51 protein-coding genes (2 of these 51 running past the window's edge) are annotated in these 57165 nt (G+C 63.9%); 25 read left to right on the forward strand and 26 right to left on the reverse strand.

Annotated elements, in window-relative coordinates; translation table 11 throughout:
* From DWB23_RS18470 to DWB23_RS18495, 5 genes are all read left to right on the forward strand, one after another.
* Positions 1-131 carry the 3' end of a hypothetical protein gene (locus DWB23_RS18470; protein WP_238717497.1) on the forward strand. The gene continues 505 nt to the left of window position 1, outside the view, so only the last 131 of its 636 coding nucleotides appear in the window; the start codon falls outside the window, past its left edge; it ends in the stop codon at positions 129-131.
* Positions 132-157: 26 nt separating this feature from the next.
* Entirely contained in the window at positions 158-1924 is a 1767-nt protein-coding gene (locus DWB23_RS18475) for an excinuclease ABC subunit C (protein ID WP_121744236.1), read from the forward strand.
* A gap of 126 nt (positions 1925-2050) precedes the next feature.
* Positions 2051-2347 (forward strand): SUI1 family translation initiation factor, encoded by a 297-nt coding sequence (locus DWB23_RS18480; protein ID WP_121744237.1) that lies wholly within the window; start codon positions 2051-2053, stop codon positions 2345-2347.
* A gap of 79 nt (positions 2348-2426) precedes the next feature.
* Positions 2427-2993, forward strand: coding sequence for a GNAT family N-acetyltransferase (locus DWB23_RS18485; RefSeq protein ID WP_121744238.1), 567 nt, complete (start codon positions 2427-2429; stop codon positions 2991-2993).
* 287 nt (positions 2994-3280) lie between these two features.
* The gene (locus DWB23_RS18495) at positions 3281-4504 is read left to right on the forward strand and encodes a putative manganese transporter (RefSeq protein ID WP_121744240.1); all 1224 of its coding nucleotides are present in this window, start codon (positions 3281-3283) and stop codon (positions 4502-4504) included.
* Positions 4505-4781: 277 nt separating this feature from the next.
* On the opposite strand, the gene uvrB is transcribed toward DWB23_RS18495, so the two are convergent.
* Positions 4782-6836: an excinuclease ABC subunit UvrB gene (uvrB, locus tag DWB23_RS18500; protein ID WP_121744241.1), complete on the reverse strand. Its 2055-nt coding sequence runs from the start codon at positions 6834-6836 to the stop codon at positions 4782-4784.
* 124 nt (positions 6837-6960) lie between these two features.
* Between uvrB and DWB23_RS18505 the strand changes: the two genes are divergently transcribed.
* On the forward strand, positions 6961-7227 hold the full coding sequence (locus DWB23_RS18505; RefSeq protein ID WP_121744242.1) for a DUF7553 family protein: 267 nt from the start codon (positions 6961-6963) through the stop codon (positions 7225-7227).
* Between the two features lie 294 nt (positions 7228-7521).
* On the opposite strand, the gene DWB23_RS23155 is transcribed toward DWB23_RS18505, so the two are convergent.
* The gene (locus DWB23_RS23155; RefSeq protein ID WP_162989867.1) at positions 7522-7665 is read right to left on the reverse strand and encodes a hypothetical protein; all 144 of its coding nucleotides are present in this window, start codon (positions 7663-7665) and stop codon (positions 7522-7524) included.
* Between the two features lie 103 nt (positions 7666-7768).
* Here DWB23_RS23155 and DWB23_RS18510 point away from each other — a divergent pair, with 103 nt between their 5' ends.
* Together DWB23_RS18510 and DWB23_RS18515 are read left to right on the forward strand one after the other, a co-directional pair.
* On the forward strand, positions 7769-7972 hold the full coding sequence (locus DWB23_RS18510; protein WP_121744243.1) for a DUF4177 domain-containing protein: 204 nt from the start codon (positions 7769-7771) through the stop codon (positions 7970-7972).
* Positions 7965-8975: a hypothetical protein gene (locus DWB23_RS18515; RefSeq protein WP_121744244.1), complete on the forward strand. Its 1011-nt coding sequence runs from the start codon at positions 7965-7967 to the stop codon at positions 8973-8975. The genes DWB23_RS18510 and DWB23_RS18515 overlap by 8 nt, the downstream gene beginning before the upstream one ends.
* Positions 8976-9048: 73 nt before the next feature.
* Here DWB23_RS18515 and DWB23_RS18520 read toward each other — a convergent pair whose 3' ends face one another.
* The 4 genes from DWB23_RS18520 to DWB23_RS18535 all read right to left on the reverse strand — a co-directional run bounded on the left by DWB23_RS18520 (position 9049) and on the right by DWB23_RS18535 (position 14073).
* Complete coding sequence (locus DWB23_RS18520) at positions 9049-10137, reverse strand: saccharopine dehydrogenase family protein (RefSeq protein WP_121744245.1); 1089 nt, start codon at positions 10135-10137, stop codon at positions 9049-9051.
* A gap of 110 nt (positions 10138-10247) precedes the next feature.
* A complete protein-coding gene (locus DWB23_RS18525; RefSeq protein ID WP_121744246.1) occupies positions 10248-11378 on the reverse strand; it encodes an ORC1-type DNA replication protein in 1131 nt (376 codons plus the stop codon).
* A gap of 411 nt (positions 11379-11789) precedes the next feature.
* Complete coding sequence (locus tag DWB23_RS18530) at positions 11790-11957, reverse strand: DUF1059 domain-containing protein (protein ID WP_121744247.1); 168 nt, start codon at positions 11955-11957, stop codon at positions 11790-11792.
* Between the two features lie 64 nt (positions 11958-12021).
* Entirely contained in the window at positions 12022-14073 is a 2052-nt protein-coding gene (locus DWB23_RS18535; protein WP_121744248.1) for a MutS-related protein, read from the reverse strand.
* A gap of 166 nt (positions 14074-14239) precedes the next feature.
* Between DWB23_RS18535 and DWB23_RS18540 the strand changes: the two genes are divergently transcribed.
* Positions 14240-14464, forward strand: a complete 225-nt coding sequence (locus DWB23_RS18540) for a hypothetical protein (RefSeq protein ID WP_121744249.1) — start codon at positions 14240-14242, stop codon at positions 14462-14464.
* Between the two features lie 222 nt (positions 14465-14686).
* Here the strand turns inward: DWB23_RS18540 and DWB23_RS18545 are convergent, their stop codons facing one another.
* Positions 14687-16012 (reverse strand): MFS transporter, encoded by a 1326-nt coding sequence (locus tag DWB23_RS18545; RefSeq protein ID WP_121744250.1) that lies wholly within the window; start codon positions 16010-16012, stop codon positions 14687-14689.
* Positions 16013-16451: 439 nt separating this feature from the next.
* The gene (locus DWB23_RS18550) at positions 16452-16757 is read right to left on the reverse strand and encodes a non-histone chromosomal MC1 family protein (protein WP_121744251.1); all 306 of its coding nucleotides are present in this window, start codon (positions 16755-16757) and stop codon (positions 16452-16454) included.
* 240 nt (positions 16758-16997) lie between these two features.
* On the opposite strand from DWB23_RS18550, the gene DWB23_RS18555 reads away from it, so the two are divergent.
* The 3 genes from DWB23_RS18555 to DWB23_RS18565 all read left to right on the forward strand — a co-directional run bounded on the left by DWB23_RS18555 (position 16998) and on the right by DWB23_RS18565 (position 19210).
* Positions 16998-17195, forward strand: coding sequence for a hypothetical protein (locus DWB23_RS18555; RefSeq protein ID WP_006674053.1), 198 nt, complete (start codon positions 16998-17000; stop codon positions 17193-17195).
* A 291-nt stretch (positions 17196-17486) separates the two neighbouring features.
* The gene (locus DWB23_RS18560; protein WP_121744252.1) at positions 17487-18407 is read left to right on the forward strand and encodes a DUF7551 domain-containing protein; all 921 of its coding nucleotides are present in this window, start codon (positions 17487-17489) and stop codon (positions 18405-18407) included.
* Entirely contained in the window at positions 18404-19210 is an 807-nt protein-coding gene (locus DWB23_RS18565) for a DUF7260 family protein (protein WP_121744253.1), read from the forward strand. Before DWB23_RS18560 ends, DWB23_RS18565 begins: the two co-directional genes overlap by 4 nt.
* A 90-nt stretch (positions 19211-19300) precedes the next feature.
* Here DWB23_RS18565 and pheT read toward each other — a convergent pair whose 3' ends face one another.
* Positions 19301-21013 carry a phenylalanine--tRNA ligase subunit beta gene (pheT, locus tag DWB23_RS18570; RefSeq protein ID WP_121744254.1) on the reverse strand — a complete coding sequence of 571 codons (1713 nt, stop codon included), beginning with the start codon at positions 21011-21013 and terminating at the stop codon, positions 19301-19303.
* Complete coding sequence (pheS, locus tag DWB23_RS18575; RefSeq protein WP_121744255.1) at positions 21013-22539, reverse strand: phenylalanine--tRNA ligase subunit alpha; 1527 nt, start codon at positions 22537-22539, stop codon at positions 21013-21015. Before pheS ends, pheT begins: the two co-directional genes overlap by 1 nt.
* Positions 22540-23020: 481 nt before the next feature.
* Between pheS and DWB23_RS18580 the strand changes: the two genes are divergently transcribed.
* Both DWB23_RS18580 and DWB23_RS18585 read left to right on the forward strand, forming a co-directional pair.
* On the forward strand, positions 23021-23962 hold the full coding sequence (locus DWB23_RS18580; protein WP_121744256.1) for a UbiA family prenyltransferase: 942 nt from the start codon (positions 23021-23023) through the stop codon (positions 23960-23962).
* An 81-nt stretch (positions 23963-24043) separates the two neighbouring features.
* Entirely contained in the window at positions 24044-25747 is a 1704-nt protein-coding gene (locus DWB23_RS18585) for a sensor histidine kinase (RefSeq protein ID WP_121744257.1), read from the forward strand.
* A 13-nt stretch (positions 25748-25760) separates the two neighbouring features.
* On the opposite strand, the gene DWB23_RS18590 is transcribed toward DWB23_RS18585, so the two are convergent.
* Positions 25761-27194 (reverse strand): hypothetical protein, encoded by a 1434-nt coding sequence (locus DWB23_RS18590; protein ID WP_121744258.1) that lies wholly within the window; start codon positions 27192-27194, stop codon positions 25761-25763.
* A gap of 146 nt (positions 27195-27340) precedes the next feature.
* On the reverse strand, positions 27341-28963 hold the full coding sequence (locus DWB23_RS18595; protein WP_121744259.1) for a tryptophan--tRNA ligase: 1623 nt from the start codon (positions 28961-28963) through the stop codon (positions 27341-27343).
* A gap of 116 nt (positions 28964-29079) precedes the next feature.
* Between DWB23_RS18595 and DWB23_RS18600 the strand changes: the two genes are divergently transcribed.
* Positions 29080-29475, forward strand: coding sequence for a methylated-DNA--[protein]-cysteine S-methyltransferase (locus DWB23_RS18600; RefSeq protein ID WP_121744260.1), 396 nt, complete (start codon positions 29080-29082; stop codon positions 29473-29475).
* A gap of 70 nt (positions 29476-29545) precedes the next feature.
* Here the strand turns inward: DWB23_RS18600 and DWB23_RS18605 are convergent, their stop codons facing one another.
* From DWB23_RS18605 to DWB23_RS18620, 4 genes are all read right to left on the reverse strand, one after another.
* A complete protein-coding gene (locus tag DWB23_RS18605; RefSeq protein WP_121744261.1) occupies positions 29546-30751 on the reverse strand; it encodes a tubulin/FtsZ family protein in 1206 nt (401 codons plus the stop codon).
* Positions 30752-30878: 127 nt separating this feature from the next.
* Positions 30879-31934, reverse strand: coding sequence for a tRNA-intron lyase (endA, locus tag DWB23_RS18610; protein WP_121744262.1), 1056 nt, complete (start codon positions 31932-31934; stop codon positions 30879-30881).
* A gap of 272 nt (positions 31935-32206) precedes the next feature.
* Entirely contained in the window at positions 32207-32983 is a 777-nt protein-coding gene (locus DWB23_RS18615; RefSeq protein ID WP_121744263.1) for a DUF91 domain-containing protein, read from the reverse strand.
* A gap of 69 nt (positions 32984-33052) precedes the next feature.
* Positions 33053-33655 (reverse strand): TlpA family protein disulfide reductase, encoded by a 603-nt coding sequence (locus tag DWB23_RS18620; RefSeq protein WP_121744264.1) that lies wholly within the window; start codon positions 33653-33655, stop codon positions 33053-33055.
* A 257-nt stretch (positions 33656-33912) separates the two neighbouring features.
* Between DWB23_RS18620 and DWB23_RS18625 the strand changes: the two genes are divergently transcribed.
* Together DWB23_RS18625 and DWB23_RS18630 are read left to right on the forward strand one after the other, a co-directional pair.
* On the forward strand, positions 33913-34506 hold the full coding sequence (locus DWB23_RS18625) for a DJ-1/PfpI family protein (RefSeq protein ID WP_121744265.1): 594 nt from the start codon (positions 33913-33915) through the stop codon (positions 34504-34506).
* 360 nt (positions 34507-34866) lie between these two features.
* Positions 34867-35517, forward strand: a complete 651-nt coding sequence (locus DWB23_RS18630; RefSeq protein WP_121744266.1) for an HAD family hydrolase — start codon at positions 34867-34869, stop codon at positions 35515-35517.
* Positions 35518-35565: 48 nt separating this feature from the next.
* Here the strand turns inward: DWB23_RS18630 and DWB23_RS18635 are convergent, their stop codons facing one another.
* Together DWB23_RS18635 and DWB23_RS18640 are read right to left on the reverse strand one after the other, a co-directional pair.
* Positions 35566-37926, reverse strand: coding sequence for a DEAD/DEAH box helicase (locus tag DWB23_RS18635; protein ID WP_121744267.1), 2361 nt, complete (start codon positions 37924-37926; stop codon positions 35566-35568).
* 131 nt (positions 37927-38057) lie between these two features.
* Entirely contained in the window at positions 38058-38657 is a 600-nt protein-coding gene (locus DWB23_RS18640; RefSeq protein WP_121744268.1) for a hypothetical protein, read from the reverse strand.
* A gap of 244 nt (positions 38658-38901) precedes the next feature.
* Here DWB23_RS18640 and DWB23_RS18645 point away from each other — a divergent pair, with 244 nt between their 5' ends.
* Positions 38902-40185 carry an RNA-guided endonuclease InsQ/TnpB family protein gene (locus tag DWB23_RS18645; protein ID WP_121744269.1) on the forward strand — a complete coding sequence of 428 codons (1284 nt, stop codon included), beginning with the start codon at positions 38902-38904 and terminating at the stop codon, positions 40183-40185.
* A gap of 146 nt (positions 40186-40331) precedes the next feature.
* On the opposite strand, the gene DWB23_RS23160 is transcribed toward DWB23_RS18645, so the two are convergent.
* The 3 genes from DWB23_RS23160 to DWB23_RS18660 all read right to left on the reverse strand — a co-directional run bounded on the left by DWB23_RS23160 (position 40332) and on the right by DWB23_RS18660 (position 43549).
* On the reverse strand, positions 40332-40505 hold the full coding sequence (locus DWB23_RS23160) for a hypothetical protein (protein ID WP_162989868.1): 174 nt from the start codon (positions 40503-40505) through the stop codon (positions 40332-40334).
* 766 nt (positions 40506-41271) lie between these two features.
* A complete protein-coding gene (locus DWB23_RS18655; protein WP_121744271.1) occupies positions 41272-42309 on the reverse strand; it encodes an LLM class flavin-dependent oxidoreductase in 1038 nt (345 codons plus the stop codon).
* A gap of 1 nt (position 42310) precedes the next feature.
* Complete coding sequence (locus DWB23_RS18660) at positions 42311-43549, reverse strand: Zn-dependent hydrolase (RefSeq protein ID WP_121744272.1); 1239 nt, start codon at positions 43547-43549, stop codon at positions 42311-42313.
* A gap of 736 nt (positions 43550-44285) precedes the next feature.
* Here DWB23_RS18660 and DWB23_RS18665 point away from each other — a divergent pair.
* Complete coding sequence (locus DWB23_RS18665) at positions 44286-44900, forward strand: isochorismatase family protein (protein ID WP_121744273.1); 615 nt, start codon at positions 44286-44288, stop codon at positions 44898-44900.
* A gap of 92 nt (positions 44901-44992) precedes the next feature.
* On the opposite strand, the gene DWB23_RS18670 is transcribed toward DWB23_RS18665, so the two are convergent.
* A complete protein-coding gene (locus DWB23_RS18670) occupies positions 44993-45742 on the reverse strand; it encodes a 3-oxoacyl-ACP reductase family protein (RefSeq protein WP_121744274.1) in 750 nt (249 codons plus the stop codon).
* A 149-nt stretch (positions 45743-45891) separates the two neighbouring features.
* Between DWB23_RS18670 and DWB23_RS18675 the strand changes: the two genes are divergently transcribed.
* The 3 genes from DWB23_RS18675 (at position 45892) to DWB23_RS18685 (ending at position 49776) form a co-directional block, all read left to right on the forward strand.
* Positions 45892-47307 (forward strand): dihydroorotase, encoded by a 1416-nt coding sequence (locus DWB23_RS18675; RefSeq protein ID WP_170972457.1) that lies wholly within the window; start codon positions 45892-45894, stop codon positions 47305-47307.
* 133 nt (positions 47308-47440) lie between these two features.
* Positions 47441-48568 carry an ABC transporter ATP-binding protein gene (locus tag DWB23_RS18680; protein WP_121744275.1) on the forward strand — a complete coding sequence of 376 codons (1128 nt, stop codon included), beginning with the start codon at positions 47441-47443 and terminating at the stop codon, positions 48566-48568.
* A 2-nt stretch (positions 48569-48570) separates the two neighbouring features.
* Positions 48571-49776 carry an ABC transporter ATP-binding protein gene (locus tag DWB23_RS18685; RefSeq protein ID WP_121744276.1) on the forward strand — a complete coding sequence of 402 codons (1206 nt, stop codon included), beginning with the start codon at positions 48571-48573 and terminating at the stop codon, positions 49774-49776.
* Positions 49777-49795: 19 nt separating this feature from the next.
* Here the strand turns inward: DWB23_RS18685 and DWB23_RS18690 are convergent, their stop codons facing one another.
* Genes DWB23_RS18690 through DWB23_RS18700 form a run of 3 tightly spaced genes read right to left on the reverse strand, consistent with a single transcriptional unit; the run spans position 49796 to position 52009 of the window.
* Positions 49796-50212: a DUF3830 family protein gene (locus DWB23_RS18690; RefSeq protein ID WP_121744277.1), complete on the reverse strand. Its 417-nt coding sequence runs from the start codon at positions 50210-50212 to the stop codon at positions 49796-49798.
* Between the two features lie 6 nt (positions 50213-50218).
* Positions 50219-50992, reverse strand: a complete 774-nt coding sequence (locus tag DWB23_RS18695) for an SDR family NAD(P)-dependent oxidoreductase (RefSeq protein WP_121744278.1) — start codon at positions 50990-50992, stop codon at positions 50219-50221.
* A gap of 33 nt (positions 50993-51025) precedes the next feature.
* Positions 51026-52009, reverse strand: a complete 984-nt coding sequence (locus DWB23_RS18700) for an asparaginase (protein ID WP_121744279.1) — start codon at positions 52007-52009, stop codon at positions 51026-51028.
* Between the two features lie 151 nt (positions 52010-52160).
* Between DWB23_RS18700 and DWB23_RS18705 the strand changes: the two genes are divergently transcribed.
* Together DWB23_RS18705 and DWB23_RS18710 are read left to right on the forward strand one after the other, a co-directional pair.
* Positions 52161-53531: an extracellular solute-binding protein gene (locus DWB23_RS18705; protein ID WP_121744280.1), complete on the forward strand. Its 1371-nt coding sequence runs from the start codon at positions 52161-52163 to the stop codon at positions 53529-53531.
* Between the two features lie 114 nt (positions 53532-53645).
* Positions 53646-54494 carry an ABC transporter permease gene (locus DWB23_RS18710; RefSeq protein WP_238717498.1) on the forward strand — a complete coding sequence of 283 codons (849 nt, stop codon included), beginning with the start codon at positions 53646-53648 and terminating at the stop codon, positions 54492-54494.
* 224 nt (positions 54495-54718) lie between these two features.
* Here DWB23_RS18710 and DWB23_RS18715 read toward each other — a convergent pair whose 3' ends face one another.
* Entirely contained in the window at positions 54719-56500 is a 1782-nt protein-coding gene (locus DWB23_RS18715; RefSeq protein ID WP_121744282.1) for a TCP-1/cpn60 chaperonin family protein, read from the reverse strand.
* Between the two features lie 113 nt (positions 56501-56613).
* Here DWB23_RS18715 and DWB23_RS18720 point away from each other — a divergent pair, with 113 nt between their 5' ends.
* Positions 56614-57165, forward strand: the 5' portion of a protein-coding gene (locus DWB23_RS18720; RefSeq protein ID WP_121744283.1) for an ABC transporter permease. Its footprint extends 297 nt past the window's final position; the window shows 552 of its 849 coding nt (coding positions 1-552); the start codon lies at positions 56614-56616; its stop codon lies beyond the right edge, outside the window.

A 57165-nucleotide genomic window follows, 5' to 3' on the forward strand; every position in this document is an offset into this window, starting at 1 on the left:
TTACCGACGCGGACCTCGAGGCCGACCGGACGGTCGATCTGGCGGAGGCGATCGGACCGGGATCGACGGCGAGGAGCGAGGGGGTCGGCGGCGACCCCGATCCGATACCCGGGTCCGAGGAGTCAGGCTGAAAGCCGTTGACGTCCTAGGCCCGTCGATGAACGCCGACGCGGTTCGCGAGCGAGCGGGGTCGTTACCGCGCGAGCCTGGCGTCTACCAGTTCCAGGCCGAGAGAACGACGCTCTACGTCGGGAAGGCGGTCGATCTCAGGAGCCGGGTCCGCTCCTACGCCGACCCGCGTAGCGCGCGGATCCGCCGAATGGTCGATCGCGCCGACGGCCTCGAGATCGCCGTCACCGACACCGAGACGCAGGCCCTCCTGCTCGAGGCGAACCTGATCAAGCGCCACCAGCCGCGGTACAACGTCCGGCTCAAAGACGACAAGTCGTACCCGATGGTTCAACTGACGAGTCACGAGGCTCCGAAGATCGAAATCACGCGCGACCCGGACGAATCCGCGACCGTCTTCGGTCCGTATACGAACAAGGGACAGGTCGAGACCGTCGTGAAGGCCCTGCGCGAAACGTATGGCGTCCGGGGCTGCTCGGACCACAAGTACGCGGGCCGCGACCGTCCCTGCCTGGACTACGAAATGGGGCTCTGTACGGCTCCCTGTACCCGCGAGATCGATCTCGAGGGCTACGCGGAAGACGTGACCGCAGTCGAACGCTTCCTCGAGGGCGAGGCGGGAATCCTCGCCGACCCGTTGCGCAGAGCGATGGAGGCCGCAGCCCAGGACCGAAACTTCGAGCGCGCGGCGAACATGCGAGACCGACTCGAGACCGTCGAGGCCTTCCACGGCGGGGGCGGCGAGGCGGTCCAGTCGGTCGGCGACGAACGGCGCGTCGATGTCCTCGGGGTCGCGATCGAGGGCGAGGACGCGACCGTCGCCCGTCTGCGTGCGGAAACCGGGAAACTGGTCGATCGGGACCGACACACGCTCGAGGCCCCGGGTGCGGGCGCGGCGGTTGGGAGCGAACCCGACGCGGACGAGGGCGGCGTCCCCGCCGTTCTCGCCGCCTTCATCGTCCAGTACTACGCCGAGCGCGAACTCCCCGACGCCGTGCTCCTGCCCGAGCGCCACGGCGATAGCGAGGTTGCGGCGTGGCTCGAGGCCGAAGGCGTCTCGGTTCGCGTCCCCGGCGCGGGACGCGAGGCGAAACTCGTCGAACTCGCGCTCAAGAACGCCCGGCGAAACGTCGGCGGTCGCGACGAGTGCGGGATGCTCGCGGACGCCCTCGAGATCGAGTCGGCCCGGCGGATCGAGGGCTTCGACGTGAGCCACGCGCAGGGAACGGCGGCGGTCGGCAGCAACGTCACCTTCGTCGACGGCAGCGCCGAGAAGGCGGACTACCGGCGAAAGAAGCTGACCGACCAGAACGACGACTACGACAACATGCGCGCCTTGCTCGAGTGGCGCGCCAGCCGCGCCGTCGAGGGCCGCGACGATCGCCCGGATCCCGATTTGCTGGTGATCGACGGCGGCGAGGGTCAACTCGAGGCCGCGCGCGACGCCCTGTCGGCGGTGGGCTGGGACGTGCCGGCGATCGCGTTGGCGAAGGCCGAGGAGCGCGTGGTTACGCCCCATCGCCAGTTCTCGTGGCCGTCGGACGCGCCGCACCTGCACCTCCTCCAGCGGGTGCGCGACGAGTCACACCGATTCGCCGTCCAGTACCACCAGACCGTCCGGGACGAGGTGAAGACGGTTCTCGACGACGTCCCCGGAATCGGCCCCGAAACCAGAAAGCGGCTGCTCGGGCGTTTCGGCAGCGTCGAAAACGTCCGAGAGGCGAGCCTCGAGGATCTCGAGAGCGTCTCCGGCATCGGGACGAAGACGGCAGAGACGCTCAAATCGCGTCTGTAGCGTCCCGCCGTCGAACCGACACACCCTCGCCATTTCGTCGCCGACCAACGTGGTGGTTCTCGAGTCGATCACGATCGTTGCGAAAGCAGGGACAGGGCTATCCACGCTGCGATACTATGAGTACCGATGGCAAACGACGACGAACTCGACGACTTGCTCGACGAACTCGACAGCGGGGGCGACCTCGAGACCTCGCAGCAGGTCCTGTCGATCCGGACTGAAAGTCGCCGGTACGACAAGCCGGTGACGATCGTCGAGGGGTTCGATCTCGAGCCGTCCGAGATCAAATCGATCGCCTCGGACCTCAAGAGTTCGATGGGAACGGGTGGAACGGTCGACGACGGACGTATCGAACTGCAGGGCGACCACCGGGATCGCGTTCCCGACCTGCTTCGCGAGCGCGGGTTCGACGTTCGGGAGTGAGTGCGCTCTGTCGCCGGCCGACTGTGGCAGCCGATGCTACGGCCGAAGTCACTTTATGCCACCCATCTCAAAGAGCGGTATGAACATTCGGCCGGCGGAATCCGGCGATTTCGAGGCGATCAAGGCCGTCGCCCGCGAGGCGTGGCACGACGCCTACGACGAACTCGAGGCTGACCTGATCGACCGGACGGTGGACGACTGGTACACCGACGACTCGATGCCCCTCGGGGCACCCGGTACGGTCGTCCTCGTCGTCGAAAGCGCGGAGCGACATCGGGGGAACGCGGATCGTTCTCGACCGGTGGAAGACGAAGAAGAGTCCGCGAACGAAAGCCGGTCGGAGTCCGGTGACGGCGGCGACATCGTCGGCTTCACTCACGCCGTCGCGCAGGGAGAGACGGCCGACATCCTCCGGATGTACGTCCAACCCGACGCACAGGGCGAGGGGATCGGGACCGACCTGCACGAATACCTGCTCGAGCAACTCGAGATTTACGACGTCGAGCGCGTTCGGTCGTTCGACTTCGCGTTCAACGACACCAGCCGTCGCTTCTACGAGAGGCTGGGCTTCGAACGGACCGACACCGGTGAGGTCACGATCGAGGGCGAGCAGTACGACGAGGCGGTCTACACGCTCGACCTCTGAGCGCTGCGAAAACGGCGTTCGAGTCGACCGGCCGGGAGGTGCCACTCTAACGCGGTGAGAACCCAGTTGTCCGTTCCGACGACGACGCCGTCGGCTATCGCCGGGCCGGTCGCGTACTCGCCCTTGAGCGAGTCACGGTTGAGGCTATCTATCCGATTCCTATTCTGTACCCGTGACATGAAAGTCGGTTTGCAGCTACCAGCAACTATTTATCTAATGGTGCTAAACTCATGTTTAGGTATGTCTAATCTTTGGCCCGCGGATCCACAATCCGTGGATGAGGTCCTATGAACGATCTCGTAACGGTCCTTCTCGAGTCGCTTCGAGACGGTTACGTACAGGTGAGTGTGTTCGTCGCGGTGACGGTGCTGGCGTTCGGACTGCTTCAATACTGGACTGACGGGGCCGTAATTAACGCGATCGAGGAGAACGAGCGGCTACAGGTACTGTTCGGCGGCCTGCTCGGGCTGACGCCCGGCTGTGGCGGCGCGATCGTCGTGATGCCGCTGTACGTCCGCGGGACGGTCAGCTTCGGAACCGTGGTCGCGACCCTCGGGGCAACGGCGGGCGACTCGGCGTTCGTCATCCTCGCTCTCGCACCCGAGGCCGCGCTGTACGCGTACGCCATCGCCTTTGTGGCCTCCGTCGCCACCGGCTACCTCGTCGACTCGTTCGGAATGGGCGTCTCCCGCGTCGACGCTGCCGTTGCGCGGCTCTCGCCCGCGACGGCCGACGGCGGGACCGTGGTCAACGGCGGCGTCGGACCGAATCCCGCCCACGATTATGGCGGCCCGTCGCCCACCCACGCCCACGATACGGGGCCGGATCGCCGTTCTCGAGTGCTCACGCCGCTTTCTCATCTCCTCCACGTCGCGTGGTGGCTTGCCTCCGTCGCGGGACTCGTCCTCGGGACTCTCTACTTGCTTCGGGGCGGTCCGGAAGTCGCGCTGGCGCTCGATCTGGGCTTCGACGGCCTGTTCACCATGATCGGCGTCACCGGTGCGGTGTTGTCGCTGTACCTCTACGCGGTCGGTCGCCACTACGTCGGCGAAGGGGAGATCGCTCGCGCTCGAGACTCCTTCGGGTCGGTGTATGACACCCTCACCCACGCGGCGATGGAGACCAGTTTCGTCACCGTCTGGGTGCTCGTGGCCTTCCTCGTCTACGAGTACGCCGTCCTCCTGACGGGGGTGAACGTCACCACCGTCGCCGCGGCGGCGGGCGTACTCGCGCCCATCGGCGGCGCAGTGGTCGGTCTGATACCCGGCTGTGGTCCCCAGATCCTGCTGGCGAGCGTTTACGCCGAGGGCGGACTGCCCTTTTCTGCGCTGTCCGCCAACGCGATCGCCCAGGACGGCGACGCCCTGTTCCCGCTGCTGGCCGTCGACGCGAAGGCCGCTATCGTCGCGACGATCTACAACTTCCTGCCCGCGGTCGTCGTCGGCGTCGCGCTCCACTTCCTGTGGAGCCCGGTCTTCGGGATGGCGGAGTTCGGGTTCGGCGTGTTGTGACCGGCTCTGGGTAGCGCCCAGTCGCTGACATGCTCTGTATTACTCCGTAAGGCCGAGCTGTCGGTCTTTTTCATCGAAGTGTTTGCGCCTCGGGTTCGTCGGAGACGAACCCGAGGCGCAAAAGTTCGTTCTCTATACTTATCGCGGGCTTCACGAGTTCTTCTGAATAACGAAACCGTGATACTATCTACTGCTAACGCGAGGACTCGAGGCCGGGGATAACGCCGTCGGACTCGATTTCCACACGTAAGCACGACGATCGTACGCTGACCGATGTTCAGAACTCCTCGGTCGGCGGCGCGATTCCCTCGTCGCCGCCCTCGAGTTCGAACTCCTCGCGAACTTCCCGAATCCGGTCGCGGATATCGGCCGCCAACTCGAACTCGAGGTTGCCCGCCGCCTCTTCCATGCGGTCCTCGAGTTCCTCGACGTAGCGGGCGGCCTCGTCGTCGTCCGCGAGTTCCTTTCCGGAAACGCTCGAGGTGTCGGTTTTGCTTCCCGGAAGGTTGGCCTCGCTGACGTCCTTCTCGATCGTCGTCGGCTCGAGGCCGCGTTCCTCGTTGTACGTCCGCTGAATCTCGCGGCGGCGCTGCGTCTCCTCGATCGCGGACTCCATGGCGTTCGAGGGCTCGTCGGCGTAGAGGACGACCTCGCCGTTGACGTTCCGGGCGGCCCGCCCCATCGTCTGGACGAGCGTGGTTTCGCTCCGGAGGAATCCCTCTTGGTCGGCGTCCAGGATGGCGACCAGACTCACCTCGGGGATGTCCAGTCCCTCCCGCAGGAGGTTGATCCCGACGAGGACGTCGATCTCGCCGAGCCGAAGCGAGCGGATGATCTCGTGGCGCTCTAAGGTGTCCGTCTCGTCGTGCATGTACGCGACATTGACGCCCGATTCCTCGAGGAACTCGGTCAGGTCCTCGGCCATCCGCTTCGTGAGCGTCGTCACGAGGGTCCGCTCGTCGCGTTCGATTCGGGTATCGATGCGATCCATCAGGTCGTCGACCTGGCCGCTTGCCGGTGCGGTCTCGATCTGCGGATCGACGAGGTGGGTCGGGCGAACGATCTGTTCGACGATCCGGTCGCTCTCCTCGCGCTCGTAGTCGCTCGGCGTCGCGCTGACGTACAGCGTCTGGTCGGTCTTCTCCTGGAACTCCTCGAACGTGAGCGGACGGTTGTCGTACGCGGTCGGGAGCCGGAACCCGTTATCGACCAGCGAGTCCTTCCGGGACTTGTCGCCGGCGTACTGGCCCCGGATCTGGGGCAGGGTCACGTGGGATTCGTCGACCACGGTCAGGAAGTCATCGGGGAAGTAGTCCAGGAGAGTGTAGGGAGCCTCGCCGGATTCGCGATCCGAGAGGTAGACGGAGTAGTTTTCGATCCCCGAACAGTAGCCCGTCTCCTGCATCATCTCGAGGTCGAACGTGGTCCGCTCGTCGATGCGCTGGGCCGAGATCAGGTCGCCGTTGCGCTCGAAGTACGAGATTCGGGAGTCGAGGTCGTCGCGAATCTCGTCCATCGCGTCCTCGAGCGTCGTCTCCGGGATGGAGTAGTGCTCCGCCGGGTGGATCAACACGGCCTGCTGGTCGCCCTGCGTCTTCCCCTCGAGCGGGTCAACCTTGACCATGCGGTCGATCTCGTCGCCCCAGAGTTCGACGCGGACGGCGTAGCGGCCGTACATCGGGTAGATCTCGATCGTATCGCCGCGGACGCGGAACGTACCTTGCGTGAAGTCGACGTCGTTGCGCTCGTAGTTCAGGTCGACCAGTCGCGCCAGCAACTCGTCGCGACCGACCTCCTCGCCGACCTCGAGTCGAAGCGACATGTCGATGTAGTTGCGCGGGTCGCCGAGGCCGTAGATCGCGGAGACGCTCGCGACGACGATGACGTCCCCGCGCGTCAGCAACGAGCGCGTCGCGGAGTGGCGAAGTCGGTCGATCTCGTCGTTGATCGAGGCGTCTTTGTCGATGTAGGTGTCGCTCTGCTCGACGTAGGCCTCGGGCTGGTAGTAGTCGTAGTAGGAGACGAAGTACTCGACGGCGTTTTCGGGGAAGAGGTTCCGGAACTCCTCGTACAACTGGGCCGCCAGCGTCTTGTTGTGGGCGATGACGAGCGTCGGCTTCTGGACCTCCTCCAGCACCCACGAGACGGTGTTGGTCTTGCCCGACCCGGTCACCCCGAGTAAGGTCTGTTTGTCCATTCCCGAGTCGAAGCCCGCGGCTAACTGCTCGATCGCCTCGGGTTGGTCGCCCGCGGGGTCGAAGGGGGCGTCGACCTCGAACGGGCGGTCGACGTCGGGACGGTCCGGCTGGAGGGGCCCTCGAGTCTCGCTCATTATCGGAGTCAGGGGCTCGAGGCACTTTACGCGCTCGCATCGGAGATCGACCCGCCTCGCCGGCGTCTCCCACGTGGCCACTGCTCGCCCAATCGTTATGGGTCGTCTCGTGGTGGCCGGACGTATGACGGAGCAACTCCAGCAGGCTCGCGACGACCTCGAAGAAGCGGCGAAGTCGGCCGACGACGACGTCCGCGACGATATCCGGGAAACCGCCGAGGCCTTCGCCGACTACACGATGAGCGATACGGAACCCGATCACGCGATCCTCGACGAGCGACTCAACACGCTCCGACAGGCCCGCGAGCGGGCGGACGGTAACACCAGGGACAAACTCGAGTCGGCCATCGAGACGACCGAAGACTACCGCGAAGGGATCGACCAGGCCTAGCCGTCACGGGTCGATTCGAAGTCGTCTCGAGCGCCACGAGTCGGCGCTTCTCGCCGTCGGATTCGATCGCCGAACGGCCGTTCGATCGAACGCTCGAGCAGCGAACGGCTCGCGCACCCGGCATCCGGATCGAAACCCGACGGCTGGATTGCGACCGCGATCGTACGCTGTCTGCCGCGGCACTTTCCGCCTACCGTGGCACCTTCCGCCTACCGTAGCACCGAGAGATTTGCTGTCCTCCTTAGCCGCCACGCCCTCTTCAGCCGCCACGTCCTCCCCAGCCGACTCGCTCACTCACTGCGTTCGTTCACTCCTCCCTCGCGGGTCGCGTCGCGGCTCGCTGCCGATCGCCGCGACGCAGCGCGCCGACGAACGGTTACCGTTCTCGTCGGCTTCGGTGCGGTCGCTCACCGTCTCCGTGATGGCTGCTCGTTCCACGCGTGGCCTCGCACGCTCGTCCGTTCTCACGGTTCGGGCGGCAGTTGTCGGGCCGGCACACGACTGCTCGAGTATTTTCTCCGAATCGGTGATACGTCACGCCATGAGCCGATCTTCCGGTTCAAACTGGCAGTACAAGGTTCTCGAGCCACCGCGCGGTCCGACGATGGAGGAGGCGGTCGATCCGACGGCGGAACTGAACGACCTCGGCACCGACGGCTGGGAGCTCGTGACGACCATCGAGTACACCGGTGGCGGCACGAAGTACCTCGTCTTCAAACGACCCGAGAGCGCTACCGATGAGTGACGAGGTAAGCACCCAGAACACCATGCGCGAACGGGCCGACGAGAGTCGGCTCAAGCTCTGGTTGCTTCTCGGTGCGAATCGAACGCTCGTGACCGTCGTGATCTCGGTCGTGTTCTTCGCCCTGTTCGTCGGCATCGGCTCGCGACTCGAGCCGTCGCTCTCGAACCTGATCGAGAATCGCGGCGTCATCGAGACGCTGTTCTCCGCCATGATCGGCGCGCTCATCACGGGGGTCACGCTGGTCGTCACGATCAGTCAACTCATCATCTCCGAGGAAAACGGCCCGCTCGGGGAGCAACACCGACGTATGAGCGAGACCATGGACTTCCGAGATCACGTCACGGATCTCGTCGGCAAACCGTCGCCGGCCGATCCGTCGGCACTGCTGCGGAACCTCGTCGACGCCACCGAGTCCCGAGCGGAGCAGTTCCGGGAGTCGGTCGACGCCGCCGACGATGAGGCGTTCGCCGCCGAAGTCGACGAGTTCGTCGAGAGCCTGACCGGCAACGCCGACACCGTTCGCGAGAAACTCGAGGGAGCGCAGTTCGGGACGTTCGAGGTGTTGAACGCCGCACTCGACTACAACTACTCCTGGAAGATCTTTCAACTCGAGCGCCTCGAGGACGACTACGGCGGCGTCATAAACGACGAGCAACGCGCCGCCATCGAGGAGCTCAGAACGGCCCTCGTCATGTTCGGGCCGGCCCGAGAACACGTGAAGACGCTCTACTTCCAGTGGGAGCTTATCGACTTATCACGGCTCATCCTGTATGCGGCGATTCCGGCGCTGCTGATCGCGGGCAGCGTGTTCACGTTCGTCGACGCGTCGACGGTTCCCGGCACGACCGCCGGCATCGAGAACGTGCTCTGGATCGTCGCGACCAGCTTTACGATCACGCTCGTGCCGTTTTTCCTCCTCACCGCGTACGTCCTGCGGATCGCAACCGCCGCGAAGCGGACGCTGGCGATCGGTCCGCTCATCCTCCGGGGCTCCCAGCGCTGATGGGGGTGGTGACTCCCGCTCTCGCCGGTCGAGAGTCGGTGAAACGAGCCGTCGCCGAATGCCCGTCCGTGTTCTACCGAAGAAGCGGATTGGTCGGCGACGTCGCTTCCGGGCTCGAGTCGTCGAAGAATCCCTCCGCGCCGTCGAGGTCCAGGACGAACTCGGCTCCGAACGCGCCGGCCGCCGTCTGGAAGCCGTCGGCCGCATCGCCGGCGAGCACCCGCTGCGTAGCTGTCACGGCCGCATCGACGGTCACGATGTACGGATCGGGCGTTCGAAGGCGAGCGACGACGCGCTCATCGCCGGAGCGCGCTTCGCCCCAGAGATACGCCGAGCCGCGTTCGCGCGCCCGCTCCGACGGCCCCTCGCGGATGCCGGTGAGACGCTCGAGCGTCCACTGCACGGGGTTCGAAGCGAGTATCGGCGCGAGATCGCGGTGGAGTCTGAGGGCCGTTCGAGCCGGCTGCGGCATCACCGCGTATATCTCGACGTTCGGGATCCCCGTCGTGTAGTAGGCGCTCGAAACGTCTCCCGTCGGCATCGTTACGGCCGGACGATCCCCGCGGCCGAAGTCGATCCGTCGGGTCCGCCACGCCGCGGGCACGTCCTCGAGGGTCCCGCCGCGGCGGATCGTCCCGCCGTCTTCGGCACCTTCGATCACCGTTCTGAGCGTGCCGACCGACGGCACTCGAACGGAGTCGACGCCCAGCGCGAGGTCGGTCGCGTCCGGTAGCCGATCCGCGAGGTGCGCGGCGAGACAGTCCATCGGAACCGTCGAAAAGGCGGCGGCCGGTAGCAGGGTGACGCCGGCGTCGATCGCCTCGTCGTCTCGATCCTCGAGCGCTTCGATGACGGGGATCTCGCCCGTGATATCGACGTACTCCGCCTCGCTCTCGAGACAGCCCTCGACGAGTGCCTCGGCGGTGTTCGAGAACGGGCCGGCACAGTTCAGGACGCAGTCGACGTCTGCGAGAGCCTCCGCGACGACCGCGGGATCCTCGAGATCGAACCGTCGTCCCGGCTGCTCGAGGTCGTCGACCTGCTCGCGAAGCCGGTCACGGTTACGGCCGGCGAGAACCGGGTCCAGTCCGCGGTCGATCGCCTCTCGAGCGATCAGCGCTCCGACGAAGCCGTACGAGCCGTAGATCAACAGCGTACCCATACCGGACTCGATGGGGTCGGGGCGGTTAAACGACGACCCAGCGATTGTCATCGGAGACGAACTCGATCCTCGCCGGTACCCGATCGAGTCTCAGCCCGCTCGCCAGCGCCTCACTCGAGTCGGTCCAACACCGCGTCCTTCTCGTAGGAGAGCGTGAGCGACCGCGAGCGACCGCGACCGTCGACCTCCGTGTAGTCGGCGTCGATCAGTCCCAGTTGGTCGAGTTTGTTGACGATCTCGGAGTAGCGCGTGTAGCCGAGGTCCGTTCGCTCGCGGAACGCCTCGTAGACGTCGCCGGCCTGATCGCCGTCGTTGTTCGCGATCACCTCGAGCAGCGTCCGCTCCGTGCCGGCCAGTCCCGAGAGGCTGCGCGAGAGGTTGATGTACTTCGACTTCTCGTAGGCCTCTTCGACGTCTTCCATCTCGACGGTGCGGCTGGCCCGCATCTCGGCGTTCAGCCCGGCCCGGCGCAGCAGGTCGATCCCGACGCGGAGGTCGCCGCTCTCGGCGGTGAGTTCGGCGACGCGTGCGACGGTCTCCCTCGAGATGACGCCGTCGTTGAACCCGCGTCTGATCCGTTCGTCGAGGATGTCGACGATCTCGGGCTGGTCGTAGACCGGGAAGTAGACGTCTTCGGGGCGGAAGACGCTCTGGACGCGGGAGTCGAGTTCGTCGATGACGTCCAGTGCGGGGTCGGAGGAGACGACGACGACACCGATCTTCGCGCCGGGGTACTCCTCGTGGGCCCGCAGGAGCGAGTAGAGCGTATCGCTCGCCTCGTTCTCGTAGAAGAGGTAGTTGACGTCGTCCAAGGCGACGACGAGGACGCGGTCCTCTTCGACGAGTTTCTCCGCGATCTGGCCGAACAGCTTCTTGAACGAAATTCCGGAGGACGGCGGCTCGTAGTCGAACGTGCCCTCGAACAGCCTCGAGAACACCGAGTACCGGGTTGCGTTCACCTGACAGTTGACGCGGATCGTGCGCACGTCGCTGGTCTGGGCACCCACCTCGTCGAACAGTTTCTGGATCGCCGTCGTCTTGCCGGTTCCCGGCGGTCCGCGAACCATGACGTTGAGCGGCCGCGACCCGCGCACCGCTGGACGCAACGCGTACGTCAGGCTCTGGGTCTGGCCCTCGCGGTGCTTGAACGTCTCGGGAACGTAGTCGATTTCGAAGACGTGCTCGTTTTTGAACACCGACTCGTCCCACGACAACATCCCCCCGTCGGGGTCGTCCACCATTACTTTCACCACGCTCTCGAAGCTACTTAGTTGTTCGCTGCGAACATACGCCGAACTGGCGCTACCTATGTTACACCCGTCTATAAAACTCACTACGAATACTAGATCTTCCCTGACACTAGCCATAATACTTAACAAATAGCGTCAGAATGAGGGTATTAGCGGGATACTGTCCACCGGTCGTCACTCACGAGGAACGATTCGTGCACTCTCCAAGCCGGTATCCCGCGTCTATGACCGCTTCGGCCCGTTGTAGGGCGCGACACACTCGAACGCGACGCTCACGCCACGCGGCCGATTCGAATCGGCCGCCCGTGGCCGTGACATTTTGGATGGCGGATACGCTGGCAGCGCCAACACCGGTCTCGATTCGCTCGGTCGACGCGATCTGCCGGTCCGAACCGTGGACCGTCAGGCCAGTTCGATTCGCTCCACCTCTCGCTCGAGATCCGCCGGTGCGATTCGACTCCCGTGGGTCATTCGGACGTGCGCTCGCACCAGCCGTTCGACCTCGTCGGCACTGCTCGAGCGAACCATGAACTGACAGTTCCCGCTCGAACACGAAAATCGGTAGGGCATACCATCACATGATCGGGGTGCGGGGGTAGGTGTTGCACTTGCATACCCCAGTGCCGTGTGTTGATCACTCGAATTTCTCGAGGAGCCGATCGTAGAATATCGGCTCGGTGTCGCCCGCCGCCGCGGACCCGCCGTTGGCCGCCACCGCCCCGCCGGCTTCGGTCGCCAGTTTCTCGACGATCAGTTCCGGCGTCGATCGGGCGAGGTGATCCTTGACCGGCGACCGGTTCACCTCGAGGTCCCCGTCGACGAGTCCGACCGCTTCGATCCCGTCGACGGTCACGTCGTAGTCGGCCATCTCGCGGATCTCGCCGGCCAGGTGGGAGACGAACACCGCCGTCGCACCGTTTTCGGAGAGCGCCTCGAGAATGCCGGCGATGATCTTCGCCGACGCACCGGGTTCGGTGATGCTCTCGAGTTCGTCGACCAGCACGAGCGAGCCCTCGCCGCCCTGGGCGAGGTCGGCGAACTCCCGCACCGTCGACTCGAACGCGCCCGCGTCCAGCGTTCCCTGCGTTTTGGCGTGGTAGTGCAGATCGTCGAACCGGCGCAATCGGACCCGTTCGGCGGGGACTGGAAGGCCCATGTGGGCCAACACGACCACGCTCGCCACCAGGTCCAGCATCGAGGTCTTCCCACCGCTGTTGACGCCCGACAGCAGCGCCACGTCCGCCACCTCGTAGTCGACGGGATCGATCTCCTCGAGGGGTTCGTCGAGCAGCGGCGAGCGGCCGCCGTCGATCGCGAAGCCAACACGGCCGGGACTCCCAGCGCTGTCGTCGGTTTCGACGAACTCCGGCATCGTACACTCGAACTCCCGTCCGAACCGAGCGATCGCGAGCTCGACGTCGAGTTCGAGGGCGTTCCGGACCAGCCGCTGGGCGTCCTCGCGCCGGTCGGCGAGATCCCCCGCGAGATCGCGTTTGAGTCGCCCGGCGCGGCGCTCTTTCGCCGCCGTCAGCTCCTCGCGCAGCCGCCCGACGACGTCCTCGTCACGCTCGACCGGAAACGTCGGCTCGTCGCCGAAGATCCGGCGGGCCAGTTCGGCCTCGCCCTGATCGAGGTCGAGCGCCTCGATCAGGTGCTCGCGGGCCGCATCGACCGCCGCCGCGTACTCGTCCGCGAGCTCGCGCGAGAGCAGCGAGTCGACGCCGGCCCCGCGTTCGACCAGCGAGAGCAGATCCGAACCCTCGATCGTCACGTCCTCCTCGCGGATCGCCTCGCGGAGGTGGTCGTTGGCGACGCTCTCGGCCGTCCCCGCGGCCGCGTCCAGATCGTCGACCGCCGTCGTCAACCGATCGAGTTCGTCGTCTCCCGCGACCGTTCCGTCGGCCTCGAGTCGCAATAACCCGTCCTCGAGGGCGGCGAGGTCGCAAGCGGTCTCGAGCCCGGCCGTTCGGTGGACCTCGACGGCGGCTTGCAGCCGGTCTCGGTTGCGCGCGAAAAAGGCCAGCGGACGTTCGGGAACGACCTCCGCGGTGGTCTCGAGCGCATCGGGTCTGACCTGCACGTCGCCGTCGACGGTGACGCCGGCGAACGACTCGTCGAGCGCGATCACCGTCGAGTAGCCCCGGGCGAGTTCGGCCAACCCCTGGGCGTCTTCGATGATCTCCACGGAGAGTTCCGGAACGGCTTCGCGCGCTTCCGAGTACCGCTCGGCGTCGGTCGTCGCCAGACACCGCTCCCGAACCCGGACGTCGCCCGGCTGCTCGAGGGGTTCGACGCCCTCGAGGGAGTCGAGAACGGCGGTATCGTACTCGCGCTCGAGCGCCTCGCGTGCGAACGCCTGTACGTCCTCGATACGCGACCGGCGCGGACTGGGATAGATCGTCTCGAGTCGCTGGGCGGCGTAGTCGGTGACCGTGCGCGATTTGAGCAACGCGAGAACGTTCCGGTAAACCTCGCGGGCGCGATCGGTCGCGAGGAACCCGCCGGGATCGTCGTGTTCCAGCCGAATCGCTCCGCGGGCGATGCGGGCAGCTCGACCCTGGCTGATCCCCGGTGCGGTCGCGATCGCCGCGACGTCGCCCGCCCGAAGAGCGCCTTCGGGGTCGTCGAGTGCGTCCAGCGCCCGCGCTGTCTTTTCGCCGACGCCCGGAATCGACTCGAGATCCATGCTTCGTGAGCAGCGTATCAAACCGGAGCGAGAAAAAGTTCCCGCCCGGCTACCTGGGGTCCGGATGGTACCACTGCACATGACAGTGGATACCGACGTCGATTCCCGACTCGAGGCTTGCGCGCTCCGGGTCGCTCGTTATCCAGTCGGCTTCCCAAGGACAGGTATGGTACTCAAGAGATTCCTCGGATCGACGGTGACGCGGTCGCTGACGGTCATTTCGGTGCTCGCAGAGGCGAAGAAGGCGTTCAGCGAAGGCAAGCAAACCCGCGCAGTCTTGCTGCTCGGCGTCGCCGTCCTCGCCTGGAAGTGGATGCTTATCGGCCTGGTCGCACAGGGCGCCCTCAAACTGGTTCGCGGCGGTCGGTCGTCGGGCTCGAGTCCGGCGTAGTCGTCCATATCGACGGCCGTTCGGGGTCCGGCCGCTGAACCGAGGCGGAGCCAGTCTGTTTTGATTACGACTCGAGCGGTGGCGCCGTGTGAGGACGGTCGCGTCGTCGAAGCGCGAACCGACCGGCGCGAGTCCGACGGGGAGCCGATCGATCTCGACGACAGAAACGCCGATTTCGGGCGTGTCAGGTTCGGTCGAGCGCGGTCGCATCGGCGACGACCGTCAGTCGTCGCTCGGTGCACCGCCGGCGCTGGTAGCGGCCGGGTTCTCGGAGACGACCCAGCCGTCTTCGGTCGCGTTCTCGGCGATGTGGGGCTGGAACACCCAGGCGGTCAACACCAGAATCGGGATCATGGTGAGCGCGACGACGGCGTAGCCCGCGTGCAGGTTCGGGAGGAACGGCGCGGCGAACAACAGCGGGTAGACCGACCCGCCGACGGTGCCGATGCCGCCGACGATGCCGGCGACGGTTCCCGAGTTGTTCGGGAACATGGCGGGAACCTGCGCGAAGATCGCCCCTTCGGAGAACGCACAGCCCACGCCGACGAGGAAGCCGGCGACCACCGCGATGTAGATGTTTCCGGTCAATCCGGCGGCCGTCATCCCGAATAAGGCGAGCACGACGAACGTCATCGTCGCGTACGTCCACTGCTCGCGGTACCGTCCTCCGAACCACGGAAGGAGCTCCACCTCCTTGCGCGCCACCACGTCGCTGATGTAGCCGCCGAGCGGACGGAGCAATCCGGCTGCGATCGAAAACGTCGCCGCGAACGTCGCCGCGATCACGAGGTCGCCCTGACCGAACCCTTCGCGGTAGTACGTACCCAACCAGCCGTTCATCGCGACCTCGAGGCCGAAGGTCATGACGTACGCCGCCGAGAGCACGACCGCGCCGTGGCGGGTGGCGATGTAGAGCCACTGTTGCCTGCTGACTCCCTGTTTCGTGGCCTGACGTCGCGCTTCGGTTTTGGCGGCATCTCCGACGACGAAGTAAACGATACCGAGAACGATCGCCAGAACGCCCGTGTAGAAGAAGGCGGCTCGCCAGTTCGCGGCGAAGAGCGGATCGCTGTACCCCTCACCGAAGAGCCGCGGCAGCGTAAAGTACGCGCCGAGCCCCGCGCCGGCGTTGCCGACGCCGGCGAAGACGCCTTCCGCCAGTCCCAGGTTCTCCTCTTCGAACCACTGGGAGACGTGTTGGATGCCGATGACGAAGGTGATCCCCGCCAACGAGGCGATGACTCGAGAGACGGTGAAAATCTCGTAGTTCGGCGCGAACGCGCTGATGATCGAGAAGATCCCGACGATCACCAGCGTGAACCCGGCCGTCACCGGCGCGCCGAACTTGTCGGTAAGCGGCCCGATGATGATCCGGCCGAGCGGAACCGCGATGACGGCCGCACTCGAGACCAGACCGAGTTGGGTCACCGAGAGTCCGTATTCGTCCGCAATCTCGCCCGTAAACGGAGCAAACGAGAACCAGATCACGAATCCGAGGTTGAACATCGCGGTCGCGAGCAGCAGGTTGATCCACTTGCGGTCGATCATCCACTCACCTCGCACTCGCTCGTCGCGTTGCGCGCCGATGGTCGACGAAGCCGCGTGACGAATTCGCGGACGGTCGCTATCGACGAACTAGCCACGGGACGACGCTCCGTAGCGGTTCGTTCTCTGCTCTCCGTGACCAGGATACCGTCCATCCCTCTCACTCTGGGGAAACATTTGTAGCTCTGAACCCGGATTTTGTGACCGTTCGAACTCATATTACGGTTCAAGTTGCATCACAGGTGCTACATAAGCGTACTTATTAGTCGATTCTAACAATACTACGAAGTGGCCACATCACTAATGGCTTGTCACATCCTTTAAGAGCGGGACGAAACGAGCTATCGGCGGCTACAAATCGACATTCGGCCCACTGATCGGGAATAATTCGACGGATGTTACTCGAGCGGTAGCGAACGAGAAAATCACGCTTCTCAACACATTACTCTTCGAGGTGTTCGATCCCTTTCTTCGAGACGTTCGCCTCCGTAATTTCGCTCGGCATCCAGTCGGGCTTGTCGTCGGGCGCAGTCTCTTCCCACGCCCAGCCGTCGTAGATGTGAACCTTGTCGGTGCCTTTCTCCCGCAGTTTGAGTTCGACGCGGTCTGCCTCGTCTTCACTCGAACCCGGCTCGAGTCGTCGGGCCGCCTTGAGGGCAGCCTGACGGGGTGTGTTTCCCGAAAAGACGCTCGATTCGTCGCCCGACTCGCGCAGTGCAAAGTTTCGTTTACCGTCTTCGCGTACCATGGTTTTCGACTCCGTGTCAATTCAGCACATGATCCGACATAAAGATATCCCCGAAAACCGACCGACTGCGCCGGTATCTTTAAGTGTATAGCCTACGCCAGTATTCCGCAATATCTGTTTCTGAACTCGTGGCGATAGCGCTACGGCTATTCTCCCGACCAATGTGTGTGACAGTCTCCCGTTGAGGCGTCGAAAACACTTAAGTATATCCTACGGCGAAGTTCGTCATAGAATCCCGCGATGGTACGGAAAAAGAAGCTGAGTCCAAGCGGTGCCAAAGATGAAGACGGCAACTACCACAACGTTCACCTCAACCTCCACGAGGATGAACTCGCAGTCGCGGGCATGGATATCGGCGACGAGGTCTTCGTTCGGGTCCGGGACGGAAAGATCATTATCCAGAAAGCCGACGAAGAAGAGGTCGAACACGAGTTTTAACGAACCGTCAATCGAGAGCGCGGAACGTTCTTCGTGACCGAGCGACTCGATGAGACGTGGAAGTTTCGCTCCTGTAGAGGCACGAGTCCCCTCGGAGTTCGCGTGGTTTCCACCCCGTTCGTGCTCGATTTTCCGGATCGCTTCGTCCGCAGTTACGTCCGTCGTCGTCGTTCATCGCCTCCGAAACGCGAATGCGACCACCGCGGTAGAGCGGACGATCCAAGGCGCGACATCCTTTCTTTTAGGTCAACCTAAATTACTTATACTTCCTATTCTTTAGGTTAGCCTAAAATGGTTGGCGCGACACTCGGCGACATCAGACGGTATATCGAGTCGCTCGCGAGCGATTCGGGGTCGTACTATCTCGTCTGCGGGCGAACCGGCGAACACCCGGTTCCCGCCGCGGGACTGGCCTTCGAGTGCCGTTCGACGGCTCGAGCGGCCGCACGGGCGACCGAACAGTATCGAGCGGCGCTCCGCCGATACGATCCCCGCCTTCCCTTCTACGACGTGATCGTCTGCCATCACATCGCGAACGAGGCGACGACCGAGGACCGAGAACAACCGGCGTCTCCGGTCGCCGACGCGCGCGATGACCCGGCGACCGCGGCGCACGCGTCCGACGACCAGACGGTGATCAACTTCTGTCACACCGTCGCCGGTGCCGTCTTCGAGACAGTCGCCGAGTCGCCCCACGACGGCCTCGAGGACGCGATCATGGACACCTATTTCGAGGTCGCCGAAACGATCGAGGGGCCGGACGAACTCTGTCTCCGCCTGCTCGAGAGTATGGCGACCGAGATCGATACCCGACTCGAGGCCGAGGAGCAACTCGACGTCCTCCTGGCGGCCGCTCAGCGGCTTCCGTCGCAGCCGTCGGGTGGCGATCCCCTCGAGTCGGTGTTATCCGAACTGGAGTCCGTCGCGCTGTTGGGGACGTACACGGTCGACTCTCGCTCGACCGATTCGGCGACCGGAACGCGGTCGTGGACCGTGACGCTCGACGAGTACGCGCTCGGCCGCTCGGGGGAGCGCGTCGTGACCCTGCCGATCGTCCTCGAACTGTTCCGCCGGTTCCCGACCCGGGAACTCTCCCTCGTTGCAGCCGATTCGCCGGCCACCCGCTCGACGTCGTGGCGAATGACGGTCACGACTGCGCCAACCGACAGTCCGGACGGGCTGGTACGCGTTTCCGAACTCTCCCACCCATGAGCATCACGACCCACGTCCACGAGGCCCTCGAGCGTGTCGACACGGAGCGAGAGGAGGTTGCCGAGACGGTGACCGCCGTCGACAGGTTCGCGCGACGAGTCGATGAGATCCGGCCAGTATCGCCGATCAAACCGACGGGAGGCGGCTACGCTGCCGATGGAGGCGTAGTCGCCGCGGCGACGCGGTCTCGGCCCCGCCCACCGACGAATCGTTGCCAGGACGTCCGTGAGCTGTTCGCCGAGACGATCTACGCCACCAGTACCGACGCCGATGTCGATCGCGCCGACTCGCTGCAGACGACGATCAGCGACGAACTCGGGCAGGAGATCGCGCTCCTCCTGTCCCCGGAGACCGACCGCCAGTTCACCCCCGACGTGAAAGGCGCTGTGCTCACCGTGACGCGAAAGCGACGCGCCGAACTGAAGGCGATAGACGAGGCGCTGTCGACGGAAGCCGACTCCCTTCGCTCGGCCGTGACCGCCCTCGAGACGGTTACGGACTGGCTCACCCGGGTCAACGAGATTCCGCTGTCGGAACTCGGATTCGACGACCTGCGATCGCGACACGAGGCCCTCTCGAGCCATCGCGATCGGTGTCGGCAAGCGCTGCAGGACCGTCAGGCGGTCCTGCACGGAACGACGAAGCACCACGCCGCTGCCGGCGTTCCCCACCAGTCGCTCGTCTCGTCGCTCTACCGGCCCTTCCCGACGGCATACCCGGTTGTGGTGACGTTGTGTCGACTCGAGGAGTGCTGTGCGGACTGTCAGCGAACCGTTCGGGACCATCTTACTCGACGCGCCTGACCGCCCGCTCGAGTCGCTCCGGAACGACACACGCGCCCGCGTCTTCTCGCCGGAGCGCCTCGCGGACTGAACCAACGAAGAGCCGCGGCCTTACCGAAGCGCCTCGAGGTCGAACTCGAACGCCGCGACGGGCACCTCGAGATCGTACTCGACGAGCACTTTCGGATGGAGTTCGCCGATCACGCCGACGTCCTCGCCGTCGATGACGACCGCGGCGGTTCGACCCGAAATGAAGGCCGGGTGGTCGGTGGGCGGCGTCTCGAGGTCGACGTCGAACTTGCGCGCGAGCGCCTGCAGGCGCGCTTTCGCGTCCTCGTAGCCGGCGTCGTGGTTCGCGAGGACGGCCCCGACGTGGCGGCTCTCGCCGACGCCGGTGTTCTCGCTCTCGTCGAGTGCCGCACGGAAGCCGACCTCCGAGAGGTGCTGTGGATACGAGCGGTGGGTGTTTCGCTCGAGGATCATCATGAGCGAGGGCGTGACCCACGTCCGTAGCATGGTGTAGTCCTCGCTGTAGACCTCTTTGATCGTCGCGGGCTCGCCGGCGCCGTAGGCGTCCGACCCCGGTTCGATATCGAGGCGCTCGTAGTTCGCTTCCTCGCTGATCATGTGGAAGTTCAGCATGTCCTCGAAGCCCAGGCCGACGAGTTGCGTGCGCACGGCGCGCTCGAGTCGCGAGCGCTCGTGACGGCCGCCGACGGTCCCCACGTCGGGGTAGGTCGGCTCGAGTTCGTTGAAGCCGTAGGCGCGCCCGAGGTCGTCGATGACGTCCAGCGGGTGGAGCACGTCGACGCGGTAGGGTGGGATGGTCACGTCGTAGACGAGGTCGCCGGCTTCGCTTTCTTGCTTTTCAGCTTCGAGACCCGAGCGCTCCGCCAGATCGATCACTTCCTCGGGATCGAGATCGATGCCGAGGATGGTCTCGATGCGGCCGTGGGTGACCGTCTTCGTCTTCGTCGACAGGTCGGGACGCACCAGTTCGTGATCCGGGTACTCGACCGTCACGTCCTCGAGCGTCGCCCCGCGCGCCGAGAGCGCGTAGCAGACGATGTTCAGCATCTTGTCGATCGTCCACTGGTCCGTGCCGGTCATCTCGACGAACAGGTCCCTCGAGTCGGTCGACACCTCGGTCCGGCGGCCGTTGATCACCGGCGGGAACGAGAACAACCCGATGTCGTCGTAGATCGCGGGGTAGCGCTCGTAGCCGCTGACGAGGTCGGCGTAGGCCCGGCCCGTCTGATGCTCCTCGAGGACGTCCGCGGGCGTCATCTCCTCGTCCGAATCGAGCGGAACGAACCGATCTTCGTCGGGTTCGACGCCGACGTACCGGATGGTCGAACCCCCTTCGGTGGCGGACCCTCCCTTCAACATCGTCAGATCGTGAATCCCGATCGCGCCCTTCGCGCGCTTGCGCCCCATCGTCGCGTGGAGCTTTTCCTGGAGCTGAATGAGCGAATCGAGGGCGTCCTCGTCGAGGCTCACGTCCCGGATCACGGCACCCGTGACGTACGGCCGTTCGTCGGGCACCGACTCGTCGACCTCGATGGTCCACTCCGCCGAGTTCGGCGACGGCACGTGGACGCCGCGGGCGTCGCCGTACTGGTAGCGCATCGAGCGCGCGACGCCCTCGACCGAAAGCCGATCGAGGCGGTCGGGGGCGAACTCGAGTTCGAACTCGCCGTCCTCGGTGCGGCCCTCGAACTCGAGGCCGAGTCCGAACAGGTCGTCGATGAGGTCGTCGTCGCGTTTGTCCTCGTGGCCGGTCAGTTCTCGCAGTTCGTCGGGGTCGATATCGACGGTGGGCATCAGTAGGTCACCTCCGCGTTCCGCAGGAACTCGAGATCGGCGAGCGTGCCGTGGAGGTCGCGGATGTCCTCCGCACCGGTGGTCAGCATGGCGAGTCGCTCTAAGGCCAGTCCCCAAGCCATGACGTCGCAGTCGACGCCGAGGGGTTCTAACATCTCCTCGCGGAAGATGCCCGAGTTACCGATCTCGATCAGTTCGCCCGTTGTGGGATGGGTGCCGAACAGTTCGAAGCTGGGCTCCGTGTAGGGGTTGTAGTGGGGTTTGAACTGGATGTCCTCGATCCCGAACTGGGCGTAGAACTCCTCGAAGGTGCCCATCAGGTCCCGCACCGAGAGATCATCGGCCATCACCCAGCCTTCGATCTGGTAGAACTCGAGCAGGTGCGTGGCGTCGAGCGTGTCGTTGCGGTAGGCCTTCTCGACGCTGAAAAAGCGCGCGGGCGGTTCGATCTCGCCGATCTCGGTACCGGACAGGTACCGGGTCGTCAGCGAGGTCGTGTGCCCGCGGAGCGCGAGCGCGCGGGCGAAGTCCTCGTCCCACGGGGAGTGGTAGCCTTCGCTATCTTCGCCGACGCCGTCGCGGTGGGCGCGCTCGACGCGTTCGACGAGGTCCTCGGGAAGCTCGTCGATGTGGCTCGGCTGCTCGAGGGCGAACCGATCCCAGTGCGTCCGCGCGGGATGGTCCTGGGGCATGAACAGGCAGTCGTTGATCCAGAAGTCCGCGTCGGCGTGCGGGCCGTCCATCTCCTGAAAGCCCATGCCGACGAGGACGTCTTTGACCCGCTCGGACATCTGGCGCAGGATGTGGACCGTGCCGCCCTCGAACGCCTCGGCGTCAGCCTCGACGTTGTACTCGGCGAACTCGACGGTCTTCCACTCCCCACCGGTCAGGAGTTCGGGCGTGACCTGGCCGACCGTCTCGGCGGTCTCGATTCCCGCCATCAGTTCGGTGACCGCGAGGTCGGTCAGCGTCACCTCCCGGACGGTCGACTCGGTGCGCTCTATCAGTCCGCGGCGCTCGAGTTGCTCGAGCGTTCCGTCGTCGACGCCGGCGGCGTCGACCGGAACCGCACCCTCGCCGGCGAGCGCCTCGAGCGCGTTCGCTTCCGCGTCCGCGGCCGGATCGGCGTCCGGATCGGCCGTGATCTCGCCGCCGTCGATGACGCCGTACCCCTTCCGGGCGTAGTTCGAAAGGGCGATATCGACCTGTGGACCCTCGAGTCCCGAGGCCCCGATGACCCGCCCCATCTGGACGGGATCGCTATCGGCTCCGGCCTCGAAGGCCGCTTCGTAGAGTCGGACTTCGGGAAGGGTGTCGTCGGCGTACTCGCGCCCTTCTTCCGTGAGCGTGACCGTTTCGTCGACTCGCTCCTCGACGGCGACCAGCCCCTCGTCTTCGAGTTCGAAGACCGCACCGGTGACGGTCTCGGGGGGTAAATCGGTCGCCGCAGCGAGGGCGTCGACGGACTGTTCCTCGTCTGCGCTCGCGGTCTCGACGACCGCGACCTGTTGTGCTGGAAGTTGCATTCGCTTACCTGAATTGCCGCGCGTCGGTCAGTTAGCGGTTCCGACTCGGATTCGACGTCGACGCTCGGCGGATTCGACGGCGCGTCACGGTTGCCCGCGACGACGCCGGAAGAATCTCGAGCCGACGACGCCGACGTGGACGGTTTCGCCGCGAGCAACCGATGTGGTCGCTCTCGGCTCCACCGGCCCGGATCACCGGGCGAAAACGAAGCCGAATCCCGTCCGCTGGCGCGTTGATCGGGTGCCGACACCGGCCGAGTGGGATTCGGGTGCCATAGGACCCGCCTCTCGACGATAGACGAAAAATCTTGCGTTCAGCGTCGTTCACCCGCCCCGAACCAGCGTCGTGATATATAATTGAACTGTGCGCTACGGACGATTGTACATCTGTGTTATAAACCATACGTACATCGGTCAGTACTACCGACATATCCAGTACAGAGTGGCCGGTAATCGGTCGCTCTGCAACACAAACGAAACTATGGCACGAAAAAATCACGCCCTCTCGGACGAGGGCAGCATGACAACGGCGCTACGAAACGCGTTGTTCGCCCGATTCCCCGCGGGGACGGGACGGTACTGGAACGTTCTGGTGTACAGTTCAGCGTATCTATCGCTGATCGCGATGGCCGAGGTGGTCATCGTTTCGGCACTCCTCTCGCTGCCGCCGAGTCCGGCGGCGGTCGTCGTTGGACTGGTCGTTTTCGCCGTCTACACGAATGATCGCCTCGCAGATGTCGACACCGACGCGGTGTCGAACCCCGAACAGGCAGCGTTCGTTAGACGATATCGAGACGAACTCTACGTGTTGGCGTCGATCGCGTACGGACTCGCCGTCGCGCTCTCCGTGATCGGCGGTCCAATCGCACTCGCGATAACCCTGCTTCCGGGGGTGTTCTGGGTGTGTTACGCCACGGACTGGATTCCCGGCACTGGCGTACACGTTCGGCGATTGAAGGACGTCTTCCTCGTGAATACGATCGTGGTCGCGTTCGCGTGGGCCACGACGCTGACATTCCTTCCCCTCGCGTTCGCCGACGGCACCGTAACGATTCCGACGCTGATCGTCTTCGCGTACTTCTTCCTCCGGGTGTTCACCAACACGGAGATCCCGAACGTCCGCGATATCGATGGCGACCGGGAGATCGGCGTGCTGACGATTCCGGTGATGTTCGGTGTTGAGCGAACGCGCCAGATTCTCACCGGGATCGATCTCTGTACGGTCGGGCTCGTGGTAGCCGCAGTCCACATCGGATACCTATCCGCCCTACTGGCGTTTCCGCTTCTCGTCGGTATCAGCTACTCGCTCGGCGTCACATCACTGATCGGCCGGTACGAGAACGAGAGACTGTTGGCGAAGGCTGCCGAGTGCGAGTACCTCGTCGCCTTCGTCGCCCTTACGTTCGTCGTGCTGTTGTCCTGACCTAATCAACAATCAACCTACATTTTTGAGGTGCGGTTTTCCGGACATTTAATACCTGATGGAAGCATTCTCTTGGTATCTGTGTTCTCTCTTACGATTCTATCAGGGATCTTACTTGCCACCGTCGCGATCGGGGCGTCAGCGGCGCTCCTCGCCTGGCGAGAACGACCCGAACCGGGCGCAGTTCCGCTCGTCGTGATGCTAGCCGGACAGTGTTTCTGGTCGGCGCTTCTGGTTTTCGATCTGGAGGCATCGACGCTCAGCGGGAAAGTCTTCTGGGCGAACCTCAGGTGGATCGGCGTCGTCGCCATTCCGGTCGGCTGGCTGCTCTTCTCGCTCGAGTACACCGGCAGAGATCGGTACGTTCAGCCACGCTACATCGCTCTCCTCTTGATCGTACCCCTGATCACGGTCGTGTTGGCTCTCACCGACAGCGGGTTGCTCCATACCGAGTCGAATCTGGTTCGCGAGGACGGAATACTGCTGCTCAGTCGAACGCCCGGCCCCTGGTTCTGGGTCATCACCAGTTACACGTACCTGCTGGGACTGCTCGGTGCCGTTCCGCTCCTCAGGCTGATCCGGAACGACTCGCTGCCGTTCAGGGGACAGAGCATGGCGCTTCTCGTCGGAATCCTCGCACCGTGGGTGAGTAACATCCTCTTTCTCATGGGTGCCATCCCGGTTCCGGGGCTCGATCCCACACCGGTCGCGTTTTCGATCTCCGGCGTCGCCTGTCTCGGCGCGCTCACGCGTTTTCAGCTCTTCGGGACGAGTCCGTCGCCGAACCCGCGCGCCCGCCGACTGCTCTTCGAGCGGATGCCGGACGGTGCCCTCGTTATCGACGCCCACGACTACGTCGTCGACATCAACGAAACCGGCGCAACGATCCTTGGAACGGTGCCCGGTAGCGTACTCGGAAGTCCGTTTCAGGAGATCGTTCCCGACGATTCGATGGCTCCGACGGACGGGACGGTCCCGGAACGTCCCTTCAGGAGTTCACACGACGATCGACTGTACGACGTGACGGCGACGCGTATTACCGACATCCACGATCGGACGATCGGTCACGTCATCACGTTTCACGATATCAGCGAACACGTGCGCCAGCAACAGCGCCACGAAGTTCTGAACCGCGTCTTCAGACACAACATCCGTACCGAAACGAACGTCATCAGCAGCTACGCGGAACTCCTCGCGGACAGGGAGAATCGGGGTGTTGCCGACGAAATCACGGCCAGCGCGAGACGGATCGAAGAGTTGGCGTCCAACTCTCGAGAAATCATCGAGGTCTTCGAACAGGGGCGGGAGTCGATCGAGGCCGCGCCGCTCGAGTCGCTCATCGACGACGGGATCGAAACCGTTCGCGAGGAGTATCCGGCCGCTCGCATCGAGCGCGAGCCGAATCTGGGCGGCGTTTCCGTCGCCAGCCTCCTCGAACCCGTGTTCGAAAACCTCATCGAAAACGGCGTCGAGCACAACCCCGATTCGAACCCGTCCGTTCGAATCGGAGCCGAGACGGACGGCGATCTGGTTCGGGTCCGTATCGCTGATGACGGTCCCGGTATCGACGACTACGAACGGGACGCCCTCGAACGCGGCACCGAGACACCCCTCGAACACGGGAGCGGCCTCGGCCTCTGGTTGGCCAAGTGGGGTGCCGAAATCGCCGGCGGGACGATCTCCTTCGAGACGAACGAGCCGACCGGATCGGTGGTCACCGTCGAGGTTCCGGTGTTGTCGTTCGCCGACGACTCGCGAGACGAACCGGACGGGTCGTCGTCGTGAGGTCAGCGGCGCGCTAGCCGTTCGAGAGGCGTGTCGTCTCGAGGTCGCCGGAACCGACCCACTCGAATCCGGACTGTTCGGCGGACGCCTTCGCGGCCGACACCGCCGCGGGGTCGAACTCGTCGGCGAATTCGATGCGAGCCTCGACGGGTTCGGCCGCCGGAATCTCGGGGATGAACTCGTCGTCCTCGAGGAGTCCGTCGACGGTGATCGCTCCTCCAGCGCCGAGTGCGGCCCCGAGCGCGCGGTAGCGGTCGTTTTCCGTCTCGAACTCGTCGCCGGTTCCGAAGGTGTCGTTGCCGATTCGGGCGGTTTTTTTCGGTCCCGAGAGCGTCCCGAACTCCGCGTCCGGGGCGTCGTCGCGATTGCGCTCGAGTCTCGCGCCGTGGCTCGGGCCGTCCGATCCCCGGCCGCCACTTCCGTCGCTCGCGTTACCGTCGTTGCGAACCCGCGAGACCGACGGAGAGCCACCTCGGATTTCGAACCCGTCCGCCTCCGTGGATGGCACTGAGGTGATCGGACCCTCCGATTCCGTCGACGTTGCCGGTTTCTGTGGTTCCAGCGCAGTTCCCGATCCGTCCACGGTCCGATCCGTCGTCCCGGTCGCGGCGTCGGCGCTGATTTCGGGTTCGGCCTCGTCGATGAGCGATGCGACTGCGGCCGGTTTCGAACCCCCATCGCGACGCGTCGCTCGGGGTCCGTCCGAGCGTCGCCCGGCGCGCTCGAGCGCCCACGAGGGCCACGGTCCCGAAGCGTCGTCAGCCGACACGTCGTCGCTCGAAGCGTCTCCCTCGGGAACGTACGCCCCAAGGGCGTGTTCCGGAAGCAGCGGTCGCTCGAACGCCGAAACCCGCCGGCCGTACCGATCGCGAAGCGCCTCGAGTTCGCCCGTCTCGACCAGCGCGGCCCGCCAGCGGTCGACGCCCGCGGACAGCAGGACGAACGTCGCGTCGGTCCCCTCGAGCAGGCGCTCGTTGACGGCGAACACCGCGGCTGGCAGGTTGTCGTCCGCGAGCGGCGTGTCCGGGTAGGCGAACGTCGTCTCCCGGCGTCGCCCCCGCGGATCCGTCGCGGCGAGTTCCAGCCGGTCCCGTCCGGTCGCGGCCGGTCCCGTTCGGGTACACTCGAACGACCACCCGATCGCCTCGAAGACGGCGTCGAGTTGCCGCGCCAGCGCGGTCTGGGCGTACCGAGCCGAACAGGTAAGCCCGCGATCGCTCCGACAGATCGTTCCGTGCATCATCGCGGTCCGGTCGCGCGCGTCGGCGAGGACGTCCTCGAGGATCGATCGGAGCGACGTCTCGCCACCGGCCCGTCCGGGCGGAACGGCGGTTCGATACTCCCGCCGCTGGGACCGAACGTCGGCGGGCGTGACGCCGAACGAACCGAGAATATCGGCACAGACGACCACGTCACGGGTCGGATCGCCCGCCTGTCCGGTCTTCATCGACGCGGCCTACGACGCGGGTCCGGATATATTTTCTCCCCGTCTGACGGAGAAATATCGAGGCCCTCTGGAAACTGACGCCGACCGGACCGCACGAGGGATCTTCGATCAGTCCGCAACTGGCGTCGCTCGTTACGATGGGGGTCCTACTGGCGTCGGCGAGGCGATTCGAGTTCGATATCCGCTTGCTCGAGTAGCGCTGCGACCTCCTCGCGTTTTTCCTGGTGTTCCTCGAGGAACTCCTTCATCAACTGCGCGGCCTGCTCCTTGCAGTCGCCGCAAAGTCGTTCGCCGCCGACGCACTCGTCGTAGACGCGCTTGGCGAACTCGTCGTCGTCGCCGGCCAGCAGGTAGGCGTACAGTTCGTAGACCGGACACTCGTCGGCTTTCCCGCCGAGTTCGCGCTGTTCTTCGGCCGTCTCGCGGCCGCCGGTCGTCGCCGATTTCACCTTGTCGTAGCCGTCTTCGGGGTCGTCGAGCAGCGAGATGTGGCTGGCCGGGATCGAGGAGGACATCTTCCCGCCCGTCAGCCCGGTCATGAATCGGTGGTAGATCGAAGACGGCGGCTGGAAGCCGTAGCCCCCGTTGTCGACTTCGACTTCGCGGGCGAGTTCTTCGGCCTCCTCGCGATCGATTTCGAACGCGTCGATGTGGCTCTCGTAGACGCGCTTTTCGCCCTCGATGGCGTCGATCAGCGCGTCGAAGGCGGCGTCGGTTGCCCGCCGATCGAAGAAGCGGGTTCGCGGCCGGATCGGCTCCATGCCGGCCTCGTTGAGCTTCGTCAGCACCGAGGTGAGGACGTCGGCGGCGACGCCCAGTTCCGAGAGCGGCGTCTCCTCGAGCGCTTCGGCGACGTGGACGCACCGGAGCGTGTCGTCGTCGAACTCCTCGGGCTCGAGTCGCTCGTAGAACTCGGTGACGAGGGCGCGCTCGACGGGCTCGAGTTCGAAACTGGCGTAAGCTTCGGACACCTTGAAAAACCGCATCCGTTCGGCGAGGTCCCGAGCCAGCCGGACGTGGGGGTCCTGATCCGGGCCGACGGGGATGACGGTCGGCTTCGGCTCCTCGAGTTGCGGGTAGAGGATGTCGGCCATCTGGGTGACCACGCTCTGCATGTGCGAGACGTCGGTCTCGCCGTCGAAGCCGTAGATCGCCTGGAATTCCGAGAAGTTTGCCTCGGCTCCGAGGTCGAAGGCCAGGTCTTGGACCTCGCGGTTCGTGGACTGCCGGTAGAGCTCCCCCTCCTCGGGGTCGAAGCCGAGCGCGAGCAGCGACAGCAGGTAGTTGCGTGCGTGCTCGTCGATGTCCGCCCAGCTCATCCCGCGGGCCGAGTTGGCCTCGAGGTCGGCGATCAGGGCGTAGGCGTCGGCCCCCTGCTGTTGGTGCCAGATGATCTCGTCGAAGACGAGTTTGTGGCCGATGTGAGGATCGCCCGTCGGCATAAAGCCCGAGAGGACGGCCGCAGGATCTCCGTTTTGCAGCGCCCGTGCGACGGGCCGATAGTCCCGATGCCCGAAGATGACGCCCCGACGCATCAGGTAGTGCGGATTCGGCACCCGCTCGAGGATTTCGTCGAACTCTTCGATGCCGAACTCCTCGAAGAGCTTTCGGTAGTCAGAGACGCTCGAGGATCCCCACGGGTCCAGTGCGACGTCGTCGACGACTCCGCCGTCTGCTCGAGGGATCGCCGGTCCCTCGCCGTCGGCCCCGGCGGCTCCACCGTCGGTCCGTGGCTCCGTTCGCTTCTCGAGTGGGTCGTCTCCGGTCATTAGGTGCGTTTTGGCGCGCCAGCGCGCAAAAGCCTTCGGCTTCGCCGCGGTGAGTCGGCGGCCGAGCGACGCGCGGTAGTACAGAGTAAAGCGTCCTCGCGACGAACACGCTCCCGATGCAGATTCGAATATTCGGACACGAACGCGACATCGAGGGCTCGAGGATCGACGCAGCGCCGGCGACGATCCGCGAGCAAGTACGCGAGTACGAGGCCGGCGAGCGGGACGCGTTCGACCTCGAGATCGAGTACCCGGAGAATTTCACGGGACGCGTCATGCGGGAGATGGTGCGCATTCCGTCCGGCGAAACGCGAACGTACGGAGATATCGCAGCGGCCCTCGATAGCGCACCGATCGCCGTCGGACAGGCCTGTGGCCGGAACCCCGTTTCCGTGATCGTTCCGTGCCACCGGATCGTCGGCGCGGATTCCCTCGTCGGCTACGGCGGCGGGCTCGAGCTGAAGCGACAGCTGCTCGAGCACGAAGGCGCGACGATTCCGGGGGCCCCGTAGCCGGTCGATTCGGTCCGTCGTTCCAGTTCGACTCCGAGATGGTTCGTGACGCTTTCGCCGAGTCGCCGTATCAGACGCGATGTCGCTCTTGGGTTGCCGCGCGCAACTCCTCGAGCCGGTCGACCGGTTCGACGTCGGCGAAGACGACCGCCGCGAAGACGGCTTCGCCGTCGGGCCGTGGCGCGTCGCCGCCGAGGATTCCCCTCCCGCCGATGGTCGACTCGAGGGTTCCGCGCCCCTCCGCGATCGCCCGTCGGTTGAGCCACGCCGGCGGCCCGCCGACGATCAACAGCGCGCGCTCGGCTGCGTCGCGCTCGCACTCGAGCGTGAGCGTATCGTGGATTCCCTTTCGGACCACGGTTTCGACGGCGCTGACCGCGCTGCTCGTCTCGACGTCGGGCTCCGTCGCGAAGAGACCGAGCCCGAACCGCGAGCCGCCCGTTTCGACCGGCTGTTCACCGTAGCCGAGGCTCACGACGGCCGTTTCGTTCCCCATCACCCGGCCGATATCGCTCGCGTCGATCACGGTCTCGGCGACGCTGTCGCCGGACGCGGCGCTAGCGGCGAAGACGGCCGTCACTCGCCTCGCCAGTTCGCGGTTGCAGCGGTCGCGACCGTCGACGAGTCCCTCACCCGTACGGAGCCACCGCTCGTTGTCGAAGGGAACGATCGCGCTCGCGAGGCCGTCGAGTCGCTCGAGCGTCTCGATCGCGTTGGCCGCCGCGTTCGGTCGCGACGGGCCGTTCGCCGTCTCGGAAGCGATCGCGGACCCGGATTCGCTCGAGCCACCGCCGTTTTCGGGTGGGGTGTCGGCACGTCCGGCTTCGGGGGCGCCGTCGACCGCCGGCTCGAACTCGCGGTCGGCCGGCAGCGTCGCGAGCACGTAGACTGGTTCGTCGTACCGTCGCTGTAACGTTGCGACCAGCGCCGGGACCGTCCCGCCGCCGGTCGCACCGCCGAGGCCGACCGCGACGAGAAACCCGTCCGCAGCCGCCGAGGCTCCGCGATCCAGCACCCGCTCGAGTTCGTCGACGTGCTCCTCGCCGACCTCGAGCCCTCGCTGTAACTCGCCGTCGAGACCGGCGTCGAGTCCGACGTCCTGCCCGTACTGATAGCGGTGGGATTCCGGGACGTCAGTGTATTTCGGCAGCGCTTCGCCGTCAGTATCGAACGCGAAGACGTCGGCGACGAACGAGCGGTCCGCCGGCTCGGCGGCCCGAATCGCGTCGACGATCTGACAGCCCGCGCCGCCGATACCGATCACCTCGAGTTGCATACTGCTGTTATCACCCGCCGGGACTTTCACGGTTGCGCTCACGATCGTCGCGTTCGGTTCGCGGCCGCGACTGGATCGCGGTGCTCGAAACGACGGTCAGCGGACGAACGGCGTAGAAATAGCAGACTCAGGGCGTCAGCCGCTCGAGCGACCACCAGTCGATCTCGCCAGCGTCGTCGACCAGTGCGAACACCATCGTCTTGCGCACGCCGTGGGCGAGTCGAACGTCCAGCGCGAGGTCGCGGGGCTCGAAGACGTAGCCGTCGGGATGGACCCGGACCAGCAACTCGGAGTGACCGAGATTTTCGACCGACTCCACCTCGGCGTAGGTCCGGAAGTCCGCGCCGAACTTGTAGCCCGTCTTGGGGACGACGTCGCGTTCGCGCAGGGTCGTGTAGACGGCGAGGCGTCGAACGAATCGCTCGCCTTCGACCTCGCGACCCCGTTCCCGGACCCTCTCCGGATCGAGATCGATCACCCCGCGTTCGGCGAGAGAAGCCGCCTCGAGCAGCGAACACTGGAGCGTGGGCTCGTCGTACTCCCGTCCCTCGAGCGGTTGGCCGTAGAACCCCCGCTCGTAGAGCTCCAGCGGGGGATCCCAGACGACGACGCGATCCGCCAGCAGATCGGCCTCGCAGCCGTCGGGAAGCGGTGCCGCCGAGGAGCCCGACGGCTCCCGCCGGGAGACCTCGAAGTAGGTAATTTCGCTTTCCTCGTCGACGACCGCGAGGACGCCATCCCGGAGTTCGTCGGCCGCCACGTCGGTTCGCTCGCTGATGACCCGCAACACGTAGGCAATTTCGCCGTCTCCGGGTCCCTTTCCGCGCGGGAATACGGCGAAGTCCGCTTTACCGCCGGGCGGGTCGGTGATCCACGGCTCCGCGGCCGGCGAGAGATAGAACCCGCGCGACCGGAGGTCGGCGTAGACGAGAAACCGGACGCCGAACTTCGTCCCGGGCTCTCGGGCCACGAACGACCGGAAATCGAGTCGTTCGCCGCTCGCGTCGACGATCGCCTCGAGGTCCCCCCGGTAGAGCAGGTGAGCCGCCTCGACGGGCGACAGTGCAATTTCGTTCCCCTCGAGCGGATAGCCGTAGCCTCGCGAATCGTGATAGCGCTGGCGCGCATCGTCCCCTACGCGGACGACGCCCGCCGCCTCGTCGAACCGCCCCTCGAGTGACATAGCCGGGTGTTGGCCGGCCGGGACTAAGTGGCTGCGGATCGATCCCGAGTCGAGTACACCGGATGCAGTTCGGAGACGAACGCGTCGAAAGCCCCTGGCACGCTCGACTCCCACGACTCGCTGTGGTCCTCGTCTCACTGCGTTCGACTGCGGTCCTTGCGTCGGCGGGGTTCGTCGACCGTGCCAGCCCCTTTCAGTCCCACCCACCGCAGCGCCGGCTGGTCGGGGTCTGTAGGGCGGTGGATGGGTCCACTGTGGAGCGCGTCGTTGGGTTAGTCTCCCATCGTTGATTCGGCCTCGAGCGTCCGGTCTACCACCTCGTCACATGTCACGTCGAGACAGCGGGTTCCGCTGGCGGTTTCGAAGGTGGGGAGGCCACAGCCGCACTCGCCGTCGACGATGCCGGTGGGGAGCGCGAAGCCGGTCTCGCAGTCGGGGTAGTGCTCGCAGCCGGTGATGAGCCCGCCGCGCCGGAGGATCCGGAGGTCGCCGCCACAGTTCGGTTCCGGACAGTTCCACTCGCGATCGAAGGCCTCGCGGACCGCCGCGTCCAGGGACTCACAGCCGCGGTCGAGGCAGACGTTAAAGGCGAGGCCGCGCTCGACGCGCATCCGCGGGAGGCCACAGTCACAGTCACACTGCTCGTCGCGGATCGTCGCGTCGGCCGGCACGCCGTAGCGATCGCCACAGCCGACGCAGTGGACGCCGCTCGAACGCACCAACGCAGCGCCGCAGTCCGGACACTGACCGATCGGCGTCCCGGCCGCCGAGGCCGGGTAGTGGGCGAACCCGTCCTGGTCGTGGGCGGCGATCCGCAGCGTCTGGGTGTCCTTTTTCGCGACGAGCGTGAAATCGTTCGCGCGATCGCTCGAGATGCTGTCGGCCCGCGTTAGCCACGCGACGGGCTGGTAGCCGTCGATATCGTGAACCAACACGGTGTTGTCGGGTTTGACGATTGTCGTCACCCGGCCGCGGTACTCCTCGCGGTCGGTGTCCTCGGCGATAACGGTACAGTCGCCCGCGAGCACGCGAATCGCATCGTCGATCATAGGCTATCTGGCCGCGCGTTCGTATTTAAACTCGAGGACGGTCGGAACGCGAACGCGGTTCGATTGCGGCTAGCCGTCGACCTCGTTTCCGTCCTCGAATGCCGTCTCGACGCCGCTAATCAGATTGCCAGCCGTCGTGCCACCCCTGTCGCGCCAGTGGACCTCGCCCGTCCCGTCGATGGCGATCGTCGTTGGGGTTCCGGTGACGCTGTAGAAGTCGAACAGCGCTCCTGGTTCGTCGATCCCGATCGTCCAGTAGCCGTCCTGTTCGACCCACCAGTCCGACAGCTCCGAGCGCGACGGCTGTGCGCCGGAACTCCCGTTGATGAGGGTCATGACGTGGACGGAGCCGTCGGGACCCACGTCGTGTGACGCCTCGAGACGGTCGTACGCCTCACCGACGCGTGACAGCATTCCTCGGCTGGTCGGACACGTGATCCGGATGAAGTTGATCAGTTGCACCTGTCCGGACGTTGGAACCTCGAACGTCCCGCCTTCGCTGCCCGGCGCGTCGACGGCGGTGACGTCGAACGGCGGGTCCCGCTGTACGCCCTCGTTCGCCTCCTCTTCCTCGTCATCCTCGAGACAGCCGCCGAGTATCGGTAGCGTCGCGACGCCGGCGATAACCGATCGTCGGTTCGTGGTCGCGGCCGTCCAGTGGCGCTTCACCATTGATTGCTCGGTCGGACGTAGACGCCGCGGCGTCAGGAGTGTTTCCCTTGTGTCCGGTCCGGCGACCGACGGACGAACCGCCTTTCGTAGCCTCGAGTGACGACCGCGATAGCAACTACATCGAGGACGGCGCGGGCACGTACCCGCCCCGGCGAACCGAGCGAATCGAGCGATTCGAGGAGGGACGTCTCGCTCGTGGATACCGTCCTGCCCATTCTGGCACAATACGTTTCACGCCACCGGACCTCTACCCGCGTATGGCCGACACTACTGTCGAAATCGTGTTGTTCGACGGCTTCGACGAACTGGACGCGATCGGTCCCTACGAAGTGTTCGAGAACGCCGCTCAGGCCGGTGCCTCCCTCGAGACGACCCTTGTGACCCTCGAGGAGACCGACATCGTGACCGCGAGTCACGACCTGCGCGTCGAATCACAGGGAACCCTCGGAGAGCCGGACGTCCTGCTCGTTCCCGGCGGCGGCTGGACGACGGCGAACGAGGGTGTCCGCGCGGCCGTCGAAGGCGGGGTGTTGCCGGACACCGTCGACGAGCGGTACACCGAGGGCGCGACGGTCGCGTCGGTCTGTACCGGCGCGATGGTACTCGCCGAAGCGGGCCTGCTCGAGGGCCGTCCCGCGGCGACCCACCCGGTCGCGGAGGACGATCTCGAGGCCCACGCCGCGAACGTGGTCGATAAGCGGGTCGTCGACGACGGCGACGTGTTGACCGCGGGCGGCGTCACCTCCGGCATCGATCTGGCCCTGTGGCTCGTCGAGCGCGAGTTCGGCGAGGACGTCTCGAGCGAGGTCAGCGAGGAGATGCAGTACGAGCGAAGCAACGTGTTCGGGTAGTCGTCGTATCGGTAACGGTCCGGGGATCGGCTGGGTGGGAGACAGTCGACCGCGTTGCTCTCGTTTCGAATGCGTGTGGAGTGTCTGCGCGACCGTTTCGGGTGCGTGTGGAGAGTCGGTGACTCGCTCGTACTGGCGTCGATGAGTTCCACGTCCTCCCCAGCCGATTCACTCGCTCTCTGCGTTCGCTCGCTCATCCCTCGCACGGGTTCGCGTCGCGTCTCGCGCTGCTCGCCGCGACACAGCGCGCGCCACCGCACGTGGTTCGGTCGGTTCGAAACGCTTCGACTGTCGTCCGAACCGGCGAACCCGATTGCTTCTTGCCAAACGGCTATCCGTGACGGCCGGGTAAGCCGGTCCATGAACGCAGTGCTGTTCGATATGGACGGCGTCCTCGTCAACAGTGAGGACTACTGGGTCGAGTTCGAGCGCGAAGAGATCCTTCCCTGGGTCGTCCCGGATCAGGACGTCGACGTCGCCGAAGTGAGCGGGATGAACTTCCGCGAGATCTACGACTACCTCGAGGCCGAGTACGAGACGGCCGTCTCCCGCGAGGCGTACGTCGAGCGGTTCTCGGCCGCCGCCGAGGAGCTCTACACCGAGCGCGTCGACCTGCTCGACGGAGCCCACGACTTGCTCGAGCGACTGGACGACGAGGGCGTTCCGACCGCAGTCGTCTCCTCCTCGCCTCACCAGTGGATCGGCTGGGTCGTCGAGCGCTTCGATCTCGAGGGCGAGTTCGACCACGTCATCAGCGCCGACGACATCGACGCGGCGAGCAAGCCGGAACCCGACGTCTTCGAGTACGCGGCCGACGAGGTCGGCGTCCCGGCCGCGGAGTGCGTCGTCGTCGAGGACTCCGAAAACGGGATCGAGGCGGCGGCTCGAGCCGATACCGTCGTCGTCGCGTACCGGATCGACGCCCACGGCGATATCGACCGCTCGGCGGCGGACGCGGTCGTCGATTCGCCAGCGGAACTGCAGGGGACCGTCCTCGAGTTGGTCGCGTAGAAACTGAGCGGACGCCGACACCGCGCACAGCATTCGCTCGTCGCGTACCTACGCGACGTCGACTGTCCGCCGCTCCTCGAGCGGAAGCAACGGCTCCTCGGGGAAGGCGACGCTGACGGTGTACTCGAGTTCGTTCGCGTCGGCACCGAAGACGCCGACGGGGACGGTCTCCTCGTCGCGCAGGTAGGTGTTCGTACTGGACATCTCGATCCCGTTGACGGTTACTCGGATGCCGGCTCGAGCGGGTTCGCCGACGTTTCGAACCGTCACGTCGCAGACCTCGTTCTCGCCCGTCGGGATCGCCTCGGGGAAGTTGCCCCAGTCGACCTCGATCGACGGCAGCGATTGGCCCCCCTCGTAGACGCGTTCGGCGACGCCCGCCGACAGACCGGCATCGACGAGTCCCTCGATGCCGGCACCGACGATATCGCCGGGCGTCGACAGCCCCTCCGTCGACAGCTTGCTCGCCCGCCCTGGACCGACGCCGTCGATGGCCGTCAACCCGACGGCGTCCTCGGCGACGCCGTTCTCGATCCGGGCTTCCACCCGGCGGGCGAGGTTCGCCGCGTGCGGCCCCGCGAGGCGATCGAGGAAGGCCCCCAGCGCGGAGATGAGCCGCGTCGCGTTTTGCCGGATGACCCACGCGTCGCTTCGCAACTCCGCGGGGATACTGCCGCTGGCCGCGCCGTACAGGATCGCGAGCACCTTCCGATCGCCCGCGTCGAAATCGTCCGTCTCCCGGCCGACGAGCACCGCGTTGATCGCGTCGCGTTCGTCCTGTCGGGCCGACACCGAGTCGAACTCCTCGGCGATTGCGACCGCCTCGAGAATGTCGTCGGCGTCGAGCGTTTCGGTTCCACCATCGGTGACGCGATCGCACAGCGCCGCGAACTCGGCGGCCGTCTCGAGCCGGAGGTAGTACTTCGAGGCCAGCACGCCCCGCGGCGTCGCCTCGATCGAGAGCTCCTCGCCGGTCTCGACGAAGCCGCGGCCGACCAGGTCCTCGAGGCAGTCCCGGACGCGCTGTCGGAGGTTCGGGAAGTCGTACGCTTCGGGCTTGGACTGGCCGCGAACGTAGTAAAACGTCGTCTCGAGCCAGTCCATCACGTCCTCCAGGTCGGTGATCGTCCCCATCGCGATCTCGGCGTTCAAGTGGGTCTCGAGGCTCTCCGCGAGACGGGATTCGATCTCCTTCCCGTCGCGGAGCAGGCGGCGGTACTTGTCCGCGTCCGCGCCGTCGCAGACGACCCAGCCGTAGCCGACGTCGTCGTACCCCGGCCGTCCCGCGCGCCCGAGCATCTGGAGCACGTCGAGCGGGCTCATGTCGACCTCGCCCTCGAGCGGGTCGTGGACCTTCGTGTCCCGAATGACGACGCAGCGTGCGGGCAGGTTGACCCCCCAGGCCAGCGTCGAGGTCGAGAACAGCAACTCGACGTGGCCCGCCTTGAACCACTCCTCGACGAGGTCGCGGTCGTTCTTCGAGAGCCCCGCGTGGTGGAAGGCGACGCCGTCGAGGACGGAGTTACGGAGGGTGTCGTTCTCGAGGTCCTTCGTCTCGGTGTGGAACTCGTAGTCGCCCCGGGCACCCATCGGAACGTCGCGCTCGGCGATCTCGTCTCTGGCCTTCTTGGCCGCCTGGACGGTGTCCTGTCTCGAGGAGACGAAGACGAGCGACTGCCCGTCCTCCCGGAGGTGTGGCTCCGCGAGGTCGATCGCTCGATACAGCCGACGGTACTTGTCCGCAAACGAGTTCTCCCCGTGCGTGTAGGTCTTGACGCCCGCGTTGAGATCGACGGGGCGGTACTCGTCGCCGAACTCGAACGTCGCCTCCTCCGGCGCGTCGAGCCACGCCGCCACGTCGTCGACGTTCGGCATCGTCGCCGAGAGCGCGATGACTCGAGGATCGCAGAGTCGGCGCAGGCGAGAGATCGTGACCTCGAGCACCGAACCTCTGCGATCGGCGTCCAGCAGGTGGACCTCGTCGATCACGCAGACGTCGATGTCGGTGACGAAGTCGTAGCGTCGCGAGTCGTGTTTGCGGGTCGCCGAGTCGAGTTTCTCGGGCGTCATCACGAGGATGTCAGCGCGGCGCGCGCGCCGTGGGTTCAGATCTCGTTCACCCGTGACGACGTAGACCGAGTAGTCGAGGGTCTCGAAGCGATCCCAGTCGTCTTCTTTCTCGTTCGTCAGGGCTCGCATCGGGGCGATAAACAGCGCCGTGCCGCCGTCGGCGAGCGCCTTGCAGATTGCGAGCTCCGCGAGGGCCGTTTTGCCCGAGGCCGTCGGCGCGCTCGCGACCACGTTTTCGTCGGACTCGAGCAGTGCTGGCAGTGCCTCGCGTTGCATCGAATTGAACTCCTCGAAGGCAAAGGCGTCAGCGAATTCGGGGAGAACCTCGGCGACCTCCATCACACGAAAACGGGGTGTGACGGGTCAAAGGGGTTTCCTTTACTGTCGGACAGCAGTCGTCCGGGTTCGAACGACCGATTCTCAACCAGTTCTCGTCAGTAGTCTTCGGGGTGAGGGACTCACACGGTGTGTTATCGCGTGTTGAACACGGCGGCCAGCACCGCGCCGCCGGTGGTGAACACCAGCGGATAGAGGATCCCGCCGAGGACGAGCGCGGGGACGAACTCCGGGGCGACCGAGCCGGACGCGTCGACGCCGAAGACCGTTCCTTCGGAACTCGTCTCGGCGACGAGCGCACCGAGGCCCATCACGACGGCGTAGCCGATCGTAACCGGGACGCCGGCGACGACGCCCTCGCCGATATCGGTCACGCCCCACTGTACGACTAGCAGTGCACCAAGCCCGAGGAGAACGAGCGGCGGGATCACGTATAGCAGCGTCGCGCTGGTGCTCCCCGACTCGGCGATGAAGTCCACCGTGCTCGTGCTCCCGAACGAGCCGAACGAACCGGTCGTCTCGACGTCGACCATGTGGGCGTTGTAGAAGTACCAGGCGACGCCCTTCCACTCGGCGGCGTCCTCGCCGAAAACCTCGCGAACCTCGTCGACGATCAGCACGTACGTCACGAGGTAGCCGATCGCGCCGGCGAGAACGCCGAGGCCCGCACTCGCCGCGGTGCTCGAGTACCGCGCTGTCGCGCTCTCGTCGATCGTCGCCGATTGTGGCGTCATTGTACCATTCTTAAAGTGGTGTTGAATTAATGAGCGTTGTGGTTTCGCTCGATGAACGTCAGCAACGATGACCATTCTCCGGCTCTGTACTCTGTTTATACGCTGAGTAGTGCAATACCACGCCGTGAACGGCGTGGATACGCGCCGTCACTTGATGACGCCATCCACCGAGGACAGCCCGGCAGGATATTCCGCGTGAATCGCAATCAACACCGTTATATAATTTTGCAAACATAGGTTATGCATGGCGAAAGAGGTCGTCCCACGCACCATCGTTGCTTCCATCAGGAACCAGCGACAAGTGCAACCCGACCTCGACCCGCTTGGATTCGCCGCCAGTAAACTCTGGAACATCGCAAGATGGACTTGCGACCGTATCTGGAACGAAACTGGCCTCATCCCCGAGGATAGCGACCTAAAATCGTACCTAAAGTCCCACGAACGCTACGCCGACTTACATTCTCAATCGAGTCAGCGCGTTCTCGAAGAACTCGCTGAAGCGTTCAAAGGCTGGTACACGAAACGCCGAAACGGGGGCCAGAAAGCGAATCCACCAGCATACCGCAAACACAACAACGACCACCCACGCTCCACAATCACGTTCAAAGGCGCAGGATTCAAAGTCGACACAAAGTACGGACGGATCCGCCTCTCGAAAGGGCGGAACCTCAAAGAATACTGGTCCGACTTCATCCTCTGCGACATCCAAACCCGTCCAGACATTGACTTGGACGACGTGAAAAGCGTTCAACAAGTTCGCGCAGTCTGGAACGATTCGAAAGACGAGTGGGAGTTACACCTCGTCTGTAACATCGAAGTAGATGCGCCAGACACGCCCGGTGGGAAGACCGTAGGTGTTGACCTCGGTATCAACAACTTCGCCGCACTCGCCTACGAGGATGGCGAGGCTGAGTTGTATCCGTTGAACTGCTTGAAGCAGGACGATTACTACTTCAGCAAGCGTATCGCTCGCTGTGATGAATCGTCCTCGGAGCAGGCCACACGGTTGAACGCGAAAAAGTCCAATCGTCGCACTCACTATTTTCACGTCCTGTCCAAACACATCGTTCAACGATGTGTTGAAGAAGATGTTGGTACCATAGCCATTGGCGACCTTGGTGGTATCCGTGAAGACGAGGATAGCGAAGTGAAGGATTGGGGTAAACACGGCAATCTTGACCTGCACTCGTGGGCGTTCGACCGTTTCACGAACTTGTTGGAGTACAAAGCTAACGTCGAGGGTATCTCGGTGGACCGGGTATCTGAACGCGGTACGTCCAAGTCGTGTTCGTGTTGTGTCCGGGAGAGAAAGTCGAACCGCGTGGAACGCGGGTTGTACGTGTGTGACGAGTGTGATATGGTTGCAAATGCTGATGTGAACGGTGCTGAAAATATTCGACAGAAAGTATCTCCGAGTCTCACCCGTGGTGGGAGAGATAGGAGTAACGGCTGGTTGGCACAGCCATCGACGTATTTGTTCGATTCCGAGAGCGGATGCTTTGCACCGCGAGAACAGGTATTGTCGTAGACCTTAATATCCCAACCGCGGTCGGGATTCCCGCGTCTTCAGGCACGGGAGGATGTCAATTTCGCCGTAAACGTTCGGACACGAGAACGGACCGTCGAACTGCTATTCCGGTAGTTGAGCCGTTCCTCTCGGTATTCGAGTTCGATTCAGACCGCGACTTCGCCGGAGTTTCTCTCTCCGGTCCGAACGTAGTCATCGGCCGCGGCAACGATGCGAACCAGCGGTGTCATGACCACGAGCAAGAACCCAACGAGGACGGTCCGCGTGTAACTCGGTTCAGTTGTTACTACCGTCTCCTCGAGAAGGTGCTCAGGCTGCAATGGATGTGTGACGTGGGGCACGGAAACCGCGTTCGGTGACTCGACACCTGCTTCGAACTCGATAATTATCTGCTCAGAGTATTACTCAAATAGCTCCCATTTAATGCCGTTCCGACTCGATTGGCCGGCGAGAACCGTCCATCAATGCAACCGATACCCTGCCAGCAGCCATAGCCCGGGTCACCCGGCGGACGGCGGCCGTGCACTCGAATTCGACGGCGAGTGTCGTTGGCTGTCTCTCGTCCGCAGGATGCGTTTCACTCCGCCCGGGTTTCTCTCCCTGGAAATCTGGGAAAACATAATCTTCGACGGTCGGGTACTGGACGCCGCCTTCGGACCGCGTCGTGTTGCTCTCGCGTACGCGAGACGATTCTCTCCGTAGAGACTGTATTCCCTCCCAATGGACCTTGCGCTCTCCGTCAGCGGAGTTACGCCGTTGGACTACACTCGGCGATGCGATCGTTCCCATTTCAGGAGTGAACGGCAGGTGGTTGAAACGGTCCTGAATATATATCTAATCTGGTCTTTATGTCTATATATACCTTACTTGATAATTTGGCGGGGTGCACCTATAACCGTTCGATTCGTTCTCACATCATCTCCCTGTACAGAGAACCGGTCGAAGACGACGACGTGCGAGCGTCGATCGGCGTCTCGATCGATCGCGCTGAGAGCACTGACCGCGTCTGGCGGACTGATGGGACAGAGAGCCTACCGGCCGTTAAGCCCGCATACAGTAGCGAGTCCAAACCGGTATCCGACCTGCTCAGGCGGCCTTGAATTCGGCGAACACGTCGATGACCTCTTCGACGTTCGGACCGAGCGAATACAGCGACGGTTCGGTACACCCCGTCTCACAGTACTCGGCGACCTTCTGGACGCAGTCTTCGGGCGTTCCGGCGGCGACGACGTTGGTGACGACCTCGTCGGGAACGAGACGGCTGGCCCGCTCGATATCCTCGGCGTTCGCCGGCCAACCGCCGAGTTCTTCGCCGATCTGTTCGCCGACTTCCGGTGCGATACCCGACGCCTTGGTGATGTGGGGCTGTTGGCCGATATACTGGGTGACGAGCCCTCGAGCGGTGTCGATGGCGACGTCTCGGTCCTCGTCCATCGAGACCGCGATCAGCTGCGGCCGGTCGACGTCTTCGATACTCCCGCCTTGCTTTTGGGCTCCTTCCTCGAGCTTCGCCATCGCCTTCTCGTTGTGCTCCGGGGGAATGATGTAGTTCATGTAGACGCCGTCGACGACGCCCTTCGCGGCGAGTTCGCCGGCCATCTTGTTCATCGTCAGGCCGGTCGCGCCGATGTAAATCGGAACCGTTCGCGGATCGGCGTTCGCCCGCACCAGATCGAGTTCGATATCCTCGACCTGGATGAACTGCCCGTCGTACGTCACGTTCTCTAAATCGAGGAGTTTCTTGAGAACGGTACAGTACTCCCACATGTATCGGAGCGGGCTCTCTCGGTCGATACCGACCTGTTTTGCGAGCGGATCCCACCACGCGCCGATGCCGAGCATCGCTCGCCCGTCGGATAACTCGTCCAACGTCGAGAACGTCTGTGCCATCAACGCGACGTTTCGCGTGTAGCAGTTCGTCACCCCCGGCCCGAATTTGATCGACTCCGTTACCTGCGAGTACGCGCCCATCACCGTCATCGCGTCGCGAACCAACCGGGATTCTCCCTGCCAGACCGTGTCGAATCCCTTCTCTTCGGCGTAGATCGCGTACTGAATCTCGTCGTCGATGTTTTCCCGTTCCCAGTTCCAGATCCCGAGTCGATCGAAGGTCGGGTCCCCCATCTCAGTCCACCTCTTCGGCGAGCGTCACCGCGGCGTTCGCGATCGTCGACGCCGCCGCGTAGCAGTCGTCCCAGCTCGTATACTCCGATTCGTTGTGGCTCTTCCCGTTCTCGCTCACGGCGAACACCATCCCCGTATCGCAGATGCTGTGCATGTGCGTGGCGTCGTGCCCGGCCCCGCTGAAGATCTGCATGCTGTCGTACTCGAGGTCGTCCGCGGCCGTCTGGACCGCGTCGACGCAGGTGTCCGCGAAGGTTACGGCCGGTGCCTGCATCCGGTCTTCGTACTCCCACTCGAGGTCCTCTCGCTCGGCGGCGGCCGACGCCTCTTCGAGGACGCGGGTCCGCGCTTCCTCGATCACGTCGTCGGACGGATCGCGGAAGCCCCAGGTGAACGTCACCTCGTCGGGGATGATGTTGATCGAGTTCGGCTTCGCGTCGATGTAGCCGGTCGTGCCGACGGTCCGCTCGCCGAGCGTGCTCGGAATGCGCCGGATCTGCGTGATGACGTCGGCGGCGGCGACCAGCGCGTCCTGGCGATAGTGCATCGGCGTCGGTCCCGAGTGGTCCGCCTCGCCGTAGAACGTAATCGCCCCCCAGGTGAAGCCGACGATACCGGTGACGACCCCGACCTGTTTGTCGTTCTCCTCGAGGTACGGTCCCTGCTCGACGTGCAACTCGAGGTAGGCTTCGTACTCCTCCGACGGCTCACACGGGACGTCTCCCTTGTAGCCGATCCGCTCGAGTTCGTCTTCGAAGACGGCTCCGTCGACGTCGGTTGCGGCGTACTCCGTTGCGAGGTCGTGTGCACCGACCCACACTCCGCTTCCCTGCATGGCGGGCTGAAACCGGGAGCCTTCCTCGTTCGTCCAGTTGACGATCTCGATCGGATGAGCGGTGTCGACGTCGTGGTCGTTGAGCGCTCGAATCAGTTCCAGCGCTGCGACGACGCCGAGCGCACCGTCGTAAATGCCGCCGTACGGCTGTGAATCGAGGTGCGAGCCGACCAGTACCGGTTTCGCGTCAGGGTCGGTTCCCTCTCGGCGGCCGAACATGTTTCCGAACTCGTCGACGCGCATCTCGAGTCCGGCGGCGGCCATCTGTTCGGCGAACCAGTCGCGAACCGCCTTGTCTTCGTCGGACAGCGTCAGTCTGTGTAGTCCGCCGTCATCCGTGGCACCGATCTCCGCTTGCGTTTGCATCGTCTCGACGAAACGATCTTTCGCTATACGAACGGGCATACTACTTGATCTGTGGAGCGGTAGATAAGTCTTCGGTGAGATCCCCTCGAAATAGAGAGGTTCTGTTGAATACTAGTAGCGTTAACTACCGATATTGGAATAAAATATCTTTAAACTGAGCCAATACTCTGGAACACATTCAGCAATTTCCCCTTCTCCCGTCTCTATTTTCAAATGAAAGAAATACTAAGATAACGCTCATGTCGATAAACGGGCGTGCTGTCTTTTCCCATAACTATGCGAAAAAGTTGTGTATTTTCCAGTAAAGATGCATACATTGTGTGGTATGGGCTGTTTATACCTGATATATTTGTTGTATGTATGATTCCCGCGTCAAAATATTCCTCGGAAAATATGGTTGAGAATAGAGGTTTACGGACGTACGGTTGTAATATCTTGCTCGCTGACCGGTCCACTACCAGCGATATCGGTCGGCGGTCGCGCTGTAACGTCGTGCTCACACGCACGTTCTCGGTATCTTCCCGGTGCGACGACGAACTCCATCTACAACTGAATCGACGTACACGCCGATCGCACTGTCGTCGTCCGATCGAGCACGTGACGTCTGCAGTGGTGATACCAGCGGCTACCGCGGGACGTGCGCGCCGGGGAACCGTTATGAGCGACCCGCGCGATGGGTTCGCTATCCGCTGCGGGCGACAGTTCGGTCGGTCGTCAGCCCCGGACGGAGGCGTGACTCTCATATGTCAAAAACAGCACATACGACAAAACGAACGTGTACGATCGCGCGGGATTAGACCATCGGATCGGCTACGGGACGACGCCTGCGGTTATCGTCGTCGATCTTCAACGCGGGTTCACCGACCCGGCGTGTCCCCTCGGCGGTGAGCTCTCGTCCGTCGTCGACCGGACGAACGACGTGCTCGCGGCCGCCCACGACACCGACGTCCCCGTCGTACTCACGCGTATCGTTACGAACCACCCGAACGCAGCGGATCTCGGAACGTGGGTCGAGAAGATTCCGACGCTCGAGGTGCTGTCGGCTGGTTCGGAGTGGATCGAGATCGACGACCGCCTCGACGTCGGCGACGACGACCACGTCCTCGATAAACGACAGGTGAGCGCGTTTCACGAGACCGAGCTAGATTCGATGTTGTCGGCGTGGGGCGTCGATACGGTCGTCGTCACCGGCTGTACGACCAGCGGGTGCGTTCGAGCGACGGCCGTCGATGGCTGCTCGCACGGGTTCCGCGTGGTCGTTCCCGAGGAGGGCGTGGGTGATCGGGCGAGCGAACCCCACGAGGCGAACCTCTTCGATATTCAGGCGAAATACGGGGACGTCAGGCCGGTCGCGGAGGTTCGAGAATTCATAGCCGGCTGCCGTCCGTAGGTTCGTCCTCGAGCCCTGGTATCTCGGTTTGCACGCTGGGTCGGTCCCGATGACGGTGGCCGGCTTGCCCCCTCAGTCGACGTTTCGAGGGATCAGTGCATCGCATCCCCGCCGTCCGGGCTGAGCGTCTGGCCCGTGTAGTAGCCGCTCTCTTCGGACGCGAGAAACACGACCGTCGGGACGACGTCGTCGACCGTCCCCAGCCGCCCCATCGGAAGCTCCGCCGCTTTCGCTTCGCGCCACTCGTCGCTGATGTCGTCGAGGAGGGCCGTCCGCACCGGCCCCGGGGCGACGGCGTTGACGCGGACCGTCGGCGAGACCTCGCGTGCAAGCGCGCGCGTCATCGCGATGACGCCGCCTTTCGCCGCGGAGTAGTGGACCAGTTCGTCGCCGCCGATGATCCCCAGTTGCGAGGCGACGTTGATGATCGACCCGCCGCCGCTCTCGAGCATCCCCGGAAGCGCAAACCGGGTCGCGAGAAACACGCCTCGAAGGTCGACGGCGATCGTCTCGTCCCACATCTCCACCGGCATCTCGGCGAGCGGTGACTGGGTCAACAGTCCGGCGTTGTTCACGAGAACGTCGATCGAGCCGACCGTCGATTCGAACGCGTCGATCATCGATTCGACGGCGTCGGCGTCGCTGACGTCGGCTTCGAACGCGGAGGCGCTGCCCCCGGCGCGCTCGATTCCGTCGACGACCTCGTCGGCGTCTTCGGATCCTTCGTGTGGCGGATAGTTGACCCCGACGGCTGCACCCGCATCGGCGAGCCCTTCGGCGATTCCGCGTCCGATCCCTCTACTCGATCCCGTGACGAGCGCGTTCGCTCCATCTAGCGTCATACCATCACTTCCCCCGGACCCCTGTTAACTGTTTAGTTCCGCGCGACCAGTCGCGACCGGCGTCCGAGACGGAACGAGTCGTGCACTCGGGAGTAGAGCGGAGACCGACCCACTACAGTTAAGATAGTCACCATCATTTACCTTCCTGTATGGCAACTGCTGACACCCGTGTGATCAATGCGCGTGTTGTAACACCGAGCGGAACGATCAACGGCGGTATCGCCGCAACCGACGGAACGATTACCGCCGTCGGGGCGACCAGTTCGCTCCCCGACGCTGCGGAGACGATCGATGCCGAGGGGAACTACCTCATTCCGGGGTTCATCTGTCCCCACAACCACATGGGCATCTCTCGCTTCGAAAACGAGTATCACGACCAGTACGAACTGGACATGGAGACGGAAACGCGGGCGTGTCTCGCCGGCGGCGTGACGTCGTTTTTCACCTTCCTCCTGCAGGAAGAGCCGTATATCCCGGACATGGATTTCTTCGTCGAAACCGGCGAGGAGCAATCCTACATCGACTTCGGATTCCACGCGATCATCCATCAGGACCACCACATCGACGAACTCGAGGGGCTTGCGGAGGAGGGAGTCCGCTCGTTCAAACTCTTCTTTAACATGTACAAGGTGTCGGCACCGGAACTCGGGATCGGTCACTCCGATGCCGGACGCGTCTACGAAGTCCTCGACAGGACCGCCGATATCGAAGATGCGGTCGTCATGTTCCACGCCGAAAACGACGATCTCGGGACGAAAAAGGTCGAGGAACTCAAAGAATCCGGTCGGGACGACCTCAGCGCTTGGGCGGATGCGTCGCCGGGGATCAGCCAGGCGATGCAGATCGAACAGATCGGCATGCTCACGGACTATACGGACGCGACCTCCTACGTCGTCCACAACAGCATGAAAGAGACCGTCGACGCGCTCGAGCGGTACAAAGACCGGGGCGTCGACATTCACGGCGAAACCCTGCCGAGTTTCCTCGCGAACCACTGTGAGGAGGAGGACGTCGGCGTCTGGGGGAAGATCTCGCCGCCGGTCGGCTACGAGGACGACCAGCAAGCGATCTGGAAGGCCCTCCGAAACGGGACGTTCGATCACGTCGGCACCGATCACTGTCCGTACCAACTCGAGTTTAAGGGGCCGCGCGACGGCAGTGTCTGGGACTCGCCGCCGGGAGACCAGGGGTTACAGACGTTCCTGCCGCTCATGCTCTGTGACGGCGTGAACAAAAACCGCATTTCGATCGAGCGAATGGTCGAGGTGTGTTCGACGAACAACGCCAAGCGATTCGGCATCTATCCGCGCAAGGGCGCGCTCGTCGAAGGGGCCGACGCCGACGCCGTCATCGTCGACCTGACAAAAGAGATCACCGTCGACGAGGAGTTACTCTACGGGCTGGACAACCGCTGGTGTTCGGCGTTCGGACGCACGTTGACCGGCGCGCCGACGCACACGATCAAAGGCGGTGAACTCGTCGTCGAGGACAACGAAATCCTCTCCGAAAACGGGATCGGTAGCTACCTCCCGCGCTACGAAACCGGCGTCGAGCTACCCAACTGACGCGGCCCTCGAGACGGACCGATCTCTCGAGGTCGCGATCCGTATTCGGCGCGGAGACCGCGTTACTTCCCGCTTCCGTCGGGTCCGGTTCTATCAGGTAGAACTAAATGGTCGCTACGCAGATTGGTACACGATGACTGCCACGGCCATTACGATCGAGTCCTTGGAAAAGTCGTTCCAGAACGAGACCGTTCTCAGGGACGTCGAACTAGCGGTCCGAGACGGCGAGTTCTGCGTCGTTGTCGGACCGAGCGGGTGTGGGAAGAGTACGCTTCTCAACTGCATCGCGGGGTTGCTCGAGTACGATATCGGCGAGATCACCATCGAGGGTCGAAACGCGACCGACCTGTCCGTCCAGGACCGGGAACTCGGCTACGTGTTCCAGGAGTTCGAGGAGACGTTGTTCCCGCACAAAACGGTCGCCGAGAACATCGCGTTCGGACTCGAGCAGGGCGGCAGAGACTTTTCGGCGTCCGAAATCGACGAGCGTATCGAGGAGATACTGGCGCTGCTGTCGATCGGCGAGACGAAAGACGACCTGCCGGAGTCGCTCTCCGGGGGCCAACAGCAGCGAGTGGAGTTAGCGCGCCAACTCGCGCGCGAGTGCGACGTGATGCTCTTCGACGACCCGCTCGCTGACCTCGACTACAAGCTCCAAAAGCGCATGGAACTGGAGATGCGCAGCATTCACAGCTCCCTCGACAGCACGTTTCTCTACGTCACGCACAACCAGGATCAGGCGCTCAAGCTCGCGGACAAACTCGTCGTGATGAACCGCGGGATGATCGAGCAGATCGGCACGCCGGAGTCGATATACAACGATCCGGCCACCGCGTTCGTCTGCCGGTTCGTCGGCGATTCGAACGCGATCCTCGTCGAGGACGCCGTCAGCGGCGAGGTCGGCGAGGCGGTCGACGTGCCGTCGGAGATCGGGTCGATTCGGGCGACGCTACAGAACGAGTCCGGTTCCGATTCCGGACTGGTACTCGTCCGACCCGAAGCCATCGCGATCGGTGCCACCGACTGCGACGTGACGGTCACCGGCGTGCTCGAGGGACGAACGTACACCGGCGAAACCACCGAATTCGCGCTCTCCGTCGATGGAATCGACCGCGAATTTCACGTCGTCGTCCCGGACCGGCCAGCCGTCGGTGAGGTCGGGGAATCCGTTTCACTCGGCTGGAACGCCGACGATTCGATGTACTTCAGTACGCTCAGCGTGACCGATACTGTTACCACCGCTGATCTCATCGAGGGGTAACAATGGCCGATACAGAATACTCTCGGGAGCAGGCCGAATCGTCGACCGAGACGCCATCGGCGTCGGTGGACGACGGGAAGGCACTCGAGGTACGCGACCTGACGAAGATCTACCCCGACGGCACGCTCGCCGTCGACGAGATCAGTTTCGACATCGAGGCCGGCGATTTCTGCGTACTGATCGGCCCGAGCGGCTGTGGAAAGTCGACGACGCTGCACTCGCTCGTCGGAAAGATTCCGGTCACCGACGGCGAAATTCTACTCGGCGGCGAGGACGTCACGCACGCCCCGACCTACGAACGCGATATCGGGCTCGTCTTTCAGGATTTTCAGCTGTTTCCCCACCTGACCGTCGCTGAAAACATCGAGTACGGATTGAACCGGCTCGAGATCGAGCCGGACGTACGCGACGAGCGGATCGACGACGCGGTCGGGATGATGCGGCTCGGCGACCTCCGGGATCGAATGCCTGAGGAGCTCTCGGCGGGACAGAAACAGCGGGTCGCCCTCGCCCGGAGTATCGTCCTCGAGCCGAAGCTCCTCTTGCTCGACGAGCCGCTCGGTGACATGGACTACAAGCTCCAAAAACGGATGGAACGGGAGCTCCTCCGCATTCACCGCGAGTTCGACACCACGTTCGTCTACGTCACGCACGACCAGACCCAGGCGATGCGTCTCGCCGACCAGATCGTCGTGATGAACGACGGACAAGTCGAACAGTCCGGCTCCGTCGACGAGGTCTACAATCACCCGGCAACGGCGTTCGTCTCGACGTTCGTCGGCGATTCGAACATCTTTACGGGCGAGTTGACCGACGTTGCCGACGACGGCGACACCGCCCGCATCGAGACGGCGCTCGGCTCGTTTCTCGCGTCGACGTCGAACCTTCGATCGGAGCCCGACGCGCTCGTCGGCGAACGCATTCCGTTCTCGGTGCGGCCGCAGTACCTGCAGGTCGCAGACGATCTGGAAAACGCCGTTGAGTGCGAGGTCGTCGACGTCATCCACCAACCCGGTTCGGGCACGCAGGTCATCCTCGAGGCGGCCGCGGCCGACGGGGACGTAGAGCAACTCCAGTTGAAATCGTTCGATCGCATCGATCCGTCGGGCACGGTCACGGTGGGATGGAGTCCGGCGCAGGCGACCTTACTCGAGCGGACGAGCGTCGTCGAGGGAATCGACCTGGAAAAAGACGTGCTGGGCGAGTAACCGCTTTCGGTACGGCTGGTTATCGACGCCGAACCGTGATCGGCTGGACGCCGTCCCGAAGCGTGCGTTCTTCTAGCGCCGCGAGTTCGTCGCGAGTCGCATCGAGACACGCGACGTGATTGCCCGCGAGCTCCCCGGCGGGACTCTTGAAGCAGGTCGGACCGCAGGCGATCAGCAGCTCCTGTTCGTTTTTGTAGCCGGGGTACAGTAGTATATCTCCGCGCGAGGGGTAGACGGTGTGATTCTCTCGCGGAACCTCGGACAACTCGGCGTCGTCGACGTTGATCCACGTCGCGTACCCGCTCCAGCGCACGTGCATCAGTTCGGACTCGAGCGGGAGCATGGCCTCGAGCGCTCGAGCCGATGCCGGGGCTTCGTCCTCGAGGACCGTCGCGGTGTACGTTTCGCCGGCGACGACGAATTCGAGTTCAGTCATCACTCATCACCACGCGGTCCACCCGCCGTCGACGCACAACACGTGTCCGGTGACGAACTCACTCTCGGGACCCGCGAGGAACAGGGCGGCGTTCGCGACGTCCGTCGGCTTCCCGAACCGAGGCCAGGGCGTCGATTCCTGCCAGTCGGCGAGCAACTCCGCGTCGGTCTCGCGCCACTCAGCGTTCTGTGCGGTCTCGATGATCCCGGGGGCGAGCGCGTTGACGTTGATCTCGTCGGCAGCGTAATCGAGGGCCATCTGCCGGGTCAGATTCGAGACGCCGCCTTTCGACGCGCAGTAGGCTGCGCTACTCCCGCCGCCGACCAGCCCGTAGATCGACGAGAGGTTGATGATCTTCCCGTCGTCGCTCTCCTTGAGCGCCGGCAGGGCCAGTTTGCTCGCGAGGAACACCCCGCGAAGGTTGACGTCCAGAATCTCGTCGTATTCGTCCATCGGCGTCTCGTCGGCCGAATACTGGTAGTAGATCCCGGCGTTGTTGACGAGGACGTCCAATCCGCCGAACGCCGAAACGGCCGTTTCGACGCCTTCGCTGACCTGCTCCGTCTCGGTCACGTCCATCTCGACGAACTCGTATTCGGCACCGACCGCGTCGAGGCGATCGAAGACGGGCGTCTCGTCCTCGAGTTTCGGCTCGCGTCTGACGTCGGCGATAACGAGGTCGGCTCCTTCCTCCCCGAATTTCGTCGCAATCGCGTTCCCGATTCCCGAACTTGCCCCCGTGATAAGGGCGGTACGACCGGCTAATCGATTTCCTGCCATTCGTGTGCACACACCGCGCCGATCGAAAAATACCTATCGTTCGGCGTATTCGTCCGCGAACAGCGCTTCGATCTCCTCGAGTGAGTATCCCGACTCGCAGGCGAGTCCGAGTTTGATTCGGGCTTTGTGCGCCGGGAGGTCGCCGCCGTGGATCGCGCCGTGTGATCGCAGCGTCTCTCCACCGCCGCCCCCGCCGTACACGGCAGCCGTCGTTCCGGCGTGACACCGCGACGTAACGACGACCGGCGTCCCCCCGTCGATCGCGCTCGCAACCGCGTCCCCGATGGCGCTCGTCGCGTTTCCGAGCCCCGTCGCGTTGACGACGATTCCGCCGACGTCGTCCTCGAGCGCGCGGTCGATCGCTCGCCGCCCGACGCCCGCTGCGCTCGTCACGATGGGGACGTCGCTCGACACTGATCGCGCCTCGAGCGTCCGGCAGTAACTCCTCGGCTCGCGGAAAACGCGGATCGACGACCGCGTGAGCGAGGCGACCGGTCCCGTATTCGGCGATTCGAACGTCTCGAGCGCACTGGTGTGCGTTTTCGTCACGTCGCGGGCGGCGTGGAGTTCTTCGTTGGCCGCGATGTACACGCCCTCCGCGATTCGGTCGTGGCTCGCCGCTCTGACTGCGGCGAGGAGGTTCGACGGCCCGTCCGAACTGACCTCGTCCGGTCTGCGTTGTGCGCCGGTGAAGACGATCGGCCCGTCGGCGTCGCACGTCGAATCGACGAAGTACGCGGACTCCTCCATCGTATCGGTCCCGTGCGTGACGACGACGCCGTCCGCGCCGGCCTCGAGTGCGGTCTCCGCGGCGTCCGTGAGCGTCGCCATCGTCTCGAAGTCCATATCGAAGCTCGGTATCTGTGCGACTTCCTCCACCGTCAGGTCCGCGTGCGTTTCTACGTCCGGAACGGCTGCGAGGAGTTCCTCGCCCCGTTTGTTCGGCATCGCGCCGGCGTCCGCGTCCGTACTCGCGATCGTTCCGCCCGTGCTGAGCACGACGATGCTGGCTGGCATGATCGATAGTTTCGCCCCGCTCAATTATCTCTTTCGCGTGTGCGGGACGAGTGTGCACAACGAATAATCATTTCCAACTGTCATACGGTCAGTTGTGAACCAACCTCCAGTAAGAACACTTAATAGCAAGGGCTGTATGTTGACGTTTGTGATGGTAGACGGCATTAGCAGACGGAACTTCGTAAAGGGGGGAAGCGCAGCGACCGCTGCCGCAATCGCCGGCTGTGTGGGGGGCGATGACGACGTCGGCGAACGAAAAGCCCACGATGACGACGAGATGGGCAACGGCGAACGTCCGCTGCAGTGGATCGGCCCGGACTGGGCGATTAACAGCGAACAGGCGGACAAGATGACGGAGATGGGTGACGTCGAGGTCAATACCACTATCGCGACGATCGGTGACACGCAAGCCCAGTTGCTGGGCGGTGACGCAGAAATCACCGACGTAATGACGACCGACACGACGGGTGCCGGCGCGTTGACCAGGGACAATCCGAGTACGATACCGATGCCGGTAGACGAACTGGATAACTGGGACGAAGAACAGATTTCGGACCTGTTTACGAATCCGACGGAACGGCTCAGTCACCTCGGGGCGCAGGTCGAGACGGTCAACCGCGAGCTGTGGGTCGATGGCGACACTCGTGAGGAACTGCTGTTTTCACCGTACGCGTACAACTTCGACGCGATGGGATACAACCCGTCGTACGTCGATGACGTCTCGCTCTGGAGCGCCCTGTTCGACGAGCAGTACGAAGGGCGGACGATCGTCGGGGAGACCGCGGCGATCACCATCCCGCAGTCGATGATGCACCTGCTGGACAACGATATGCTCGATGCGGATATCGGCGAACTGAACGACCCGACGCAGGATCAACTCGATGCGGCGATCGATTTCTTGATCGAACAGAAAGAGGTCGGCCAGTTCCGTTCCACCTGGGAAGCGTACGGCGAATCGGTGACGCTCATGGCGGGCGAAGAGGCCGTGATCGGCGACCTCTGGCAGCCGGCAGCGATGGACGTCAGGCGGGAGGGTACTCCGTGTACGTACGCGACGATGAGCGACGGCGTCCAGGGATACCGATACTGGTACGGCGGCATGTCGACGCTCATCGGCGCTCGAGAGCGACGAAACGTAAGCGAGGTGCAGTACCTGTACAATAACGTTCATCTCGGTGCCTGGTTCCCCGGTTTTATCCAGGGGAGCGGATACTCCGTCCCGCACTACGAGAACGAAGAACTCGTTCGCGACGGATCCGACGAGTCCGGAGACGGAATGGGGCCGGAGTACTACGACTGGGCGTACCGTGGCGAAGCCACCTACGATTCGCTCGACGAACCGGCGCTCTTCGATCCGCTCGATTACGACTGGTCGATGGAAGAGGGAAGCCCGGACTCCAACGGCGGAACCCGCGACAGCGGTCCGATCGAAGAGCGAATCGACCGCATCGGCTTCTTCCAGATCTGGCCGAGCGAAGCCGACTACATGGTCTCGCGCTGGGAAGACTTCCTCGCCGCCTGACCCCGTCGAACCGCCAACTGAGTTTCCCGAAATCAACGACATTACACGACTGTTATGAGTTCAGAACCTAAAACCGGCCTCTCGCGTTTGATACCGACAGACAGAGACGATATCGTGACGGAAGTAACCGGTCTCGTCGCCCCGACCGTGCTCTGGTTCGTGGTGTTCCTGATCGTCCCACTGCTGGTGATTCTCTTCTACAGCTTTCTCACGTACGAATCGTTTAGCGTCGTCCAGGAGTTCACGCTCTCGGCCTGGGTCGACAACGTGATCACCTCCGGTGCGGTTCACAGCGCGTTCGTCAGGACCATCGGCGTCGGAATCATCGTGACCGCGATCACGCTCGTGTTCGGCTATCCCCTCGCCTACTACCTTCGATTCCACACGACACCGATGATGGGAATCGTCCTGCTGTTGTTCTTGGTTATTCCCTTCTGGACCTCCGAACTGATCCGGACGTTCGGCTGGCTCCCGATTCTCGGCCGAAACGGGGTCATCAACGGACTGCTGTTGAACCTCGGCGTGATCAGCGAACCGATGGGATGGTTGCTCTACTCTTCGTTTTCACAGGCGATCGGCTACCTACAGAACTACGTCGTGTTCATGGCCGCACCGATCTACATCTCGCTGTCTCAGATCGACGAAGGGCTCATCGACGCGTCCGAGACGCTGCGTAGCAATCCGATCCAGACGTTCCGAAACGTCACGTGGCCGCTGAGCCTGCCCGGCGTCGCGATCGGCTGCATGTTCACGTTCGTGCTGACGATCGGTAACTTCACCGTCCCGTCGTTCCTCAGCGGCGGTGCAAACACCGTGCCGACGTTGATCTTCAACCGGTACGGTCAGGGCCTCAACTACCCTTCTGCCGCGTCGCTCTCGATCACGCTTCTCGCCGTGATCTTCATCTTCGTGTTCGTCCTGTTCCGCGTCGTCGATATCGCGGATATCGCGAGTCAGGAGTAGGGACTCGAGTTCGCTTCGCGGCTTTTTCGGACTCGAGTTCGTTTCGATTCGGCTGTCACCCGATCAGTGCCGTCGCCGGTGAACCGACTCGTCACGCGCTTCGCTCGAGAGTTTCGCTGCGGTCGTCACAACTCGCCGCGAACCCCTTCTTCGAATCAGCGTCGGTTGCTCTGAGAAACGGTGCGAACCCGGCCGAAAGCAGATCCGCGAGCCCCGCGAGCGCCTCACTGGTGCCAGATGGTATCGTCTTTCTCCTCGAGATAGTCCTGATGCTTTTCCGCGTGCTCGTCGTAGATCGCATCGCCCGGTTTGGTCGGTTCTTTGGAGAACGTCGCGTCGAGCGTGTCGTCCACGCGGAGGATGCGTATCGCGACCTCGACGGCGCTGACGTAGCACTCGAGGCGGGTCGCTACCGGATCGAGTACGCCGAACGCGTACGGATCGCCGATCGTTTTTTCGGGAAGAATTAGCCCCTGCTGTGCATCGTCTTCGGCGTGCTCCGTTGCTTCTCGGAGATTCGCGACCGTCTGCATCGGATTCATGCCGGCGTTTCGCGCGAGCGTCGAAACGAACCTGTCGGTTGCGTCCGCGAACGCGTAGAGCGCCAGTTGTCTCCGGTCGTGTTCCGCGAGCGCGCGCTCTCGAATCGCCGTCGCCACCTCGAGTTCCGTCGCACCGCCGCCCGGGAGAACGCCCGGCGGAGCGATCGTCTCGCCGTTCGCGACCGCGACGGCCGCCGTCGCCTTTCTGAGTTCCGTCGTCGCCTGCTCGGCGACCTGTCCGTGAACGCCGCGCAGGAGGAACGTGACCGACTCCGGATCGTCACACTCGTCGAAAACGACCATGCGACGACGTTTCCGACGCCCCTTCCGTCGGTCGATCGTCCGTTGTTCGACGAGGCCGGCGTGGCCGAGGTCCGATGCGGTCACGTCGGTCGGATCGACGACCGGCGTCGCACCGGTCGCTCTCGCCAACTGCGTCAGTTTGAGTCGGTTGACACCGCGAACGCCGATGATCCCGCGCTCGGCGAGCAGTTCCTGATACTCGTCGCTGATCCCGACCCTCGTGACGACGACGTCGACGCCGGCGTCGACGAGACCAGCAACGACTTCCTCTCGCCGCCGTACGAAGACGTCGTCGAACGCCTCGACGTCGTCGGGGGAGTCGATGCGGATGCGTTCGTCGTCGCGTTGTATATCCGGGTCCTGTAGCCCGCCGGTTTTGCCGTCGTTGGCTTTGCCGCGTTTGAATCCGGTGAGCACGAGCACCGATGCGTCCTCCTTCCGGGTGGGCATCAGATCGCTACAGATCTCGTTGCGGTCGAGTACCGTGCCGCGGACGAGTCGCGAGTCGGCGATCGAACCCGACCGGAGTTGGCGCACGGCGAGCGTTTCCGCGTCGGGCATTCCCACCCGTTCAGCGGCCTCGACCGCCAGTTTCGCCCACGTCTCCCGCGCGTTGCCGACGTCGTTTCCGGTCATTGCGGACCGCGCCACCGCCTCCTTCGTCGCCGTCGGGTCCGCGAACGACTCCACCGGGCGGGCCACCGATCGCAACGTTCGTCGGGCGCACTCGAGTCCGGCCTGGTACCCTTCCTCGACCGTCGTCGGATGAACGCCGAGTTCCAGGAGCGCCTCCGCCTCCCGCAAGAGCGCACCGAGTAACACGACGGTACTCGCGACGCCGTCCGGGATCGCTTCGCCGACGACCGCCGTCTCCCCCGGACGCTCCGAACCGGCGAGTCGGCGAATAACCGGTCCCATCGGGTGTTCGATCGGCAGTTCCTCGAGAATGGTCGCCCCGTCGCTGCTGATCGTATACTCGTTCATATCGGGTCGCGCGGAATCCTGTTTTTGCGCGCGCGACTGGCCCGTCCCGATCAACGTATCGCGGGAGAGCGGGCCGAGGGTCGACTCGAGGACGCCGGAGACCGCCTCGACGGCGACGATATTCGCTCGAGGGAACGTCAACACTACTTCCTCGGTCGACTCGTTTTCCGTACTCATTACTCGAAGAGGGTCGTTCGATAACCAAAAGTCTATCCTCCGGTTCCGCCGGTATACGTCCCACGCCCGCCGGACAGTACTTTTATATGGGATGGCTACACATCACACCGTAGATGGCGACGAATCAGTCACCTGTCCGCAAGAATACCGGCCAATCGGCGATGATGCGATTTCTGCAGCACCTCAACACGAAGCGCCTGTTGGCGGCGTATTTCGTGATAATCTCGTTATACATTTACGCGCCGATGATCTCGTTGATCGTCTTCTCGTTCAACAGCGGGGGAATCGCCCCACCGTATCAGGGCTTTACTCTCGCGTGGTACAACGAACTGTTCGCGAACTCGGGAATGATCACCGCGATCTGGCGATCGATCCAGCTCGCGCTCGTTGTAACGGTGATTACGACCGTACTCGGCACCGCAGCAGCCCTCGCGTACCGTTTTGAGTTCCGGGGAAAACGAGCGTTTCTGTACCTGATCATCCTCGGCATCATCACGCCCGGAATCGCGTTCAGCGTCGGTTCGACGCTGTTCCTCAACGAAATTCTCGGATTTCCACGATCGATCTGGATCGCGCTTCCGGCCCACGTGGTCTGGACGCTCCCCTTCGCAGTCATCGTCTTGCTCGCCGGGTTCCCCCCGAACCTGGCGCAGAACGAACAGGCG

Origin of the sequence: Natronorubrum halophilum (assembly GCF_003670115.1) — an archaeon.
GTDB lineage: Archaea > Halobacteriota > Halobacteria > Halobacteriales > Natrialbaceae > Natronorubrum > Natronorubrum halophilum.

Coding starts and splice junctions, on each gene's coding strand:
- DWB23_RS18475 (WP_121744236.1), top strand. CDS start 158: ATGAACGCCGACGCGGTTCGCGAGCGAGCGGGGTCGTTACCGCGCGAG.
- DWB23_RS18480 (WP_121744237.1), top strand. CDS start 2,051: ATGGCAAACGACGACGAACTCGACGACTTGCTCGACGAACTCGACAGC.
- DWB23_RS18485 (WP_121744238.1), top strand. CDS start 2,427: ATGAACATTCGGCCGGCGGAATCCGGCGATTTCGAGGCGATCAAGGCC.
- DWB23_RS18495 (WP_121744240.1), top strand. CDS start 3,281: ATGAACGATCTCGTAACGGTCCTTCTCGAGTCGCTTCGAGACGGTTAC.
- uvrB (WP_121744241.1), bottom strand. CDS start 6,836: ATGAGCGAGACTCGAGGGCCCCTCCAGCCGGACCGTCCCGACGTCGAC.
- DWB23_RS18505 (WP_121744242.1), top strand. CDS start 6,961: ATGACGGAGCAACTCCAGCAGGCTCGCGACGACCTCGAAGAAGCGGCG.
- DWB23_RS18510 (WP_121744243.1), top strand. CDS start 7,769: ATGAGCCGATCTTCCGGTTCAAACTGGCAGTACAAGGTTCTCGAGCCA.
- DWB23_RS18515 (WP_121744244.1), top strand. CDS start 7,965: ATGAGTGACGAGGTAAGCACCCAGAACACCATGCGCGAACGGGCCGAC.
- DWB23_RS18520 (WP_121744245.1), bottom strand. CDS start 10,137: ATGGGTACGCTGTTGATCTACGGCTCGTACGGCTTCGTCGGAGCGCTG.
- DWB23_RS18525 (WP_121744246.1), bottom strand. CDS start 11,378: ATGGTGGACGACCCCGACGGGGGGATGTTGTCGTGGGACGAGTCGGTG.
- DWB23_RS18530 (WP_121744247.1), bottom strand. CDS start 11,957: ATGCCCTACCGATTTTCGTGTTCGAGCGGGAACTGTCAGTTCATGGTT.
- DWB23_RS18535 (WP_121744248.1), bottom strand. CDS start 14,073: ATGGATCTCGAGTCGATTCCGGGCGTCGGCGAAAAGACAGCGCGGGCG.
- DWB23_RS18540 (WP_121744249.1), top strand. CDS start 14,240: ATGGTACTCAAGAGATTCCTCGGATCGACGGTGACGCGGTCGCTGACG.
- DWB23_RS18545 (WP_121744250.1), bottom strand. CDS start 16,012: ATGATCGACCGCAAGTGGATCAACCTGCTGCTCGCGACCGCGATGTTC.
- DWB23_RS18550 (WP_121744251.1), bottom strand. CDS start 16,757: ATGGTACGCGAAGACGGTAAACGAAACTTTGCACTGCGCGAGTCGGGC.
- DWB23_RS18555 (WP_006674053.1), top strand. CDS start 16,998: ATGGTACGGAAAAAGAAGCTGAGTCCAAGCGGTGCCAAAGATGAAGAC.
- DWB23_RS18560 (WP_121744252.1), top strand. CDS start 17,487: ATGGTTGGCGCGACACTCGGCGACATCAGACGGTATATCGAGTCGCTC.
- DWB23_RS18565 (WP_121744253.1), top strand. CDS start 18,404: ATGAGCATCACGACCCACGTCCACGAGGCCCTCGAGCGTGTCGACACG.
- pheT (WP_121744254.1), bottom strand. CDS start 21,013: ATGCCCACCGTCGATATCGACCCCGACGAACTGCGAGAACTGACCGGC.
- pheS (WP_121744255.1), bottom strand. CDS start 22,539: ATGCAACTTCCAGCACAACAGGTCGCGGTCGTCGAGACCGCGAGCGCA.
- DWB23_RS18580 (WP_121744256.1), top strand. CDS start 23,021: ATGGCACGAAAAAATCACGCCCTCTCGGACGAGGGCAGCATGACAACG.
- DWB23_RS18590 (WP_121744258.1), bottom strand. CDS start 27,194: ATGAAGACCGGACAGGCGGGCGATCCGACCCGTGACGTGGTCGTCTGT.
- DWB23_RS18595 (WP_121744259.1), bottom strand. CDS start 28,963: ATGACCGGAGACGACCCACTCGAGAAGCGAACGGAGCCACGGACCGAC.
- DWB23_RS18600 (WP_121744260.1), top strand. CDS start 29,080: ATGCAGATTCGAATATTCGGACACGAACGCGACATCGAGGGCTCGAGG.
- DWB23_RS18605 (WP_121744261.1), bottom strand. CDS start 30,751: ATGCAACTCGAGGTGATCGGTATCGGCGGCGCGGGCTGTCAGATCGTC.
- endA (WP_121744262.1), bottom strand. CDS start 31,934: ATGTCACTCGAGGGGCGGTTCGACGAGGCGGCGGGCGTCGTCCGCGTA.
- DWB23_RS18615 (WP_121744263.1), bottom strand. CDS start 32,983: ATGATCGACGATGCGATTCGCGTGCTCGCGGGCGACTGTACCGTTATC.
- DWB23_RS18620 (WP_121744264.1), bottom strand. CDS start 33,655: ATGGTGAAGCGCCACTGGACGGCCGCGACCACGAACCGACGATCGGTT.
- DWB23_RS18625 (WP_121744265.1), top strand. CDS start 33,913: ATGGCCGACACTACTGTCGAAATCGTGTTGTTCGACGGCTTCGACGAA.
- DWB23_RS18630 (WP_121744266.1), top strand. CDS start 34,867: ATGAACGCAGTGCTGTTCGATATGGACGGCGTCCTCGTCAACAGTGAG.
- DWB23_RS18635 (WP_121744267.1), bottom strand. CDS start 37,926: ATGGAGGTCGCCGAGGTTCTCCCCGAATTCGCTGACGCCTTTGCCTTC.
- DWB23_RS18640 (WP_121744268.1), bottom strand. CDS start 38,657: ATGACGCCACAATCGGCGACGATCGACGAGAGCGCGACAGCGCGGTAC.
- DWB23_RS18645 (WP_121744269.1), top strand. CDS start 38,902: ATGGCGAAAGAGGTCGTCCCACGCACCATCGTTGCTTCCATCAGGAAC.
- DWB23_RS18655 (WP_121744271.1), bottom strand. CDS start 42,309: ATGGGGGACCCGACCTTCGATCGACTCGGGATCTGGAACTGGGAACGG.
- DWB23_RS18660 (WP_121744272.1), bottom strand. CDS start 43,549: ATGCCCGTTCGTATAGCGAAAGATCGTTTCGTCGAGACGATGCAAACG.
- DWB23_RS18670 (WP_121744274.1), bottom strand. CDS start 45,742: ATGACGCTAGATGGAGCGAACGCGCTCGTCACGGGATCGAGTAGAGGG.
- DWB23_RS18675 (WP_170972457.1), top strand. CDS start 45,892: ATGGCAACTGCTGACACCCGTGTGATCAATGCGCGTGTTGTAACACCG.
- DWB23_RS18680 (WP_121744275.1), top strand. CDS start 47,441: ATGACTGCCACGGCCATTACGATCGAGTCCTTGGAAAAGTCGTTCCAG.
- DWB23_RS18685 (WP_121744276.1), top strand. CDS start 48,571: ATGGCCGATACAGAATACTCTCGGGAGCAGGCCGAATCGTCGACCGAG.
- DWB23_RS18690 (WP_121744277.1), bottom strand. CDS start 50,212: ATGACTGAACTCGAATTCGTCGTCGCCGGCGAAACGTACACCGCGACG.
- DWB23_RS18695 (WP_121744278.1), bottom strand. CDS start 50,992: ATGGCAGGAAATCGATTAGCCGGTCGTACCGCCCTTATCACGGGGGCA.
- DWB23_RS18700 (WP_121744279.1), bottom strand. CDS start 52,009: ATGCCAGCCAGCATCGTCGTGCTCAGCACGGGCGGAACGATCGCGAGT.
- DWB23_RS18705 (WP_121744280.1), top strand. CDS start 52,161: ATGGTAGACGGCATTAGCAGACGGAACTTCGTAAAGGGGGGAAGCGCA.
- DWB23_RS18715 (WP_121744282.1), bottom strand. CDS start 56,500: ATGAGTACGGAAAACGAGTCGACCGAGGAAGTAGTGTTGACGTTCCCT.